At 47.9% G+C, this 56738-nt stretch carries 59 protein-coding genes and 1 pseudogene (2 of these 60 cut by a window edge); 25 read left to right on the top strand and 35 right to left on the bottom strand.

Features of this window, described 5'->3' with window-relative positions; translation table 11 throughout:
• Together PHH59_RS02125 and PHH59_RS02120 are read right to left on the bottom strand one after the other, a co-directional pair.
• On the bottom strand, window positions 1-1797 hold the 5' portion of the coding sequence (locus PHH59_RS02125) for a carbon starvation CstA family protein (protein WP_300010478.1). Its footprint begins 273 nt before the window's first position; only the first 1797 of its 2070 coding nucleotides appear in the window; its start codon is at window positions 1795-1797; its stop codon lies off the left edge, out of view.
• A gap of 368 nt (window positions 1798-2165) precedes the next feature.
• Window positions 2166-2369, bottom strand: a complete 204-nt coding sequence (locus PHH59_RS02120) for a hypothetical protein (RefSeq protein ID WP_300010475.1) — start codon at window positions 2367-2369, stop codon at window positions 2166-2168.
• Between the two features lie 209 nt (window positions 2370-2578).
• Between PHH59_RS02120 and PHH59_RS02115 the strand changes: the two genes are divergently transcribed.
• Together PHH59_RS02115 and PHH59_RS02110 are read left to right on the top strand one after the other, a co-directional pair.
• Complete coding sequence (locus tag PHH59_RS02115) at window positions 2579-3760, top strand: O-succinylhomoserine sulfhydrylase (RefSeq protein ID WP_300010472.1); 1182 nt, start codon at window positions 2579-2581, stop codon at window positions 3758-3760.
• Between the two features lie 351 nt (window positions 3761-4111).
• On the top strand, window positions 4112-5713 hold the full coding sequence (locus PHH59_RS02110) for a hypothetical protein (RefSeq protein WP_300010469.1): 1602 nt from the start codon (window positions 4112-4114) through the stop codon (window positions 5711-5713).
• Window positions 5714-5975: 262 nt separating this feature from the next.
• Here PHH59_RS02110 and aqpZ read toward each other — a convergent pair whose 3' ends face one another.
• From aqpZ to PHH59_RS02090, 4 genes are all read right to left on the bottom strand, one after another.
• Window positions 5976-6665 carry an aquaporin Z gene (aqpZ, locus tag PHH59_RS02105; RefSeq protein WP_300010466.1) on the bottom strand — a complete coding sequence of 230 codons (690 nt, stop codon included), beginning with the start codon at window positions 6663-6665 and terminating at the stop codon, window positions 5976-5978.
• A gap of 251 nt (window positions 6666-6916) precedes the next feature.
• The gene (locus PHH59_RS02100) at window positions 6917-7195 is read right to left on the bottom strand and encodes an RnfH family protein (protein WP_300010463.1); all 279 of its coding nucleotides are present in this window, start codon (window positions 7193-7195) and stop codon (window positions 6917-6919) included.
• The gene (locus PHH59_RS02095) at window positions 7188-7619 is read right to left on the bottom strand and encodes a type II toxin-antitoxin system RatA family toxin (protein ID WP_300010460.1); all 432 of its coding nucleotides are present in this window, start codon (window positions 7617-7619) and stop codon (window positions 7188-7190) included. Before PHH59_RS02095 ends, PHH59_RS02100 begins: the two co-directional genes overlap by 8 nt.
• A 2-nt stretch (window positions 7620-7621) precedes the next feature.
• The gene (locus tag PHH59_RS02090; protein ID WP_300010457.1) at window positions 7622-8983 is read right to left on the bottom strand and encodes a sodium-dependent transporter; all 1362 of its coding nucleotides are present in this window, start codon (window positions 8981-8983) and stop codon (window positions 7622-7624) included.
• Window positions 8984-9121: 138 nt separating this feature from the next.
• Between PHH59_RS02090 and smpB the strand changes: the two genes are divergently transcribed.
• Genes smpB through PHH59_RS02075 form a run of 3 tightly spaced genes read left to right on the top strand, consistent with a single transcriptional unit; the run spans window position 9122 to window position 10538 of the window.
• Entirely contained in the window at window positions 9122-9607 is a 486-nt protein-coding gene (gene smpB / locus PHH59_RS02085; protein WP_300010454.1) for an SsrA-binding protein SmpB, read from the top strand.
• A gap of 2 nt (window positions 9608-9609) precedes the next feature.
• Entirely contained in the window at window positions 9610-10164 is a 555-nt protein-coding gene (locus PHH59_RS02080; RefSeq protein WP_300010451.1) for an isochorismatase family protein, read from the top strand.
• Window positions 10165-10181: 17 nt separating this feature from the next.
• Window positions 10182-10538, top strand: coding sequence for a HopJ type III effector protein (locus PHH59_RS02075; protein WP_300010449.1), 357 nt, complete (start codon window positions 10182-10184; stop codon window positions 10536-10538).
• 176 nt (window positions 10539-10714) lie between these two features.
• Here PHH59_RS02075 and PHH59_RS02070 read toward each other — a convergent pair whose 3' ends face one another.
• Window positions 10715-12568 carry an alkaline phosphatase family protein gene (locus PHH59_RS02070; RefSeq protein WP_300010446.1) on the bottom strand — a complete coding sequence of 618 codons (1854 nt, stop codon included), beginning with the start codon at window positions 12566-12568 and terminating at the stop codon, window positions 10715-10717.
• 215 nt (window positions 12569-12783) lie between these two features.
• On the opposite strand from PHH59_RS02070, the pseudogene PHH59_RS02065 reads away from it, so the two are divergent.
• From PHH59_RS02065 to PHH59_RS02055, 3 genes and pseudogenes are all read left to right on the top strand, one after another.
• Window positions 12784-13036 (top strand): annotated as a pseudogene (locus PHH59_RS02065) (IS5/IS1182 family transposase); the annotation flags it as partial.
• 148 nt (window positions 13037-13184) lie between these two features.
• On the top strand, window positions 13185-13367 hold the full coding sequence (locus PHH59_RS02060; protein ID WP_300010443.1) for a hypothetical protein: 183 nt from the start codon (window positions 13185-13187) through the stop codon (window positions 13365-13367).
• Window positions 13330-13560, top strand: coding sequence for a hypothetical protein (locus PHH59_RS02055; protein ID WP_300010441.1), 231 nt, complete (start codon window positions 13330-13332; stop codon window positions 13558-13560). The genes PHH59_RS02060 and PHH59_RS02055 overlap by 38 nt, the downstream gene beginning before the upstream one ends.
• Before the next feature lie 195 nt (window positions 13561-13755).
• Here PHH59_RS02055 and PHH59_RS02050 read toward each other — a convergent pair whose 3' ends face one another.
• Both PHH59_RS02050 and PHH59_RS02045 read right to left on the bottom strand, forming a co-directional pair.
• The gene (locus PHH59_RS02050; protein ID WP_300010438.1) at window positions 13756-14157 is read right to left on the bottom strand and encodes a hypothetical protein; all 402 of its coding nucleotides are present in this window, start codon (window positions 14155-14157) and stop codon (window positions 13756-13758) included.
• Window positions 14158-14342: 185 nt separating this feature from the next.
• A complete protein-coding gene (locus PHH59_RS02045; RefSeq protein ID WP_300010595.1) occupies window positions 14343-14600 on the bottom strand; it encodes a hypothetical protein in 258 nt (85 codons plus the stop codon).
• Between the two features lie 322 nt (window positions 14601-14922).
• On the opposite strand from PHH59_RS02045, the gene PHH59_RS02040 reads away from it, so the two are divergent.
• Together PHH59_RS02040 and PHH59_RS02035 are read left to right on the top strand one after the other, a co-directional pair.
• On the top strand, window positions 14923-15927 hold the full coding sequence (locus PHH59_RS02040; RefSeq protein WP_300010435.1) for an exo-beta-1,3-glucanase: 1005 nt from the start codon (window positions 14923-14925) through the stop codon (window positions 15925-15927).
• A gap of 427 nt (window positions 15928-16354) precedes the next feature.
• The gene (locus PHH59_RS02035) at window positions 16355-17494 is read left to right on the top strand and encodes a D-alanyl-D-alanine carboxypeptidase family protein (RefSeq protein ID WP_300010433.1); all 1140 of its coding nucleotides are present in this window, start codon (window positions 16355-16357) and stop codon (window positions 17492-17494) included.
• A gap of 179 nt (window positions 17495-17673) precedes the next feature.
• Here the strand turns inward: PHH59_RS02035 and PHH59_RS02030 are convergent, their stop codons facing one another.
• The 4 genes from PHH59_RS02030 to ilvA all read right to left on the bottom strand — a co-directional run bounded on the left by PHH59_RS02030 (window position 17674) and on the right by ilvA (window position 22053).
• Window positions 17674-18183, bottom strand: coding sequence for a hypothetical protein (locus PHH59_RS02030; RefSeq protein WP_300010430.1), 510 nt, complete (start codon window positions 18181-18183; stop codon window positions 17674-17676).
• 193 nt (window positions 18184-18376) lie between these two features.
• Entirely contained in the window at window positions 18377-19231 is an 855-nt protein-coding gene (locus tag PHH59_RS02025) for a sterol desaturase family protein (RefSeq protein ID WP_300010427.1), read from the bottom strand.
• A gap of 75 nt (window positions 19232-19306) precedes the next feature.
• Complete coding sequence (locus PHH59_RS02020; protein ID WP_300010424.1) at window positions 19307-20197, bottom strand: PEP-CTERM sorting domain-containing protein; 891 nt, start codon at window positions 20195-20197, stop codon at window positions 19307-19309.
• 332 nt (window positions 20198-20529) lie between these two features.
• Entirely contained in the window at window positions 20530-22053 is a 1524-nt protein-coding gene (gene ilvA, locus PHH59_RS02015) for a threonine ammonia-lyase, biosynthetic (RefSeq protein WP_300010421.1), read from the bottom strand.
• 248 nt (window positions 22054-22301) lie between these two features.
• On the opposite strand from ilvA, the gene rpiA reads away from it, so the two are divergent.
• Entirely contained in the window at window positions 22302-22955 is a 654-nt protein-coding gene (rpiA, locus tag PHH59_RS02010; RefSeq protein ID WP_300010419.1) for a ribose-5-phosphate isomerase RpiA, read from the top strand.
• A 212-nt stretch (window positions 22956-23167) separates the two neighbouring features.
• On the opposite strand, the gene rpoH is transcribed toward rpiA, so the two are convergent.
• The 6 genes from rpoH to PHH59_RS01980 all read right to left on the bottom strand — a co-directional run bounded on the left by rpoH (window position 23168) and on the right by PHH59_RS01980 (window position 29253).
• Window positions 23168-24025: an RNA polymerase sigma factor RpoH gene (gene rpoH, locus PHH59_RS02005; protein WP_300010416.1), complete on the bottom strand. Its 858-nt coding sequence runs from the start codon at window positions 24023-24025 to the stop codon at window positions 23168-23170.
• 82 nt (window positions 24026-24107) lie between these two features.
• Window positions 24108-25142: a permease-like cell division protein FtsX gene (gene ftsX, locus PHH59_RS02000; protein ID WP_300010413.1), complete on the bottom strand. Its 1035-nt coding sequence runs from the start codon at window positions 25140-25142 to the stop codon at window positions 24108-24110.
• The gene (gene ftsE / locus PHH59_RS01995; RefSeq protein ID WP_300010410.1) at window positions 25143-25799 is read right to left on the bottom strand and encodes a cell division ATP-binding protein FtsE; all 657 of its coding nucleotides are present in this window, start codon (window positions 25797-25799) and stop codon (window positions 25143-25145) included. It abuts the gene before it with no gap.
• A 25-nt stretch (window positions 25800-25824) separates the two neighbouring features.
• A complete protein-coding gene (gene ftsY, locus PHH59_RS01990) occupies window positions 25825-27792 on the bottom strand; it encodes a signal recognition particle-docking protein FtsY (RefSeq protein ID WP_300010407.1) in 1968 nt (655 codons plus the stop codon).
• A gap of 20 nt (window positions 27793-27812) precedes the next feature.
• Window positions 27813-28550, bottom strand: a complete 738-nt coding sequence (locus tag PHH59_RS01985; protein ID WP_300010404.1) for a hypothetical protein — start codon at window positions 28548-28550, stop codon at window positions 27813-27815.
• Complete coding sequence (locus tag PHH59_RS01980; protein WP_300010401.1) at window positions 28543-29253, bottom strand: SURF1 family protein; 711 nt, start codon at window positions 29251-29253, stop codon at window positions 28543-28545. Before PHH59_RS01980 ends, PHH59_RS01985 begins: the two co-directional genes overlap by 8 nt.
• Window positions 29254-29344: 91 nt before the next feature.
• Between PHH59_RS01980 and PHH59_RS01975 the strand changes: the two genes are divergently transcribed.
• The gene (locus PHH59_RS01975) at window positions 29345-29608 is read left to right on the top strand and encodes a twin transmembrane helix small protein (RefSeq protein WP_300010398.1); all 264 of its coding nucleotides are present in this window, start codon (window positions 29345-29347) and stop codon (window positions 29606-29608) included.
• 78 nt (window positions 29609-29686) lie between these two features.
• Here the strand turns inward: PHH59_RS01975 and PHH59_RS01970 are convergent, their stop codons facing one another.
• The 13 genes from PHH59_RS01970 to PHH59_RS01910 form a co-directional block, all read right to left on the bottom strand.
• Entirely contained in the window at window positions 29687-30571 is an 885-nt protein-coding gene (locus PHH59_RS01970) for a cytochrome c oxidase subunit 3 (protein WP_300010395.1), read from the bottom strand.
• 17 nt (window positions 30572-30588) lie between these two features.
• Entirely contained in the window at window positions 30589-31125 is a 537-nt protein-coding gene (locus tag PHH59_RS01965) for a cytochrome c oxidase assembly protein (protein ID WP_300010392.1), read from the bottom strand.
• Window positions 31122-31274 (bottom strand): hypothetical protein, encoded by a 153-nt coding sequence (locus PHH59_RS01960; RefSeq protein WP_300010389.1) that lies wholly within the window; start codon window positions 31272-31274, stop codon window positions 31122-31124. Before PHH59_RS01960 ends, PHH59_RS01965 begins: the two co-directional genes overlap by 4 nt.
• A gap of 16 nt (window positions 31275-31290) precedes the next feature.
• Window positions 31291-32910 carry a cytochrome c oxidase subunit I gene (gene ctaD / locus PHH59_RS01955; RefSeq protein WP_300010386.1) on the bottom strand — a complete coding sequence of 540 codons (1620 nt, stop codon included), beginning with the start codon at window positions 32908-32910 and terminating at the stop codon, window positions 31291-31293.
• Between the two features lie 56 nt (window positions 32911-32966).
• Window positions 32967-34454, bottom strand: a complete 1488-nt coding sequence (gene coxB, locus PHH59_RS01950) for a cytochrome c oxidase subunit II (protein ID WP_300010383.1) — start codon at window positions 34452-34454, stop codon at window positions 32967-32969.
• A 535-nt stretch (window positions 34455-34989) separates the two neighbouring features.
• Window positions 34990-35748, bottom strand: coding sequence for a hypothetical protein (locus PHH59_RS01945; protein WP_300010380.1), 759 nt, complete (start codon window positions 35746-35748; stop codon window positions 34990-34992).
• Between the two features lie 317 nt (window positions 35749-36065).
• Window positions 36066-36545, bottom strand: a complete 480-nt coding sequence (locus tag PHH59_RS01940) for a prepilin-type N-terminal cleavage/methylation domain-containing protein (RefSeq protein WP_300010377.1) — start codon at window positions 36543-36545, stop codon at window positions 36066-36068.
• Between the two features lie 176 nt (window positions 36546-36721).
• A complete protein-coding gene (locus tag PHH59_RS01935; protein WP_300010374.1) occupies window positions 36722-36892 on the bottom strand; it encodes a hypothetical protein in 171 nt (56 codons plus the stop codon).
• Between the two features lie 284 nt (window positions 36893-37176).
• Entirely contained in the window at window positions 37177-37683 is a 507-nt protein-coding gene (locus PHH59_RS01930) for a hypothetical protein (RefSeq protein WP_300010371.1), read from the bottom strand.
• Between the two features lie 646 nt (window positions 37684-38329).
• Window positions 38330-39664, bottom strand: coding sequence for a TolC family outer membrane protein (locus PHH59_RS01925; protein WP_300010368.1), 1335 nt, complete (start codon window positions 39662-39664; stop codon window positions 38330-38332).
• Window positions 39665-39668: 4 nt separating this feature from the next.
• Window positions 39669-41060: an HlyD family type I secretion periplasmic adaptor subunit gene (locus tag PHH59_RS01920; protein ID WP_300010365.1), complete on the bottom strand. Its 1392-nt coding sequence runs from the start codon at window positions 41058-41060 to the stop codon at window positions 39669-39671.
• Complete coding sequence (locus tag PHH59_RS01915) at window positions 41057-42763, bottom strand: type I secretion system permease/ATPase (protein WP_300010362.1); 1707 nt, start codon at window positions 42761-42763, stop codon at window positions 41057-41059. Before PHH59_RS01915 ends, PHH59_RS01920 begins: the two co-directional genes overlap by 4 nt.
• A 193-nt stretch (window positions 42764-42956) precedes the next feature.
• Entirely contained in the window at window positions 42957-44006 is a 1050-nt protein-coding gene (locus PHH59_RS01910; protein WP_300010359.1) for an OmpA family protein, read from the bottom strand.
• Window positions 44007-44467: 461 nt separating this feature from the next.
• Between PHH59_RS01910 and PHH59_RS01905 the strand changes: the two genes are divergently transcribed.
• The 13 genes from PHH59_RS01905 to PHH59_RS01845 all read left to right on the top strand — a co-directional run bounded on the left by PHH59_RS01905 (window position 44468) and on the right by PHH59_RS01845 (window position 52255).
• Window positions 44468-45751 carry a formylmethanofuran dehydrogenase subunit B gene (locus PHH59_RS01905; protein WP_300010356.1) on the top strand — a complete coding sequence of 428 codons (1284 nt, stop codon included), beginning with the start codon at window positions 44468-44470 and terminating at the stop codon, window positions 45749-45751.
• Window positions 45752-45847: 96 nt separating this feature from the next.
• The gene (locus PHH59_RS01900; RefSeq protein ID WP_300010353.1) at window positions 45848-46465 is read left to right on the top strand and encodes a Uma2 family endonuclease; all 618 of its coding nucleotides are present in this window, start codon (window positions 45848-45850) and stop codon (window positions 46463-46465) included.
• A gap of 44 nt (window positions 46466-46509) precedes the next feature.
• The gene (locus PHH59_RS01895; protein ID WP_300010350.1) at window positions 46510-46773 is read left to right on the top strand and encodes an AbrB/MazE/SpoVT family DNA-binding domain-containing protein; all 264 of its coding nucleotides are present in this window, start codon (window positions 46510-46512) and stop codon (window positions 46771-46773) included.
• Between the two features lie 19 nt (window positions 46774-46792).
• A complete protein-coding gene (locus tag PHH59_RS01890) occupies window positions 46793-47008 on the top strand; it encodes a hypothetical protein (protein ID WP_300010347.1) in 216 nt (71 codons plus the stop codon).
• Window positions 47005-47265, top strand: coding sequence for a type II toxin-antitoxin system RelE/ParE family toxin (locus tag PHH59_RS01885; RefSeq protein ID WP_300010343.1), 261 nt, complete (start codon window positions 47005-47007; stop codon window positions 47263-47265). Before PHH59_RS01890 ends, PHH59_RS01885 begins: the two co-directional genes overlap by 4 nt.
• Window positions 47266-47361: 96 nt before the next feature.
• Window positions 47362-49017 carry a formylmethanofuran dehydrogenase subunit A gene (locus PHH59_RS01880; RefSeq protein WP_300010340.1) on the top strand — a complete coding sequence of 552 codons (1656 nt, stop codon included), beginning with the start codon at window positions 47362-47364 and terminating at the stop codon, window positions 49015-49017.
• A gap of 8 nt (window positions 49018-49025) precedes the next feature.
• Complete coding sequence (locus PHH59_RS01875) at window positions 49026-49274, top strand: type II toxin-antitoxin system RelB/DinJ family antitoxin (RefSeq protein ID WP_300010337.1); 249 nt, start codon at window positions 49026-49028, stop codon at window positions 49272-49274.
• Window positions 49261-49542: a type II toxin-antitoxin system YafQ family toxin gene (locus PHH59_RS01870; RefSeq protein WP_300010334.1), complete on the top strand. Its 282-nt coding sequence runs from the start codon at window positions 49261-49263 to the stop codon at window positions 49540-49542. The genes PHH59_RS01875 and PHH59_RS01870 overlap by 14 nt, the downstream gene beginning before the upstream one ends.
• Window positions 49543-49638: 96 nt before the next feature.
• Window positions 49639-49896, top strand: coding sequence for a DUF2281 domain-containing protein (locus PHH59_RS01865; protein ID WP_300010331.1), 258 nt, complete (start codon window positions 49639-49641; stop codon window positions 49894-49896).
• Between the two features lie 12 nt (window positions 49897-49908).
• Entirely contained in the window at window positions 49909-50130 is a 222-nt protein-coding gene (locus PHH59_RS01860) for a hypothetical protein (protein ID WP_300010328.1), read from the top strand.
• Entirely contained in the window at window positions 50121-50522 is a 402-nt protein-coding gene (locus PHH59_RS01855; RefSeq protein ID WP_300010326.1) for a type II toxin-antitoxin system VapC family toxin, read from the top strand. The genes PHH59_RS01860 and PHH59_RS01855 overlap by 10 nt, the downstream gene beginning before the upstream one ends.
• Before the next feature lie 27 nt (window positions 50523-50549).
• Window positions 50550-51446 carry a formylmethanofuran--tetrahydromethanopterin N-formyltransferase gene (gene fhcD / locus PHH59_RS01850; RefSeq protein WP_300010323.1) on the top strand — a complete coding sequence of 299 codons (897 nt, stop codon included), beginning with the start codon at window positions 50550-50552 and terminating at the stop codon, window positions 51444-51446.
• Window positions 51443-52255, top strand: coding sequence for a formylmethanofuran dehydrogenase subunit C (locus PHH59_RS01845; RefSeq protein WP_300010320.1), 813 nt, complete (start codon window positions 51443-51445; stop codon window positions 52253-52255). The genes fhcD and PHH59_RS01845 overlap by 4 nt, the downstream gene beginning before the upstream one ends.
• A gap of 230 nt (window positions 52256-52485) precedes the next feature.
• On the opposite strand, the gene dcd is transcribed toward PHH59_RS01845, so the two are convergent.
• The 3 genes from dcd to PHH59_RS01830 all read right to left on the bottom strand — a co-directional run.
• Window positions 52486-53052, bottom strand: a complete 567-nt coding sequence (gene dcd / locus PHH59_RS01840; protein WP_300010317.1) for a dCTP deaminase — start codon at window positions 53050-53052, stop codon at window positions 52486-52488.
• A gap of 93 nt (window positions 53053-53145) precedes the next feature.
• Entirely contained in the window at window positions 53146-54237 is a 1092-nt protein-coding gene (gene apbC / locus PHH59_RS01835; protein ID WP_300010314.1) for an iron-sulfur cluster carrier protein ApbC, read from the bottom strand.
• Window positions 54238-54451: 214 nt separating this feature from the next.
• Window positions 54452-56738, bottom strand: partial view of a tetratricopeptide repeat protein gene (locus PHH59_RS01830; RefSeq protein ID WP_300010311.1) — the 3' portion only. Its footprint extends 116 nt past the window's final position; only the last 2287 of its 2403 coding nucleotides appear in the window; its start codon lies off the right edge, out of view — the gene reads right to left on this strand; its stop codon occupies window positions 54452-54454.

Raw genomic sequence — 56738 nt, 5'->3', positions numbered from 1 at the left:
GTCATCACTGGTCAGTTTTTGCCACGCGGCGGTGCTGGTGATGATGATCAGCCACGTCAGCGGCAAACCCGTCACCCACGCAAATTTCAGTTTGTCGGATTTGACCAAGATCGTCGTGCACACGCACAGTGCAATCGCCGCCAGCATTTGGTTGGCGATGCCGAACAAAGGCCAGAGGATGTTCACGCCGCCGTTCGGGTCGATCACGCCGATGTACAAAAAATAGCCCCAACCGGACACCACCAATGCGCTGGTGATGAGCGCGGATGGCATCCACGACGTTTCGCCCATTTTCGGCCAGATATTGCCGAGCATGTCCTGCAACATGAACCGCCCTACCCTCGTGCCGGCATCCAATGTGGTCAGGATGAAAATCGCCTCGAACATAATCGCGAAGTGGTACCACACCGCGAGCATCCCTTGCCCAAATGCGCTGCCGAATATGCTCGCCATGCCAACGGCGAGTGACGGCGCACCGCCAGTACGCGCAAACAAGCTGGTTTCGCCCATGTCTTTCGCCAATACTTGCATTTGCTCGACCGACACCGGAAAGCCCCAAGACGAGATTTTCGCCACGGCATCTATCGCTTCTTTGCCGACAATCCCTGCTGGGCTGTTGATGGCGAAATACACGCCAGGGTCCAGCACCGTGGCGGCAATCATCGCCATCATCGCCACGAACGATTCCAGCAACATGCCGCCGTAACCAATGGTGCAAATATCGCGTTCGTTCGACAACAGTTTGGGGGTCGTGCCGGAGGCGACCAAGGAATGGAAGCCGGAAATCGCCCCGCAAGCGATGGTGATGAACACAAACGGGAATAGTTTGCCGCCGAAAATCGGCCCGGTGCCGTCAATGAATTGCGTGATGGCGGGCATTTTGACGCTGGGTTGCAAGACGATGATCGCCACCGCCAGCAAGGTGATCGTGCCTAGCTTCATGTAAGTGGACAAATAATCACGCGGGGCAAGCAGCATCCATACCGGCAAGATCGCCGCCGCAAAACCGTAGGCCATGACCCACCACGCCAAGGTCAAACCTTCGTGGTCAAACCACACGCGCATGATGGGATGATGGTCTATCCAACCACCAGCGGCAACCGACAATAACAACAGGGCCACGCCAATCGCCGAGGCTTCCAGCACTTGGCCCGGGCGAAAATGGCGCATGTAAAAACCGACAATGATGGCAATCGGGATCGTCGCCGACACGGTGAACGTCGCCCACGGGCTATGTTTCATGGCATTGACCACCACCAAACCCAGCACCGCAATCAGGATAATCATGATGGTAAACGTGGCGATCAACGCCGCCGTACCGCCCAACGCGCCCAATTCATCCCTCGCCATTTGCCCTAGGCTTTTGGCATCGCGGCGCGTGGACATGAACAGCGTCACCATGTCCTGCACACAACCGCCCAAGACCGAGCCGAACAAAATCCACAGCGTGCCAGGCAAATAGCCAAATTGCGCGGCAAGGGTGGGGCCGACCAAAGGGCCGGGACCGGCTATCGCGGCAAAATGGTGTCCGAACACGATCCATTTGTTGGTCGGCGTGAAGTCATGGCCGTTATCCAAGCGTTCGGCGGGCGTGGCGCGAGTATCATCCACCACCAACACGGTGGCGGCAATCCATGCGGCATAAAAGCGGAAGGCTATCGCATAGACACACAGGGCTGCGGTGACAAACCACAAGGCATTGATGCTTTCGCCGCGCTGGATGGCAATGCCGCCGATTGCCGACGCGCCGATAATGGCGATGGTAAGCCAGATGAACGTTTGTTGGAGATTTTTCATAGGGATTTGCTCGTGGGTTGATGGGTTTTGAAGCCACTTGGGTACTGCCTAAGGAACGGGCATGAAATAATTTCCGCACCGGCTCGTCAGACCTGTCAGGTTTTGATACCCTCTGGGGCACAAGAAACCTGACAGGTCTTGATCCGCGAATTTATTCCATGCACATTCCTAAACAAAAGTTTGAGGATTTGCGTTGAAACTAGATCAGTAGCCCGGGCAGTTTAAGCATAGTCTACGATGAATGCTTGCCACTTTATCCGAATTAAGCATTTTTATCAGCCACAAGTTTGCGAAAGCTTAGAATCTGTACTTTTTTAGAGACTAATCCATTGATAATCCATTGATAAGCTATTACTTTACGAGTTGTTTTATAAGCGTCCATCAACATATACTTCAAACAGCCCGCGTAGTGCGCATCGCTTATCCTGATTGCAGTCAGACATCAAGCCATCCGCTTCAATCCTGGCGACAATTTCATCAAGCCTTTGGTCGAATGACTCAATGTCGGTTTCGGTTTCCAGCACGCCAAATTCAGCGGTGAAGGCCGCCATCCCCTCGGTCGTGGCCGGCAAAGGGCGGCGGCACGACTTTGGTCTTCAAGGGCATCCGCCTGTTGCCGCCCCCCGGCCAGCGTTAGTTTTCCCAACTATGCCGAAATGTTTCCACTTAATTCCAGCTTCAACTGTCCACACAATTTTTGGAATCCCAGACATAAACAATCAATGTTAAAATCGCCCTCAACTATTTGACTAACTCACGTCTTCACTAACTCACGCCGATCATGACCGAAATCAACTGGAACGAATACTCCTTGGAAACCCAAGCCATCCGCGCCGGACACCAGCGCACCCACGAAGATGAACATAGCATCGCGATTTTCCCCACCTCCAGCTATGTGTTCGCCAGCGCAGAAGATGCCGCTTTGCGCTTTACCGGCAAAAAGCCTGGCAATATTTATTCGCGCTTTACCAATCCCACGGTCAGGGCGTTTCAGGAACGTCTGGCCTTGATGGAACAAGGCGAACGCTGTTTGGCGTTTTCTTCCGGCATGGCGGCGATCATGGCGGTGGGGATGAGCTTGCTGAAAGCGGGTGACCATATCGTTTGCTCGCGGGGCGTGTTCGGTAACACCGTGCTGATGTTTGAAAATTATTTTGGTAAGTTCGGCGTAAGCTGCGATTTCGTCGATTTGACCGACACGGCAGCATGGGCGGCGGCAATCAAACCCAACACACGTTTCCTGTTTTTGGAAACACCATCCAATCCCTTGACGGGCATCGCCGATATTGCCGAACTCGCCGAACTGGCGCATCAAAACGGCAGTTTGTTGGTGGTCGATAACTGCTTCTGCACCCCCGCCCTGCAAAAACCTTTAGCTTTAGGCGCGGACATTGTCGTGCAATCGGCGACCAAATACATCGACGGGCAAGGCCGTTGCGTCGGTGGTGCGGTGATCGCCAGCGAAGAAATTATCGAAAAATCGGTTTATCCTTACTTAAGGACAGGCGGCGCGAGCATGAGCCCGTTCAATGCGTGGGTGTTTTTGTCGGGCTTGGAAACCTTGGCGATCCGCATGAAAGCCCATTGCGACAACGCCTTGGCTTTGGCGCAATGGCTGGAAGCGCAACCTAGTGTCAGCAAAGTCTATTACCCTGGTTTAGAATCTCACCCACAACACGGACTCGCCAAACGCCAGCAAAGCCATTTCGGCGGCATCGTCAGTTTTGAATTATCCGGCGGCAAAGACGCGGCGTGGCGTTTGCTTGATTCGACCCGCTTGTTATCCATCACCGCAAACCTGGGAGATGTCAAAACTACCATCACCCATCCGGCAAGCACCACGCATGGCCGTTTAAGCCCCGAAGCGCGGACGGCGGCGGGTATTAATGACGGTTTAATCCGAATTTCGGTGGGCTTGGAAAATATCCAGGATATAGAAGGGGATTTATCGCTAGGTTTGTAAAACGATAAATACATAGCAAACCATAACAAGATGCGGGATTATCAAATCCACTTGGTATATTATCGTTCCCGCTCTGCGGTTCGGGACGCAGAGCGTCCCTGACCGGGTTTCCATCTATGCCCTGCGGGTACGCAGAGCGTGGGGACCATTAGCGGAAGTTATTTTTTGCCATATCCTTAGAGTTATTGGGCGATGCCTCCACAGCGGTGTCGGTATCGCCCGTTTGAACATCACTATTATCTATCCATGTTATTGATATTAAAGTAAATGTTCAATATTTTTAAATGAGTTACGACACCGCTGGAAAATTATCGCTGATTTACCACCATTAACCTTCACGAGGATAAATAAATGACCATCAAAATAAAAGTAGGTACAGCAGGTGTAGATACCTTGATTGGCACGGCAGGCACTGATGCTTTGTTCGGACTAGCCGGAAACGATATTTTACGCGGCGGCGGCGGAGCGGATTATCTTTCGGGCGGCTTGGGAGACGATATTCTAGAAGGTGGTGCTGGATCAGACACCTTGCATGGTGGTGCCGGAAATGACACGTTTCAATACAAAATTGCTACGGATGCCAACGGCGATAAAATCCAGTCGTTTGCCGTGGGTGACCGCATCGACTTTTCAGCTTTGACGGCGCATCATTTCATTGGCAATCAACAGTTTAACGGAGTGGCTGGGGAAATCCGCTATACAGATGACCCAAACAACCTAACTAACTTGCCTATAGACATTAATTATCCTTACCCAACGGGTATTGAAATTGATGCCAATGGTGATGGTGAAGCCGATGCCACGATATTTATAAAAAATACTGTCAACCTAGTCGAAACCGCCCTTAATTCAGGCGTATTGATCGTTGCCGCCAATCAAATTAAAACCGGGACTGCCGCAGGAGAAACATTGACTGGCGGTTCAGGCAATGACCGTTTATTAGGCTTGGGCGGCAACGATTACCTGGTCGGTGGCGAAGGTCGCGACCATCTTTTTGGCGGTGATGGTAACGATACGCTGGACGGTGGTTTTGGCAGGGATATTTTCAACGGCGGCGCGGGTAACGATATTTTCAGATTTACCGAACCCGATGGCATGCACGCGGACGTAATCACCGATTTTAGCGTTGGTGACCAGTTATTCATGAATATCCAAGATTTCCAGTTCTGGGGTGATTATATCGGCGATGCCGAGTTTAGCGGCGAAACCGGTCAATATCGTTTGGTTCAAACCCCTTCTTTTAGTCTTTCCGGGAATTACGCCACCCTTGAATTCGACTTTAATGGGGATTATCAAGAAGATGCGAGCATTCAACTGAGCAATTTCACCAAAATGCTGCAAGAAACCGCCGCTGGCAGCAACCGCTTGATTATCGCCACAGACCAGGTATTCACAGGCACGGGGCTAGCGGATACCAAAACAACAGGCAACGGTAATGACATGCTAAATGGTTTAGCCGGTAACGATACCTTAAATGGCGGCATGGGGAATGACACGGTGAACGGCGGCGACGGTAATGACACCCTTACTGGCTGGACAGGCGATGATACGCTTTCTGGCGGTAACGGCAACGATACGCTGATTGGCGGGCAAGGTTCCGACACGCTGATTGGTGGCGCGGGTAACGATATTTTCAAGTTCTTAGCCCTCAACGAAGTACAAAGTCCGAGCCAAAACTTTTTTTATAATGGGCAAGACAGCATTAACGATTTTGCAGGCTTAGATAAGATTGACCTTTCTGGGATAGATGCCGTTATCAACGAAAATGGCAACCAAGCGTTCACTTACATTGGTAATAATCAATTTACCGGGGTGGAAGGTCAATTGCGTTTCGACAATGGATTCTCTGGTGCAGGCCTTTATGGTGACATCAATGGGGATCTCCAAGCAGATTTTAGTATCTCCCTAAACGGTATCCTGTCCGCCCCTTTAGCCGCGAACTTAATACTTTAATACCTGTTTAAGGGCGGGCAATATGCCAAGGCATTTTGTCGGAGGGTTATGAAATCAATTGGACGGGGTTTGTATAGCTAAGAACCCATAAGATATTGAATAACCAGATGATGTAGTGCCGCCACCCTTTATAAAAAGGATGGCTTTACGTCTTGATCACCAACTTCGCAAGCAAACTTGCCCACCCTTTGGTAAAGGGGGTTTGAGGGGGGATTTTCAAATCCCCCCTCAACCTATTTTGCCTATCCCCAAAGCAAGACGATCAATCGTCACTGCTGCCAATAAACCGATAAACCAACGCCCCCAGTATCGCCCCGATTATCGGGGCGACCCAAAACAGCCAAAGTTGCGCCATAGCCCAATCTCCCACATAAACGGCAACCGCCATGCTTCTGGCTGGATTAACCGACGTGTTGGTCACCGGAATGCTGATCAAATGGATCAGTGTCAATCCCAAGCCTATGGCGATAGGCGCGAAACCTGCCGGTGCGCGGGCATCGGTGGCTCCGAGTATGATGAACAGGAACATCATAGTCATAACCACTTCCGTGGTTAGCGCAGCCACCAGCGAATAACCACCTGGGGAATGTTCGCCATAACCATTCGCTGCAAATCCGCCTGCCAGACTAAAGTCGGCCTTGCCGCTGGCAATCAGGTATAAAACACCACCCGCCACGATGCCGCCGATGACTTGGGCAACAATATAGGGCAATAATTTATTGGCAGGAAAGCGTCCGGCCATCCAAAGCCCGATGGACACGGCTGGATTAAGATGACAACCTGAAATATGGCCTATGGCAAAAGCCATTGTTAAAACCGTCAAACCGAAAGCCAAAGACACGCCGAGCAAGCCAATGCCCACATCTGGAAATGCCGCCGCCAGCACCGCGCTACCACAACCACCAAGAACCAGCCAAAATGTCCCAAAAAATTCCGCTACATATTGTTTCATGTTTATTCCTCTTCGTTAAAATTGTTATTGATAAATAACGACCCGGGCAAGCCAAGCTTACAGACTCTAGGGTATTCATAACTACAAGTCAAATGCCAAAATATTTAGGACATATACTCTGAACAATCACGTTTTCGTTTTTGGAGCGCGGTCATCTTGACCGCAACTAGCGGGCAGGATGCCTTTATGCCCCAGAAGGTACGCGTTCCCCACTCCACTAAAAACCGAAAACATGGCTGTTTGAAGCATGGCTACTTCGCCGCCCGTAACCGTCTAGCGTCTTTGGGATTATGAATAAGCGGGCGGTAAATTTCCACGCGGTCTCCCTTACGCAGGGGCTGGGCCAGTGGGGTGATATGCCCAAAAATCCCCACATTTAGCGTTGCCAGATCCAGTTCGGGGAATTGCGCCAAAATCCCCGACGTGGCAATTGCGTCGGCGGCGGTGGTAGGGGCTGGCAATGCGAGCGCGATTAGCGTTTGTCGGCCCGGCAGGGCATAAGCGACTTCGACCTCCAAAGTCTCAGACATAAACTTGCTTGGCGCGGTTAGTGAAGGAGCTGACCATAGTGTTGCAGATTTGGTTGAACACGGCACCAAACGCCAAGCTCGCGAGTTTGCTGGACATTTCAAATTCTAAATCTAAGGAGATTTTGCTGGCGTCTTCGCGCAAGGGCATAAAATTCCAAACCCCTTCCAGATACGAAAACGGCCCGTCCAATAAAGAAACCGTGATGGTGCCGCCTTGATCGATTTTGTTGCGAGTGGAAAAGGATTTTTTAAAACCACCTTTGGAAATGGACAGTTCCGCTTCAACGACACCATCGTTGCGTTTCAGGATGCGGCTGTCGCTGCACCACGGCAGAAATTGCGGGTAGGCTTCAATGTCATTGACCAAATCAAACATTTGTTTGGCAGAATATTTGACCAACGCGCTTTTTTGTACAATCGTCATCCTTAAAGCACTCCTACAACGTCTAAGAACACGAAAAAAACGGCGGCGGGGGCAAGGTATTTGATGAGCAATTCCCAAATCTGGTAACTTTGCGGGTTCGGCAAATCCAGTTCCTGTTCGCTGTGGTCCCGCACCATGACCCAACCCGCAAAAATGGCGATGGCAAAACCGCCTATCGGCAACATCAGGTTGGCGGTGGCATAATCGAGCAATTCAAACAGCGTGAGGCCAAAAACCTTGAACTCTGACCAGCTATTGAAGGAGAAAATGCTCGCAAAGCCAACCAACCAGGTCACCAAACCTGACCAAAGGCAAGCTTTTTCGCGGCTAAAACCACGGGTTTCAATCAGCCAAGTCACCGTCGGTTCGATCAAGGCGACCGACGATGACAAGGCGGCAACGACCAGCATGACGAAAAACAGAATTCCGAACAACCAGCCACCGATCATTGAGCCAAACGCAATCGGCAGGGTTTCGAAAATCAGGCCTGGGCCGGAATTCGGTTCCAGGCCATTTGTGAAAACAATCGGAAAAATGATGATGCCAGCCAACAACGCGACGACCGTGTCGGCAATGGAAACAATGACCACCGTTTCGGTGATGGAGATTTTTTTCGGCAAATAAGCCCCGTAAACCATCACTGCACCCATGCCTATGCCTAAGCTAAAAAAAGCCTGGCCTAATGCGGTGAGTATCGAGTTTCCACTTAATTTACTGAAATCGGCGTTAAATAAAAAATGTAGGCCTTGAAAATAACCGGGCGTGGTCATGGCGTAGCCGACCAATAGAATCAGCAGGACAAACAAACAGGGCATCAAAAAACGCAGGGATTTTTCCAGGCCGTGGCTTATGCCGCGTTTGACTATCGACATGGTTGCCAGCATAAACGCCGTATGCCAAAAAATAAGCTGGATAGGGCTGGCGATAAAATCAGCAAAAAGCTGTTTGATGGCGTGGGCGTCGGCATCAAAAAAACTGCCGGAAAAGGCTTTGAAGACATAGGCGGTCGCCCAGCCGGCAATCACGCTGTAGTAAGACAATATCAGCATGCCCGCGATAATGCCCATCCAGCCTAGATAATGCCAGTGCTCATCGGCTTTGGCTTCGGCGGTCAGGGCTTCCATCGTGGTCACCGGATTATGCCGCCCACGTCGACCCATCAGGGTTTCCGCCATCATGATCGGGAGTCCAACCAGGGCGACACACAGCAAATACACCAGCACGAACGCGCCGCCGCCGTTTTCGCCGGTGATGTACGGAAATTTCCAGATATTGCCCAATCCGACCGCTGAACCGGTAGCCGCCAGAATAAATGCAAAATGCGACGACCATTCGCCTTGGGGGGATTTTTTTGTATCTGACATGCGCGTCCTCAAAAACTGACTTTAATTATTATTATCGAAAAATAATCGCGTAAAATAACAAAATTATTCCCTTGCGTCAGTTTTAAATTCGCGGCACATCCGCAATTCCTTTACTCCATTCATTGTCTTTCCCGCCCTATGGCTGATAAAAATCCTAAAAAAGCTAAATCCCAACAAAATTCGACCATCGCCGTCAACCGTCAGGCCACCCATGAATACTTCATTGAAGAACGCTTTGAGGCGGGCTTGGTCTTGCAAGGCTGGGAAGTGAAAAGTCTCAGGGCCGGCAAAGTACAGTTAAAAGAAAGCTATGTGGCGATAAAACGCGGTGAGGCATGGTTGTCCGGTGCACATATTTCGGCTTTGTTGTCGGCTTCCACGCATATCAACCCTGAGTCGGTGCGGTCAAAAAAATTGCTGCTGAACCGCCATGAGCTTAATAAGTTGATTGGAGCGGTTGAGCGCAAAGGTTATACCTTGATTCCATTGTCGATGTACTGGAAAAATGGCCGGGCCAAGCTGGAAATTGGCCTGGCTAAAGGCAAGCAATTGCACGATAAACGCGCGGCTTCAAAAGACCGTGATTGGCAGCGCGAAAAAGCGCGGATTATGAAAAAGGCTTAACTATGAACACCTCTTTGTTGACGGCGGCGGACAGTGTCATCGTCGTTATTGATGTCCAGAGTAAATTAACGGCGGTGATGGCGGAAGCCCCAGGGCTATGTTTCCATGCCGGGATTTTGCTGGAAGTCGCGCAACGCTTGTCCGTTCCGGTATTAGTCACCGAGCAATATCCGCAAGGCTTGGGACTGACTGAACGTGTGCTTGTTACCAAGCTGCCTGAAAACACCTTGTTTTTTGAAAAGACAGGGTTTTCTTGTTGCGCCGCGCCGGGATTTTCAGAGGCTTTGCTAGCAACTGGACGTAAGCAAATCATCTTGCTGGGTTTGGAAACCCATGTTTGTGTTTTACAGACTGCTTTGGAATTGTTGTGTTTAGGGTACCAGGTCCAGGTGGTTGAAGATGCCGTGTGTTCACGTAAAGAAGGGCATAAGCTTTACGCGCTCAAACGCTTGGGCCAGCAAGGTGTGACGGTGACGAATCATGAATCTGTGGTATTCGAATGGCTGCGTGATGCCGCCCATCCTGAGTTTAAAGCTATTTCCCGTTTGCTTCGTTGATCTTAAGGTGTTGAGCTATGCCATTGGCTTTGTTTCTTGAAAAAATAACCGACAATGTCCCGGTCAGTTTTGCTGACACCATCGCGGTCATTACTGGACATTATCATTATCAGCCCACGACATTCAGCAATGGTTTGGGTGATGAAATGCTGATAAATCAAGCAGGGACTAACGAGGGATCTTGCAAAATTTTTGCATTCGCGATGATCCATCAACTTGATGAACAAACAACGCTAAATCTGTTTGGGGATTTTTACCGTATCGATGTTTTGCAAAACCCCGATGGTACGGGACATCAGAATATCAGGAATTTTATGAAGTTTGGCTGGAAAGGGATAACTTTTCAGGCAACCGCATTGTTGGCTAAATCTTGAGCCATTTTCTATGTATGGGATTATTGCCGCAGGTTTAATACGGGATTGTGTTTATGAATGCAAGGGATTTGTAGATGATTAACGCGGTAATTCGTTGTTGTTTATTTGAATGGTAGGGACAGGTTTTAGCCTGTCCCTACACAGGGTACCGAAATGGTGCTAAGACCTAAATCTGTTTATGGCGCAGGAAAATCAAACAGGCTGGTCATATCGCCAATGGCTGGCTGGTTGGCAGGCAAGTAAGGATTGCTGCCGGCAACCGGGTTAGGCAAGTTATCACGGCTACGCGCTGATAAAGGATTCAAGCCCCAGTTATGTTCGATAAATTTCAAAATTGACGCATGGTCATGATAGACGTGATCGACGAAACCTTTTTTCGCATACGGCGATACGACTAGCATTGGAATCCGTGGGCCGTCACCGAAAAAGTCCAGATTTTGGATCACACCGGAGTCGAAATAGCCACCACCTTCATCTGTAGTGACGATGATTGCCGTGTTCGCCCATAATGCCGGTTTGGCCTGTACTGATTCAACCAAGTCTTTGATGAACAACTCATAGCGCACAGGGGCTGAATAACCAGGGTGGCCGCTAACCAGATTTTTAGGTACGACAAAAGAAACCGCAGGCAACGTCTCATTGCTGACATCGCTCAGGAATGTTTCCATACCTTTTAGATGGTCGCGCAATGCAGGTGTGGTGACCACATTGGCAGAGGCGTTGTGCGGATCGCCAATGCTGTTATAAACCACCGTCCGGGTATTTGAAAAGGTGATGGCATCGACAACTTGTGCACGGTTTGGGGTATCAATAGGGACTTGCTTATCGACAAGGGCATGGATATAAGGATACAGTTCGTCATTCAATATATCATTCGTGTCACGGCCTGCGGTATACCATTTCCAGCTCACATCCTTGGCTGACAAGGCTTCGCCTATGGTTGGCACGGTTTGTGGTGGATAGACAAACTGGGTTGGCCCCAGGGTTTTGGCTGAACCGTCTACGTTGTAAGGGACATCGTAATTGTTGACCAAATAGAATGCGTCTTTTGCACAATTGCTGGCACGGTTTTGGGTCTCAAGGATTCTTAGAATTGATCTGACGCCTGGTTGTTTGGCATCCGAGCACTTCACATAAGAACCGCCAGCATAGCCATCTTGGGTGTAGAAGTTTTCAGTCCCTGCCAGTGGGCTTGGATTTTCAATTTGATTAGCTGGAGGTGTCAGTACACCGGCATTGTTATAGATCGCAACGTCAGCAGTGGCGATGGAGAAAAAGTTCGCCCCGGTCCCACCCATAATCGATTGGTGGAAGTTATCGCTCAACGCATAGTTTTGTGCCAATTGCTTGAAAATTGGCGCATCGCCTTGTGACATATTAAAAAAGCCCATCAGCTCGCCGCCTTGTTGCGAATCGCCTGGTTTAGGGCCGTTGGGTCCGTTGTCGCCACCTGTGCCAGTCGTTGTCGCCACCCAAGTAAATAGGCTGTGGTCACGGTTATTGCCGCCGGTTTGTTGCCACATTTGGAAAAATCTATGGGCTGGATCGCCAGTTGCCGAGTTGGCTGAGCCATAAGGGACATATTTGGTGATTTGGAACGGGCCGTTGGGCAGGTCAGCCGGAAAACGCGGGTCAGGAATGCCACCGACAAATGTAAAAGTGCTGGGGTCGAGAATGCCGGTTTGTAATGGTTGTGGCAATGCCGCATAAGGCGCGCCACGCACTGGTCTTGCATCGTATCGTTTAGTCAGGTTGCTGCCTTCACGTTGCAAGGCTTTGGCGAAATTAACGCCTGGGGTACCGTCCGCATTGATAATGCGGGTGGACAATAAGTTTTTTATAGCTTGCCCTTTAGCTGGCTTATAAGCACCGTATAAGGTATCGAAAGCGACGTTTTCGCCAATGACCACGATAAGGTGTTGGATTGGAGTTGCCGTCACGGGGGCGGTAGCTAGGGCCGTGCTGCTATTGATCGCTAAAGCAACACCGAGTGCTAGCGATGAATAAAAAAATGATTTTTTGCCATTCATAGGGATGTGCTCATATCAAGTGAATGAAAATAGTATCGTTATGATTACAAACTAATTTGATAATCCCTTAAATCATGCCAGTTATTTATTACCGGTGAATGACAAACGCGTGATTGGGTTGGGCCGGTTTAAGACGGTTTTCGCCGCTAGCAGCCTGTCGGACTTACTGCTGCATGTAATGCGATAACAGCCCCATTGCCACACGGGTTATAAACTTGAGCCGCTTTCGCACCATCGACCGCTACACCGACTATCTGCCCCCCCTCATTGGATGAATGGTTACCCGAAAATCATCCGGCTCGTTTTATTGTGGAAGTCATAGGCCAATTGGACTTGGCCGTCATCACCCAAGCGTATGCCGGTCGTGGCGGCAAGGCGTACCATCCGGCCCTGCTGTTGTCCTTGCTGGTCTATGGCTATGCCACCGGCGTGTTTTCCAGCCGCCGCCTTGGGCAAGCGGGCTACGATGAAAAACGGGGGGGATTTAGCTATAAAACCGCGTTAGTAACCTTGAAATCCGTATTTTTTGTTTTTGAAAGCACATTGCCTAGTTAACTGGGGGCTAAGTCCGGCAGGCTGCTAGGCGACGACCTGTACTTCGTCGATGACGTGGGCGATGTGGTCACGGAAGCCGCCAGTTCCAGACACCGTCATCAGCACCTTCAACTACACCACCCTCACCGCCAACGTCGAAAACTTGGCCTGGCAAGGCACGGTGGAAACGACGTGTTGCTGGGTAAAAACAGTTCGGCTTCGACGATGTGAACAGTTACAGCACGGCATTGGCTTTATCCGTTAAAAACATGGCGACGGCGTTCAAGTACCTGCAAGCCAATTTTAGCGCAGGGGAGACGGTGGCGTTCACCGCCGTGGGCAACACTTATGTCTTCCAAGGCAATGGCGCGGCGGATACGGCGGTGCAGTTGACGGGCGTTTTAGCTTCAAACCTGAATACCGACGGTTTGGCGGCTGGCGGGGTTTGGTTGGTGTAAAACCGGCATGACCGTAGAGACCTTGCAATGCAGCGTCTCTACGGTCATGTTTTATGTACGCTTTTAAACGCTCAGGTTTTCGTTTTTTGGAGCTTAGGTCTCTTGACCGCAATTGGCGGGCAGGATGCCTTTATGCCCCAGAAAGGGTACGCGCTCCTTCTGGGGCGGAAGAAAACGGAGAGCCCCCAACATCCCTTATTTAAATTTAACCATTTCTTTGCCGTCGCTAGAAAAATGGCAAATGCCCGCCGCGAAATTATCACAATCTTTGGATTGCTCTACGGTTGCACCTGTTGGCGTCAAATGGATTTTTAGCTCGCAGTAATTGGCTTCGCTTTCCGAGTGTTTCTTCATGATCAATTCATTATCGGCAACTTGTTTGGCAGTGCCGGAAACATCGGCTGAACAGGGATATTTGCCTTCTTCATTGGCGTTCGGTTCAAAATCCACATCGGCACTGACGGTAATTTCATCATTCATCTTAATGATTTTTAAGTGATGGACATGCTTGCCGTCACGCAACAAATAATGGTCGGCACTCGCCAACACAGAACCGGAAAACAGCATCGCCATAGCCAGAAACAAACTTTTTTTCATGATATATCCTCGTTTTTATGGTTTAAAAAAATTCAGCATGATGGGTATTTCCACCGAAGCCATCGCTTCTAGTCTTACCCTACACGGCTTGTAACATTGTACCTTAGTGCAAGCCGTTACCCAAAGGCGATGAGCTTGGAAACAGGGTAGCCGCAAAGTGCCCAGACGGGACGTGGTTTACCCTCCTAACGCTGTTGCCGCCAACTATAATAAATTTGCCCGTCATTGCATTTCCAGCTTAAGCGTTGCAAGCCCTTTTCACCAGCCTGCATTTTACAATCATGGTCAATTTTAAATTGTTGCCAATGTCCATCATCAACATCAGCCTGGGCGTATAAGCTATACAATTTGACTGCGGCCAACGCAAACACCAGCATCAACAAGCTGCTGAAAAGATTTTGGCGTAAAAAGGCAATGGCTTTATGACGTTGTCCAGAGATCATCACAGCGGTATCTTCCAAATTTTTTAGTGCGACTATACTTCAAACGGTCACGTTTTCGGTTTTAGCAATCCATCGTAGGGTACGCTGTGCGTACCTTTTGCATTGGCGGCCCTTACATAGGCGTGGTCAATAAATCCAGATATATTGATTTGATCTGCACAGCGTCTTTAGTTTTTTAATCCCCATCCAAACTTGGGCCAGTCGATTCAGATAACACCCTCCGAGGACGTTATCTGCCAATGCCAATGCTAAGAAATAAACAGCTAATGGTCAAAATCCCCTATCATATTGTTTTCCTTTAGCCTGCCCGCAGAGCTTAATCATGACCAACGTATTTTTGTTGTTGTTTTCGCTGTTCCTAAATCTGGCTGGCCTAGCCATCGCCGCCAACAAACCCGCCCCCGAGTCCAGTAAGCAAAAACACATCGAGCCGCCGTTGCAGTGTGTCGCTTTCAGCCCTTATGTCGGTACGATCAATCCTGATTATGGCCCGAACCCGTCCAAAAAATTGATTGATACCTTGCTGGATAAAATAGTCAAGGACACGCCTTTTCGCTGCATTATGACTTATGGTGTCCTCAACGGCCTGGATTACACCTTTACCGCCGCCGAAGCGCGGCATCTTAAAGTCATTGCGATTTTGTGGATAGACAAGGATGAGAAAGTCAATTCGCAATCCATTTCCACAGGAATTTATCTCGCCCGGACGTTTCCGAAAACCATCATCAAATTAAGCTGCGGTTCGGAAGTTAGAACCCGTCATGGCTATAAATTCGACGGTGAAATCACACGCTGCATCCAAGCCATGCGCGAGGCCAAAGTGCCGCAACCTGTAACTACGATTGACACCTGGTGGGAATGGTGCAACCGCTCGTTGCGCTGTGAAAAAACCATTTTTTCTGACCAAGTTGATTGGATCGGCATCAATGTTTTTCCGTGGTGGGAAAATCATTTTTCGAGCCTGCACCCGTGCACCCGTGCAGAACAAGCGGCGGATTTCCACCTTGCCCGGCTTAATGAAGTCCATCAGGCCAATCCCGATAAAGACATCATGATTACCGAATTCGGCTGGCCCAATGGCCCTGATAAAGCCGTGTCGATCAATGATAAGACCGGACACCGTTGCGGCATTGCCAGTGCCGAAAACCAAGCCTTGGTGGTGCGGTCAACGTTTAAAAAATTGGCGCAAGCGCACCGCTCAGGCGTGGTGTTTGAAGCATTTTCAGAAAATTGGAAGCCCAGCAATGAGGGCCAATCTGGAAAATATTGGGGCATTTGCCAAGGCGGGCCGCCTTATGCCTGTAGCAAGAAACTCGGCAAAGATTGATTAATATTGTCATTTAGCAAAGCATGCCTGGCAGCATATTAATGTCTGTCAGACCGTTTATTTATCATTCAACCCAATATTAGCGTTTTATCATCGGGTTTCGTTTGATAGAATGTGATAGTGTGCAAAATTACCACATGTTGTTACTGTTAATTATTTCATAAGTGCTTGCATTGAACATGGAATACCGCGCCCACGCTTTTTTGGCAAACACTTATGAAACAATCAATATTCTTTTTGAATAGGATTGATTACTTGACCTTTATCCTCCCGCCGATCCCCCTGACATTCTTTATTTACAGCCGCTGTTGGCAATCCGCTTGCCACGCAAGTAAAAACCAACAGTAAAATGGCGATGGTCTTTGAGTGTCCGACTTATAGAAAACTTTCTAACATGAAGAATGTAAAACTAACCCTGCTTGTTTTAATGTCACTGTGCTTATCCCTAGTATCGGGAGCCAGTTATAGCCGCCATGCCGCCATCTTGATAGACGCGGATAACGGCAAGGTCATTTTCGAGCAAGATGCCAACCACGCTTGGTTCCCGGCTTCGCTGACCAAAGTGATGACGCTGTACATGGCGTTTTCCGCCTTGCGGCAAGGGGAAATCCAGTTAAACGAGATGATGACAACTTCCAGTTACGCCGCCCGCCAACCCAATAGCAAGCTGGGCTTAAGGACTGGCGAAAACTTGAGCGTCGAAGAAGCGATACTGGCATTGATCACGCGCTCCGCCAACGACGCCGCCGTGGTGTTAGCTGAGCATCTAGGCGGCAATGAAGATAATTTCGCCGTCCGCATGACGGCAAAAGCCCATGCACTGGGGATGTATGACACCCATTTTATGAACGCCACTGGCCTGCCCCACCAATGGCAAGTGACTACGCCGCGTGACTTAGGTTTATTGGCTTATCGGACATTGCACGATTTTCCGAATTATTACCCGTATTTTGCCTCCCACAATTTTTATTTCCGTGGACAGGAGTTGCGCGGCATCAATAAATTTACCGCCAATTATCCCGGTGCAGAAGGTATGAAAACCGGATTCACCTGCGGTTCCGGTTATAACCTGATGTCCTCCGCCCAACAAAACGGCAAACGCTTGATTGGGGTGGTCATGGGCGGCATGACCAGTTCAGAACGTTACCAACTGATGACTTCGATGATGGATGATGGTTTTGGCAATGCCCTAAATGATTATCCTAATAAAACCATCACCGCGATACCGGCCAAGTTCCCCAGCACACCACCCTACCAGCTCGGTTGTGGCCATGATGCACCGCGCCACTCTTATGCACAATACACCCCACCGAAAAGACATCACAGCAAAACACTCACCCACAGCCGTCACGCCCACATCAGCCACCCTTCAGGCAAGCATAAAAAAGCCATCAGGATCGCCAAAAATACCAATAAAAGCCATCCCCCAAGCCTAGCTAAATTTACCAAAGCTCATCATCGCAGTACGCTTAAAACCAGTAAAACCAATGTACGCAGCACTTCTAAAATCAGCAAACTGACGAAAACCATCAAGCCAAATAAAAGCCGTTATCATCGTAATGGCTAATGCCTGATGGGCATCCATCCCCACGTCATGCAAAATGGCTTGCATCATCCTTTATTAGATACACAGGATTAGATACACAGGATTAGATACACAGGATATTTCATCCCATCCAAACAGATAAACATCACGCCAAAGGATGTCATCTGTTTGGATTTAAAGCTTACCAACCCTAAACCTAGCTACGAACCCGATTCCGGTTCCAAATAAGTTGACAAAGCATACCGTAACATTAACAAAGTCATAGCAACCGGATACAGCATGTAATGATCCAGCAATTCCAAGCTCACCAAAACCAACACCATCACCATCCAGGATTTGATCTGAAGATTTTTGGCGAGCATTTGCAAATGGCGTAAAACATCCTTATCAATATTTTGCCGTTGGGCAATGAAAAATAATTCAATAAACGCCGTCATAAAAACAAAATATAAGGCATAAGCAAAAAACACCGGCGTGTCATCTTTAAACAACGGCTGCCAGTGGGCATACCAAACCAGCAACACGCTGCCCGAAAACAGATCATGCCAAAATCGGGAAAAACCTCGGTCAAGCATCACCGCCACCAAACTTATCACCGCCACGATCAAACCGCCATACAACACCCACGGCGTCACCAGCCAACCCAGCCAAGGGCTGGCGGCCTGCAACAAAAAACATAAGCCCAAACTGAACGCGATAAAAATAAACATGGCTGTCAGCACAAATTGACCATAAAGTGGTTTTGTTATGCCAAAAAATCGGGAAGGAGTAAAGTTAAAACTTGTCGCTATGCAAAAATGGCATTGAAACAGTTGAATCCACGCTATTTATACTTTGCTAGTTATACTTTGCTAGGTTTAGCATGGGCGACCAAGCTAAATGCTTAGGTGACATAGCCCCAGATTAAAAACCTGTATTCCGGGTCGGAAGCTTTTTAGAGGAGGAAAAAGGCTGGATCAACTGTTGCACAATGCTGGGCGACATTGTGTCATTAATACCATAACGCGTAGGCCACTGTTTTTTAGGCAGGTAAAAGGTGCCGAAAAGTTTATCCATCCAAGGCAGCATGGGGGCATAGTTTTTGTTGATAAACTCCGGGCCATCGTTGGTATGGTGCCAATGATGGAAAGCAGGGGTTGAGATCATCCATTCCAAGCAGCCAAATCGCCAACGAAGATTGGCGTGTATGAAAAATCCCCAAATAGTCCCCACCAACGTGACCAGTAAAGGCATCAGATCCATGCTATTGCCACTGGCCTGGGCCAATCCTAATAAATACATGGGGACAAAACCGCAGAGACGGGGAAAGGCCAGATCAATAGGATGGGCACGGGTATTGACCAACCAGTCTATTTGTTCCGCGCTGTGATGGATCGCATGGAAACGCCATAAAAACGGGATTTCGTGCATCCAGCGATGCCCCCAGTAAGTGCCAAATTCTCCAACAACCATTGCCGCACTAAAACGTGCCCACATTGGCAAACTGGCAACTTGTTGATGCAATTCACCGGGAATAAAGCCATGCAGACCTAGCGCGATTAACGACATCGGTAAGGCGATAAAGAATTTAGGCAGAAGGCCGCTTAAGAAAAAATAAATGAAATCGGTAAAAAATGCTTTACGGAAAAATTTCTGCGGATGTAAAGGACAAAACCTTTCCAGAGGCACAAAAATGACCATGATGACCAGCAACCAAATCGATAGCCTGAAGACATCGACGACAAAAGGGGCTATGTGCAGTTGCTGGAGAATTTCCATAATTAATGAAAAAGATAAAAACAAAAAAGCGTGTGCCGTTTAGGAAACGGCACACGCTTATACCACAGTTTTCAATTACACGTTGGCAACTGTTTTGGTCAGATTACGTCTTCTCAAGAATGCAAACGCAACCCCGCCCACCAGCATCAACAACACGCTGCCGGGCTCTGGCACTTGTTCGGTTAAGGAAATGCCATCAATCAAAGAAAACGGTGGTTGGCCTAATGGCCCACCCAAGGCCAAAAACCCAATCAATTCGCTTTGGGCCGTTGCCCTGAACGTCATATGTTGCTGCTCCCAAGGAACAAAACCATGATTTGGATTACTCATTAGATGCGAATATTGATTTTGGCCTCCAGTAACAACCTGTGTCGTATCAGTATAAGTTTGCCCACTAGGGAGAAGGATGCTATTTGTGGTAGTCAATGCCCCGCCAAAACTAACCAGCCATTGCTCTGTTGTGGAACCATCAAACCCCTTTTGTTGTCCCGCAGCTTGATAAAAAGCCAGGTCATAATATTTTCCAACCGTCAGCCCCGTCACTGTTTGATACAGGGTCGTCAAGTGGTATGCACCATCTGATACAATAAATTTTCCCTGATCAGGACTTGAATTCGGAATCACATTATTCACATTCCATAAAGGAAAACCGCCGCCAACATTGACACCTGCCTGACCTGAAAAAGTTAAAAACGTATATCCGCCTCCCGTACCAGTCCCTATATTCCAACCGCTAAGATTAGAGTTGTTGACTTTAGCCGAATTGCTGACGGTGGTGGACTCGAAAGAGCCATTGTGTATTAAATTGACTTGTCCAGAAAGGGCGACGCCGGATAGTAAAAATGAGAACGCGCTGACTCCAGAAATGAGTAATTTACGAAAAGTATTTTTCGGTTTGCTGGTCGGGCAAATTATTTTTGGCATTATTGGTTTGTACTCGATAAATGTAGAATTTTCAATAAACAAAGCAATATCGATGCCTATTTTTTAAAAAAATAAGTGTTTTTAATAAAAACACCATTTTAGAATCAAATAAGCCGTATTTTTAAGCATACTAATTGCGCTGATTGATTGGTAACATGACAATTATTGTCACAAAATGACAATAACAACCAATGTTTTCATCTAATGAGCCTAATTTTAGGCATAAAAGCCATTCAAACAATAATCCCAACACATCGTAAGGAATGGGCATGGAATAAGTTCGAGGATTGAGACCTGTCAGGTTTTTAAAACCTGACAGGTCTAGCGGGTAATTGCCAAAACTATTCCATGCCCATTCCTAAGACATGCAAAAACTAACTCATCCCACCCGAAAACAAACGGTAAGCCGGATTTTCGGTCGCTTCTTGATAGATAAAACCTAATTCCTCCAAACATTGTTCGAAAGATTTTTGCTCGGTTTGCGGCATTTGCAAACCCATAAGCACTTTTCCAAACGCCGCTCCGTGATTGCGGTAATGGAATAGGCTGATATTCCAGCGCCCACCCAATTCAAGCAAAAATTTCAACAACGCGCCGGGACGTTCGGGGAATTCGACGCCGTAAATAATTTCGTGCAATTCGCAAGGTGCATGGCCCCCCACCATGTAACGGATATGTTCTTTCGCCAGATCATTAGTGGTCATGTCGGTGACGAGGAAACCGTGCGCTTGCAGATGGGCGATGACGCTGGCGCGGTCGGTTTCCAAGCCGCTACTGGAAATACCGACAAACACTTGCGCCATTGCCGCATCAAAATAACGATAATTGAACTCGGTGATGCTCCGCCCGCCCAGCAATTTACAAAACGCCAAAAAACTGCCGGGTTCTTCGGGGATGCTGACCGCCAGCAAAATCTCGCGGTGTTCACCTACTTGCGCCCGTTCTGCGACATAGCGCAAGCGGTCAAAATTGATGTTCGCGCCGCTGTCTATCGCCACCAGTGTTTGTCCGGTGATTTGTCCACGCTCTACATATTTTTTCAAACCTGCAATCGCCAACGCGCCGGCCGGTTCGGCGATGGAGCGGGTATCATCGAAAATATCCTTGATTGCCGCACAGATTTCGTCGGTGTTGACGGTGATGACTTCATCGACATATTTTTTTGCCAAACGGAACGGCTCCGCGCCGACTTGCTTGACGGCGACCCCATCGGCGAACAAACCCACCTGATTCAAGATGACCCGGCTACCTGCTTGCAAAGCCCGGTTTAGGCAATCGGCGTCATCCGGTTCGACACCGATGATTTTGATGTCAGGGCGGACGAATTTGGCATACACGGCAACGCCAGCCAGTAGGCCACCGCCACCCACAGGGACAAAAATCGCGTCCAAACCGGCGGTGTGTTGGCGCAAGATTTCCATCGCCACCGTGCCTTGTCCGGCAATGACATCGGGATCATCATAAGGATGGATAAAAACGCGTTGTGATGCGTCCGCCAATTGCTGGGCATGGGTGTAGGCTTCGCTGTAGGAATCGCCGAACAGTTCGATTTCAGCCCCCATAGCGCGGACGGATTTGATTTTGATTTCCGGCGTGGTCGTGGGCATGACGATCAAGGCGTTGATGCCTAAGCGGTTTGCCGATAACGCCACGCCTTGGGCATGGTTGCCGGCGGAAGCGGCGATAACACCGTGTTGTTTTTCGCCGGCATCCAACAAGGACATTTTGTTGTACGCACCGCGTAGTTTGAACGAAAACACGGACTGTAAATCTTCACGTTTTAAATAGACGGTATTTTGTAAACGTTCGGACAGGGAGCGGGCGAAATCAAGCGGGGTTTCTATCGCGACATCGTAGACTTTGGCGCGGAGTATTTTTTCTATGTATTTTTGGGGCATGAGTTAAAAATGGGCTGAATAATACGGGGTTCTGCGGTATTATTAATTGTTTCATAAGTGCTTGCACTAAAATCGTTTTTTTCACTAAAATTGCTTTGGCAAGCACTTATGAAACAATTAATAACCTATTGAATTGGATATGGATTTTCCCATTAGTTCTTGCACGGTATTATTAAGTATACCGTGCAAGAACTAATGGGAAAATTCATATCGCACACCCCAAACACTTTACAGGAGCTACAACCGCTATGACACAAGACGAGTTAAAACAAAAAGTTGCCCATGCCGCCTTACCATATGTGAAAGATGTCGGCATCATCGGCGTAGGCACTGGTTCAACCATCAAGCATTTCATCAATTATCTCGCCGATATGAAAGGCGAAATTGAAGGCGCGGTGTCCAGCTCGGAAGGCACCACCGAGCATCTGAAAAAAGTCGGCATCCCCGTGTTGGATTTGAACGCGGTCGGCCCGCTGCAAGTGTATGTCGATGGGGCCGATGAAATCAACCCATTGAAACAATTGATTAAAGGCGGCGGTGCGGCATTGACGCGCGAGAAAATCATCGCCGCCGCCAGCGAAAAATTTGTCTGCATCGCCGATGGTTCTAAACGGGTGGATGTATTGGGCAAATTCCCTTTACCAGTGGAAGTCATCCCAATGGCTAGAAGCTATGTCGCCAGGGAATTGGTGAAATTGGGCGGAACACCTGTGTACCGCGAAGGCTGCGTGACCGACAATAGCAACCATATTTTGGATGTCCACGGTTTGACGATTTCAACACCGATTGAACTAGAACGGCTGATCAACAATATCACCGGCGTAGTATGCGTCGGCTTGTTTGCCGTGCGTCCTGCGGATATTGTGCTGGTCAGTGACGGCGAAAGCATCATTACATTTTAAGAATCCCCCTTTTTTTAAATGGGCTAGGGCAATTTTTGCCGATTATAAATTTAAAACGACGGGCTTTAATGTTGACCCCTAGCCCACCTAAGGACTTGTTATCTTTTAATTAGCGTCGGAAAGAATAATTGCCGCAAATAAAAAAGGCTTAACGATGGATCGTTAAGCCTTTTTACTCGATACCAAATGTTACGTGTTAAATCTTGGCTAGCTCAAGCTTCTAAGACCACGGCGGCCTTAAGTTTCTTCATCGCATTTTGTTCCAATTGCCGTATCCGCTCCGCCGAAACATTGTAACGTTCCGCCAACTCATGCAAAGTGGCTTTTTTCTCCGCCAACCAACGGCTGGAAACAATGTCCAGGCTACGTTCATCCAAAGTCGCCATCGCATCATGCAGCAAATCATGCTCATGTCCGCCCCAATCGGCGTTTTCCAGCAGCATTGCAGGGTCGGCTCCATGTTGCTGAAGATAATTAGCCGGTGCGATGTAGCTGTCTTCATCTGAGTCGTCATCACTCATATCAAAGGGCATATCGCGATTGCCCAGACGCTTTTCCATTTCGTAGACGCTGCTCAACTCGACATTCAAATCACTGGCAATGGCTTCGGCTTCGTTATTGGACAACCAACCCAAATCATCTTTGGATTTGCGTAAATTGAAAAACAGCTTGCGCTGGGCTTTGGTGGTCGCAATTTTGACGATAGCCCAGTTTTTGATGACATATTCGTGGATTTCAGCCTTGATCCAGTGCACGGCGAAGGACACCAAGCGTACCCCCATATCGGGATCAAAACGTTTAACGGCTTTCATCAAACCAACATTGCCTTCTTGGACAATATCTGGCATGGACAAACCATAACCGCTGTAACCTTTGGCGACATGCACGACAAAACGCAGATTGGTCATGACCAGTTGCCTAGCCGCTTCCAGATCACCATCGTCTCGGTATTTCAAAGCTAATTCATGTTCTTGCTCAGATGTTAATTTAGGCATCTGTCTAACAAGATTCAGATAGGCGTCAAAGGTGCCGACAGATAAATTGACCGGTAAAGTTAAGGCGTTACTCATATTAGTCCCCCGATAGGTAAAAACTTGGATAAATTTTAGCACTCGGTGCTAGTGAGTGCCAACAATTTTTAAAGTTCAAGTTTTATTCAGGTTTGGTATGCTGAAGCTGATACATCAAAACAGCCCAGGAGCCTACAACACCCAATAAAGACGAAATTCCGATCAATTTAAGCGTTTCTGTAAAACTAAAAAACACCAAATGAAAATTGCCGCCATAAAGAGAAGACAGGGTTTCTACAGGTGATCTCAATATCAACATCATGGCAGTGACAATAAACCAAGCCACAACACCAGAGATAAAACCAATCCATAGACCGGCGTATAAAAACGGTCTCTGAATAAAGCCATGAGTGGCTCCGACCAATTTGGCGATAATCACTTCTTCACGACGGCTATGAAGCTCCAGACGAATGGTGTTTGCGGTAATAAACAATACCGCCAAACCCAGCATCAGGTTAAGTATGGTCGCCGCACACTCGCCAACGGCGATAATCGACTGCAAACGCTCTAGCCATTGCATATCCATCTGGGCCAGATCAACGTCCACATTTTGCTGGAATTCATGCAAAAGTGCCTCAAGTTGCCGCTTGTCAGTCAGGGAATTTTTCGGCAATACCTGGATAACTATTGGTAAGGGATTGGTTTTTAAAGCAGAAATAGCTGAACCAAAACCACTGTAAGTTTTAAATTCCGCTAAGCCCTGCTCCTTGTTAATCAACGTGACTTGCTGTACTTCAGGCTTGTTTCTGATGCCATCCGCCAGCTTTTTGGCATGGAGTTCTGACACTTCCTCTTTAAGGAACAAGGAAATTTGTGTGCTGGTCTCCAAATGACTGGTCAATTGCTGAAAATTGACCAACACCAGATAAAAACCGCTAGCCAAGGATATGGCAATGGCGAGCACAGCAACGGTCATGATAGATGTGAATGGCGATGCCACCAAGCGCCCTAAACTGGAAAAAAGGGCATGGGCATGAAGGTCACGGTAAGCATTTAGCTTATCCATAAAACTACCGCCAGCCACCGTATTCTGGCGGCTATCGGATTTAGCCGGTTTAAGATATTTAGGCGGTTTGACTTCCCGTGTCTGTTGCCGTCTTTTATTATATTTGTTCATCTAGCTCGACACCAATTGGCCGTGGTCAAGCTTTAACACACGATGGTTCATTTTTTTTATCAACGAAATATCATGCGATGCGATGAATACGGTAACGCCGACTTGCTGGAAACTTTCAAACAAGCTCATGATTTCAGAAGATAATTCAGGATCAAGATTACCTGTCGGCTCATCGGCGATGATAATCGGCGGTTTATTTACCACCGCCCGTGCAATTCCAACCCGTTGCTGCTCCCCGCCCGACAAAGCCAACGGGAATTTTTTTTCCTTGCCCGACAGGCCGACTTTATCCAACACCGCCCTCACTTTACGGCCAATTTCCTGATGTCCAAAACCTGCGATCACCAATGGCAATGCAACATTGTCAAACACCGTCCGGTCTTGTAACAGCTTGTAATCTTGATAAATAAAGCCCATTTTACGGCGCAAGTAGGGGATTTGCTTTTCTTTTGCATGGCTTAGGTTTTCACCATCAAGAAATATTTGGCCTTTATTGCAGCGTTCCATCACCCCAATCAATTTTAACAAAGTGCTCTTGCCCGCCCCCGAATGTCCAGTCAGAAAAGCAAGCTCACCGTGCCGTAAATGGAAACTGACATCACGCAACACTTCGCCGGTTTCCTGATAACGTTTACTGACATTTTCAAACTTTAACATAGGCGATATTTTAGTTAATCAAGGCTTAATCATTGGCAAATAAGGCGTTTACAAAATTTTCGGCATTAAAATCTTGCAAATCATCAATACCTTCGCCGATACCGATAAAACGGATAGGAATGCCTGATTGTTTAGCAAGGGCAAAAATCACGCCGCCTTTTGCCGTGCCATCCAATTTGGTCAACACCAAACCCGTTAAGGCTACAGCTTCATTGAACAATTTCGCTTGCGACAAGGCATTTTGTCCAGTCCCCGCATCCAATACCAGCAACACTTCATGCGGCGCAGTTTCATCCAACTTAGCCATGATACGTTTGACTTTTTTCAATTCGTCCATCAGATTCGATTTGGTATGCAAACGTCCTGCGGTGTCGGCGATCAACACGTCTATGCCCTTGGCCTGGGCGGATTGCACACCATCATAAATCACTGAGGCCGAATCGGCACCGGTATGCTGCGCCACGACATGGATCTTGTTCCGTTCTCCCCAGGTTTGCAATTGTTCAACCGCCGCCGCCCGAAACGTGTCACCCGCCGCCAGCATGACGCTGTGGCCTTGCACCTGCAAACGTTTGGCTAATTTGCCTATGGTCGTGGTTTTGCCAGCACCATTGACGCCGACGACCAAAATGACAAAAGGCTTATCTTGTTTCGGTATGCACAACGGCTGGTTGCACGGCTGTAAAATATTGAGCAATTCTTCTTTCAAAGCCGCCGACAATGCTTCGCCGTCGCTGAGTTGATGGCGTTCAAGCCGTTGCGTCAACTGCGCGATAATGTCGGTAGTGACATTAATGCCTATGTCCGCCATCAATAAACGGGTTTCCAGATCTTCAAGCAAATCCTGGTCAATTGCCTTGGAACCCAGTGCCAGATTCGTCAAAATACCGCCCAAACCTGAACGGGTACGTTTTAGTTGGCTTTTCAGCCGCAACAACAATGATTCAGGAGCGGGTTCTTCATAAAGCGCTTCGGCAATATCTTCGCTGACCGTGGCAACCGCCGGTTCCGGTCCGGCAAGCACCGGTTCGGCTTCCATCAATCCATAGCGACTATAAAAACTGATCGCCAGCAACGGCAACATTAACAATGCAGCTATTGCATTGTGGACAACGACGACCCATACAGGCATTGCTAATTTAAAACCAGCAATGCCCAAGCTAATTTCAACAAAAACCAAGAGGCTTAACCATAAAGCAGCCACCCTGACGGGTCTGGGTTTATTTACCGACAGGCTGCCCCATATCAATGCAGTCAACAGGAAGAAACACACCACCGCGCCCCAGCGGTGCAAGACATTGACCGCCACTTGCTGGTCATAAGACAAATCACCACTATAGCCACTAAGCAAACCGCCTAATAAATTCAAAGCGTTTTGATAATCCGCTACGGGCAGCCATTGCCCGTTGCATTGTGGAAACCCGACACACACCAAGCTGGCATGGTTGGCACTGACCCACGCACCTAAGCTAATCTGCAAAAATAAAACCAGCATGGCAAACCGGCAAAACCAAACTGAAGCAGCCTTGTTTAGCAAAATAATATTGGCTTTACTGTACAGATACAATCCACACAACAGCCAAAAACTAACCATATTTAGAATTATGCTGCCTGTCACGACTATCGGCATGGCCTGTAGCTTGACCAGCCAATAATTCAAAATGGCCTGCGAACCGACGCAAACCAACAATGCCGACATTGTTGCCACCGCGACAAGCCGAGAGGATTTTTCCCGCCAACTTAATATAACCATCGGCAAAATAATCAAGCCTAACAATAGGTAAGCATAACGGTAGGCAAGTTCTTTCCAAATGCCAACAAGTCCAACACCCGATGGCATGTTCAACTGCGAAATATCACCGATGAATAACTGCCCGTAACAAGTCGGCCAGTCGGGGCAACTCAGTTGCCCGCCGGAAAATCGGCTGTAGGCACCTAATACGATAACGATTAACGCCAGGACAACGCTAAACAGGGTTAATTTTCTAAACATTACTTCTCGTTCCCTTTTTATTAACCAATTTGGGAGATTTTCAACAGGTGCATAAGATCACTTTTCACTTGGTAAGGATCAAATCCAGGCTCGTATTGCATCATCAAGTTGCCCAACGGGTCGATTAAAAACAACATGCCATCGGGTATATCGCTTTTTCTAATGTCGGTCATTTTTTTTATCAAACTAATGCTAGGTTTGATCCTGATTAAATCAGAACTGGAGGCAAGCTCAGGTTTGTCCTGAGCTATCAATTTTGTAACCAATGCGTCGTCAAGTTTATTTTGTTCATGCAACAACTCTGTAAACAACGCTTCATCTTGTTTGTTTTGGGTTTGGCGCAACCGCCATAACAAAGCATCCTTAAGCCAATACTGTTTAGCGATTCCAGGTTTAATTTCCTTAAGTATCATTACAATACGCCGCGTCCGTGGCAATTCCTTATTAAGCATCAAACGTAATTGCTTGGTTTTTAATAGGGAGTCCAAACACACTTGTGCACATTGGTTTTTGGGCATGACATTAACTATCAGCCAATGCCCTTTGATTTCGCCAATATTTTTCTCGGAAAATTCGTCAAAACCCGAAAATTCGGCCCAATCAGTCGCGACAACCGGGCTTATTAATTGACCTTTATTGACGCTACCCGTCAGCAAAGCGGTGTTTTTGCTAAGGCTCCAAGCAATCAGGACGGGGATGACCGACATCCCAAAAATAACTAAAATAATTAGGTGGTTTTTTTGTTGTTGGTTAATCATTTGATTTTTTTAAACTGTACACAATAAAAAGTAGCGTCAACGTTAAAGCCAACGCAAACCATTGCATGGCATAAGCGGTGTGTTGTTCGGGTGGCATCAGGGTGCTTGTTTGCCATTCGCGGGTATAGCCATCTGGAAAATGCTTGTCCAATTCGACCTGAAAGCTGAACAAAGGATACCCCAGTTTCTTAGCCAGAATTGAACTATCGGCAACTTGCACCACAGAAGGCCAATTACCAGCCGGAATATCGGCTTCGGGGAGTTTGATGCCGACACTCGGAAATTGGTTGATTCTTCCCGTAATTGTTGTTTGGATACTGGTAAATTTCACATCTGGCAAAATGGCACGGTTTGGCGTTAAAGGCAACCATCCCCTATTGACCAACACCGCTTTTGCCCCACTTTCAAGCACAAAAGGAGTCAACACAAAATACCCCGCTTTGCCGGCATAAACCTGATTATCGAGCAAAAATTGATGCGCTACGTCATAATGCCCCGTGAACCGTACTTTTTTATATCTTAAATCTTGCACATCATCTTGACTGGACACGGACAAAGCCATCACTTCGCTATTGGCTTGCTGTTCCTGCAAAACAAGGAATTGCCGTTTTTCTTCTGCACGGTTAAGCTGCCAGTTTCCCAATGCAAGCAAAATCGGCAACAAAACCAGATAAACCAAGGTGGGGATTATTTTAAACGGCATGGCATCATTTCATCGAACTTGCATTAATTAACGTTTGGTATTCAAACCTGAACAATCGAAAATAACTTTATTCCACAAGCACAACACCGACATGATCATAAAAAGCATAGCCATTTTCGCGTTTGCCCTGATTATTATCAGCCTTGGCATCGCACTTTTTAACTTGATAAAAGATAAGAACCAAGAACATTCCGAAAAAATTGTCAAAGCCTTGACCTTCCGTATCTCGCTTTCCGTTTTATTGTTCATTTTTATCTTTATTGCCCTGGCAACCGGAATCTTGAAACCGCACGGCATAGGCGCACAAATCAACACAATAAGACAAGCAACACCAGCATTACAACCAGTTAAGTAAACAAAGGCTTACAAAAGCTTTACACAAAAAAAAAGCGTTGCCACAGACAGACAACGCTTTTTTTGTTTTTCGGGCCGTTTAAATCAGATACACAAAAATAAACAAACCTAACCAAACCACGTCAACAAAATGCCAATACCAGGCCGCCGCTTCAAAAGCAAAATGATTTTCCGGTTTGAAATGGCCTTTGGCGCTACGGAACAGCACCACGCTCAAAATTATGGCGCCGATACAAACATGTAAACCATGAAAACCGGTCAACATAAAGAAAGTCGAGCCATAAATACCTGATCCCAAAGTCAGACCCATTTCGGTATAAGCTTCATGATATTCAAACGCTTGGAAAGCAACGAACAAAAAGCCCAAAGCGACAGTGGCGATCAAACCTTTTATCAGTTGCTCACGTTTATTTGCCAACAAACCATGATGCGCCCAAGTACACGTCACGCCACTGCTCAACAGGATCAGAGTGTTTAAGAACGGCAGCCCCCAAGCACCCATAGGCTCAAATTCACCGTCTTGGGTCGGCAAGCCGTTGATCAATTTAGCTGGGCCGTTAGTCGGCCAATGGGCTTCAAATTCGGGCCATAATAATTCTTTAGTCGCCGCACCTATGCCTTCACCACCTAACCAAGGCACTGACAAATTGCGGGTGTACCAAAGTGATCCGAAGAAAACGGCAAAAAACATCACTTCAGAAAAGATAAACCACATCATGCCCATCCGATAGGAAATGCCTACCTGGGCGCTATACATGCCCGCTTCGCTCTCAGTCGCCTGTAACGTAAACCATCCCGCCAGCATCACGATGAAGATGGCAAAACCAATAATCATCATGGGTGAACCAATAGACGAATGGTTCAAATAATTTGCAAAACCCGCCAGCGTCAACATTAAACCAGCGGTAGCCATCACCGGCCAGGTCGCCTTATGCGGAATGTAATAAGTTTCGTTTGAAGACATGTTATTCCCCTATCCTTCTACTGTGTTTTAGTATTATCAAAAAATGTATAAGCAAGCGTGATTATTTTGTACTGCTTAGGTAAATTTGGATCGACCACAAAACGTACCGGCATCGTCCGGCCTTCGCGCGGTTTGAAAGTTTGTTCTGTAAAACAAAAACACTCGGTCTTTTTAAAATATTCGGCAGCCAAACCTGGTGAAATACTTGGAATTGCCTGTGCGACCATGACCTTATCCGTCAAATTTTCGGCATAAAAATTAACCGTGTAATATTCACCAGGATGAACTTTCAGTTTTTTAGTTTCCGAACGGAACAACATCGGTGCCGATTCATTCAGCGAAGTCACAAATTCGACGCTGACTTCCCTATCTTTATCAACCGGATAAACAATTTCTTTAACTGCTACCGACGCCACTTTGCCATTCAGTCCGGTAATATCACAGAGCACGTCATAAAGCGGGACGAGGGCGAAACCGAAACCGAACATAGCAACCACCACGAATACCAAAGTGCGTACTAATTTGGCGTTTTTTTGCTTGACATCATCGTTCATTGAGAAACCGCCTTGATCACTGCAAACACATAGATTGCAATAGCGACAATTGCCAATAATACCGCCGTCAAAATATTTTTTGTTTTTGTTTTCATTCTGTCACCTGATGCGCCCCCCATTAAAGCAAGTGGCGCATCGAATAAGTGCATGGCTTTGCAAAACTGCTTAAATATGCTCAGTCGGAATTACAGTCGGTGGTGTAGTAAATGAGTGGTACGGTGGAGGTGATGGTAAAGTCCACTCCAAACCGTGTTTATGTGCATCTTCCCACACTTCATCACTGACTTTTTCACCAGTTCCGCCTCTGATAGTATCAATGACGATATACAAAAATAACAATTGGCTAATTCCAAAGATAAAACCGCCGACGCTGGAAATCATATTCCAATCTGCAAATTGCACGGCATAATCTGGAATCCGGCGCGGCATACCTGCCAGTCCCAAGAAATGCTGGGGAAAAAACAAAATATTGACTGATACGACAGATAACCAAAAATGCAATTGGCCGATTTTTTCGTTGTACATGTGGCCTGTCCATTTGGGCAACCAATAATATCCTGCCGCCATCAGAATAAAGACCGACGCCGGAACCAAGGTGTAATGGAAATGGGCAACGATAAAATAAGTGTCATGGTATTGGAAATCAGATGGCGCAATCGACATCATCAGGCCAGTGAAACCGCCTAGGGTAAACAACACGACAAAAGCAATTGAAAACAACATGGGGGTTTCAAAAGTCATGGAGCCTTTCCACATAGTCGCTGTCCAGTTAAACACCTTAACACCCGTAGGAATCGCGATTAACATGGTTGCGTACATGAAATACAGTTCACCGGCTATCGGCATACCGACGGTGAACATGTGATGCGCCCAAACGACGAATGATAAGAAAGCAATTGATGCGGTCGCATAAACCATAGAGCTGTACCCAAACAAAGGCTTGCGGGCAAACACAGGAATAATGGTCGAAGCCACGCCAAAAGTCGGCAAAATCATGATGTAAACTTCAGGATGGCCGAAAAACCAGAAAATATGCTGGTAAAGGACAGGGTCACCGCCACCTGCGGCATCAAAAAAGCTGGTGTCAAAAAACCGGTCGGTCAACAACATGGTCACCGCGCCTGCAAAAACCGGCATGACCGCAATCAACAAAAAGGCGGTGATCAACCAAGTCCAAACAAACAATGGCATTTTCATCAAGGTCATGCCAGGCGCACGCATATTGAAAATAGTGGCGATAATGTTGATCGCCCCCATGATTGACGAAACCCCCAGTAAATGCACTGAAAATATCGCAAAAGGCAGGGCCTTACCCGTTTGCAAAACCAACGGCGGATACAATGTCCAGCCCGCAGCAGGTGCGCCGCCTTCCATAAACAAAGTGCTTGCCAGCAATAAAACCCCGGCAACCAACATCCAGAAACTCATATTGTTCATGCGTGGCAACGCCATATCCGGCGCGCCAATCATCATCGGGATCATCCAGTTAGCCAGCCCCACAAAGCCCGGCATAACCGCACCGAACACCATGACCAGCGCGTGCATGGTGGTCATTGAATTAAAAAACTGCGGCTCAACAAACTGCAAACCTGGCTCAAACAACTCGGCACGGATAACCAGCGCCATAGCCCCACCGACAAAAAACATGGTCAGCGCAAACAATAAATAAAGCGTACCAATATCTTTATGGTTAGTGGTCACTATCCATCTTAACAAGCCTTTCTCAGGGCCGTGGGCGTGATCATCGTGATGATGACCATCATGTTCAGCTACAACAGCAGACATAGTTTTATACCTCGAAATAATAGAAAAAGCGTAAATGGACAAGAATCAGTGATGCCTTATTCATCGTCCTGTGCAGGCGGCAGGGCGGCTTGCAATTTTTGTATGGCTGATGGTTGTATAACATCATTGGTCGAATTGCCCAAGCTATTGCGGGTAAAGGTAACAACCGAGGCAAAATCTTTTGCATTTAACGTATGACCAAAAGCAGGCATCATGCCTTTTCCATTCAACAATAAATCCACCTGGGCATTAATGTCGCCCTTGATCAAAGCACTGCCTTTTAACGCAGGGAACATAGGAGCCATGCCCTGCCCTTCCGGTTGATGGCAAGAGCTACAGTTACTGTCATAAACCGATTTTCCTAAAGCGATTAACTCGTCTTTGGACATATCGGCAACAGCTTCTACTTTTTCGGGCGTTGCGGCTTTAACCTCTGTTTTAACAACAGGTGCGGCTGATTTTTTTGGCAATAACTCTTGTATGGCTTTTGGCTGTATTTCATCGCCAACAGCATTACCCAGTGCATTACGGGTAAAAGTGATAACTTGCGCCAACTCATCAGCTTTTAACATTTTTGCAAACGCCGGCATTCCGCCCTTGCCATTCAAGACCAAATTGATTTGGGCATTGATATCGCCTTTGACCACCGCGCTGCCGGTAATGGCAGGAAATGCCCCCGGAACACCTTTGCCATCAGGCAAATGGCAGGTCGAACAGTTTTTTGCATAAACGCCCGCCCCTTTAGATACCAACTGATCATGGCTTTGGTCACTCAAATCAGCCCCTTTTTGCGATTCATCCTGAGTCTTTTTAACCCAGGCATCATAATCGGGCTGATCCATAGCAACCACGACAATCGGCATAAAACCGTGGTCTTTGCCGCATAACTCAGTACATTGGCCGCGATAAGTGCCGGGTTTATCGACCGAAGTCCAAGATTCATTAATAAAGCCCGGGATAGCGTCTTTTTTCCAGCCCAAATCAGGCACCCACCAGGAATGGATCACATCCGCACCGGTAAAGAGAAAACGGATTTTCTTTTTGGTCGGGATGACCAAAGGGTGGTCAACATTTAACAGATAATGCGGAACTGAACGGGGGTCAACGCCCGAACCGACTTGACGCGCCTTGTTACTGGCCTCATCAAGGCTACTAAAAAAATGGATGCCATTATCCAGATAATCGTACTCCCATTTCCACTGCCATCCCGTCACTTTGATGGACATCTCGGAATCTTGCACATCGTCAAGCTCCATCAAAGTTTTCGTGGCGGGTATCGCCATACCCACCAAGATCAAGGTAGGAATAATCGTCCAGATGATTTCAACAGTCGTGTTTTCATGAAATTGTGCCGCTTTATGCCCTTTCGACTTACGGTGATGGTAAATCGAGTAAAACATAGTGCCGAACACACCAAGGCCAATGATTACGCAAATCCATAGAATCAGCATGTGCAGGTCATAAACGTCATGACTGACCTTTGTGACCCCTTTTGTTAAATTGAGCGTATATTCCGCCTGCGCTGTTCCAAGACTTGAAGCCATTAAAAACAGACCTGCGAATAGTTGCTTTGTATTTTTCACGGAGCAGCCCCTTCGATAGTAGTTATAAACTCTTGTGTGCGTCATATCGTTCGTAATATCCAAGCAGCCTGGGCCGACTTTTCCCTTTACGTTATAATAATCACAAATATACTGGGTAATTTTAACCTATGACGCTGATAGAAACCAGTTGTCCTTGTTATGAATTTGTCATAAATGAAAAAGGCCCGGGGATAAAAGTTATCCCCGGGCCATTTATTGGCAGGATATAGGATTTGGCTAAAAATAACTTCCCTGAACCATTCTTGAAACTTAAGACCTGACGGGTTTCAAAAACCCGTCAGGTCTTAATATCGGGAAGTTATTAATGACCAAATCCTAAGGAACGAGCATGAAATAATTTCCGCACCGGCTCGTCAGACCTGTCAGGTTTTAAAAACCTGACAGGTCTTTATCCGCGAATTTATTCCATGCACATTCCTAAGTTAAAGATTACAACTATTATCAAAACAGAAAAGCTTATGCCCGCCCAGACCGGTCAATCAGGCGTGACGGCCCCCAGATATTGACCGTTCCGGGCAAATATCAAAATGCCATCGTGATATTTTGATTGTAATAGAAAATACAGCACATCATGGATGCTTTGCTTATGTTTTTGCAGTATCGGCAGCAATGGGTTTTTTACATCGGGATGTTTGGCAATGATCCCGTCAATGTTTAATTGCCGGGGTTTTATATCGGCGAAATGGTCTTTGAGCGGGCGATATAGCCAGGTTTGATGATGCGGCGGGATACGTTGTTTTAATATCAAATCCATCATTTTCTTCAAATCAGCCAGAATGATGGGATTTTCAGCATAGATAATTGCAGGCGAAGCATCACTAAAAGCCCTCAGACCATCAATCTTGTATGCTTGGTCATCCAATGCTTGTGCGGGTACGGTCATAAAACCCTTCCCCCAAAACACCACGGCCACCGGCCGTTGCTTATGCAGCGTATAAACACCCCACAGCAGGGCCATAATTTGTACGACGGCAATGATGCCGATATCAACCGTCAATTCGCGGGTGCTTTTTTGGGGGTTAAAGACAATCAAGGTCATGAGCGGGCCTAAAACCACATCAATGCCAGCGACAATTTTAATGCCCTGCAAGCCGCCTTCCGTATCAAAATAAACGCCTGGATACCAGCAATTGATCAAAACCCACATGATCAGCGAAAAAAAGCCGATACTGGCGCCAAAATGCAATAGCGCCGCCGTTACGCGTTTTTTAGGTTTGTGGAGGGTGATTAACATTTTTGGTCAATTTCCGTGGTGGCGGGCGGGTTATTTTAACATTACCCGCCGATAGTCAACGCATAATGCGTAGGTCGGGTTAGCGCTAACCTAACCCGACGATTGCGTTCCGATGTTGTCCGGTTGCTTGTTATTTTAACGCCACCCGCCAATGCACACACATAAAAAAACCGCTTAAGGTCAACCCAAAGCGGTTTTTTGTAACAAACATAGCGGCTGGACAAGTCTCTTGAAACGTTACGGACGGGGTTTCAAACCCCGCCCTGCTTCTGTTGCCGGGTTACGCTAGCGCTAACCCGACCTACGATACTACAAGATTAGCAGTAGCCAGCAGCAACACAACTACCAGCACCTTTTATCCACTCTACCGAGCCTCTGCCGCCTGCGCCACCACCAATAACTGGATCGTAAGTGCCGTTAATTATATAGGTTTCACTATTCAAAGTTGCTGCCGCTGTCGCTGTCAGTGTGGCTACCTCTCCAGCAATACCTAAAACTACAGGAGTAGCAGCGGCTAAATATTTAGTAGTATTCCCAGCATTATTGACGTTAGCCATAGCAGCGACAACCGCAGGTTCGGCGGCACAGCCTGCCATGGTGTTCGCGGTTTGGGCGCAAACATCAAGCGCCGCTTTCACGCCGGCAGTCGCCAATACCACTTCAGAAAATTTAGCTCTGGCAGTATAGGTTTGGTAAGCCGGAATCGCAATGGCCGCCAAAATACCGATGATCGCGACCACGATCATCAACTCGATTAAGGTAAAACCTTGTTGAACTTTTTGCATTTGATTTTTCATAATAGATTGCCTTTTAGGGTTAGAAACGGGACGAGAAAACTCAACTTGGAAACGGGATGAGAAAACTCGACAAGGATAAAGCAGGATGTGTGCCACTGCACATACACCGCCGCTATTTACCGCCGGTTTGCCGGTTTTTGCGGATGCCCGGGCCGACAAACCCAGCCATCGCCCCGTTATAAAGCAACCGCCACGGGCGTTAACCGCTTTAGCCCGCCCATCGCCCGCGAATAAACCCAGCCATCGCCCCCGCTTGAATTGCCCGCGCCAGTCAGCTTGTGACAAAAAATGTCATGTCGTTGGCATAAGTCGTTGGCATAAATAGTGGCGCAAACGTCTTTTAACATTACAATTTGTAAAATCCGCAGCCTACACTTTCACCCTAAGGATTTGGCTAAAAACAACTTCCCTGAAGCATTCTTGAAATCCTAGACCTGACAGGTTTCAAAAACCTGTCAGGTCTTAATATCGGGAAGTTATTAATGGCCAAATCCTAAGGCTAAGAAAGCATCGTCATTAACTTAATAATATTCATGCGGTTACGATTATGTTTTTGTGGTTAATATCAATGTAGGTCGGGTTTTAATTAAATTAAACTCTTAACTGTGGGCAACGGCCCACTTACCCGCCATCACATCACTTCCATCAGCAAAAATGGCCCGCCGTAAGTCAAGCCAAAATACAAGAAAGCCAAGCCGATGCAGCGGGCATAATGGAACCCGAACACGCGCTTGAAAATGTAGCTGATAATTGCCAAATACCAGAGAACCAACAGCGCACCCAGATAAATCGGGTATTCTTCATATTGCGTGCCTTGTGCAAACGCATCGAAGATTTCGACCCCTATCCCCAGGGTCATAATAAAGTTTTCGCACATAAAAACGGCGGTCTGCAATTGGTAAAAGACCGATGATTTTTTGGTGGACAGTATTTGCATGGACAGCAACAGCAAGGCGACCATCGTCCGCATCGCCACTTCCAGCGTCGCATCGGCAGGGTCGCTGATATTGGCTTCGACAATGATTCCCGAAATGACATAAAACCCGATGTTTTTCCACAAAAACGCCCTGGAAGGGTGTAAGTCTATGGGATTATTGATAAACCAGCAAAGCTGCAAATATTCTATTAATAATTTCATGGTCACGGCTAAGTCAAAAAGCCAAACAAGTTTGGGTGGCGGTTGAATTGCAACGGGGTTAAAGATTTTAAGTGGAAGCCTGGACTTGTGTGTTTTGGGAATACAAACCTAGGTTTGTATTCCGCAACAGTTTCGGCTCGTCAGACCTGTCAGGTTTTGATACCCTCTGGGGCACAAGAAACCTGACAGGTCTTCCGCACCAGCTCGTCAGACCTGTCAGGTTTTGAAAACCTGACAGGTCTAATCCTATCGCGAGATTTAACCCTAGAAACTTAAGGAATGGGCATGGAATAATTTCCGCACCAGCTCGTCAGACCTGTCAGGTTTTCATACCCTGGGGCACAAGAAACCTGACAGGTCTAATCCTATCGCGAGATTTAACCCTAGAAACTTAAGGAATGGGCATGGAATAATTTCCGCACCGGCTCGTCAGACCTGTCAGGTTTTCATACCCTCTGGGGCACAAGAAACCTGACAGGTCTTGATCCGCGAATTTATTCCATGCACATTCCTAAGGATTTGGCTAAAAATAACTTCCCTGAACCATTCTTGAAACTCTAGACCTGACGGGTTTCAAAAACCCGTCAGGTCTTAATATCAGGAAGTTATTAATGGTCAAATCCTAAGCATAGAAGTGGCATCCCAATTAGTGTGCTTTTTTGGCGCGGGCGTCGGCAACCAGCCATTGGTTGAATTTTATAAGCTCATCGCCTATCAAGCCACCGGTTTGGAAATATAATGAACTGCGGGCCATGAAATAACGGTAACGCGCTTCGCGCTGGGCTTTTCGCGCTTCGGACAATTGTTTTTCGGCATTGAGCAAATCAACTATCGTCACCACGCCCAATTCATAGCCTTTTTTCATCGCATCCCGTGATTGTTCACTGGCTTGCAATTGCCGGTCAGTGGCTTGGCTGCGTTTGGGTGAAGTGACCATGTCCAGATAAGCCGCCCGCGTCATTTGCTCCAGTTCCCGCAGTTTCTTTTCAAGTTCGGCTTCGGCGAGTTTTTTCCGCGCTTCCGCTTCCCCGACCTTGGCGCTGGTGATGCCGCCTTCGTAAATGGGCACGACGGCCTGGACGGCGGCTGTGCCTATATCGTAAGGCGACGTGGTCTGGTTGTTATAAACGGTGTCGCTGTAGGTGCCGCTAAGTTGCAATTCAATGCGTGGCAAATGCCCGGCGCGGTAAGCATTGATGCTTTGCCGGGCCGATTCGACGGCGTGTTTGAGCCCTTGCAATTCCGGGTTGATCTGCCCGGCTTGTTTGACCCAGGTTTCAATACCGTTTTCGGGCGGAAGCTGTGTTGCATCCAGACGCGCCGGTTGGATACTGGTCACCGCATCACCCGTCAATTCACGCAATTTTTCCAACGCAATCCGGGCGTCGTTATCGCTGTCAATCAAGTTGGTGCGTAAGGTTTCGGTACGCGCCTGGAGTTCGTACAAATCGGTCACCATCGCCAATTGCCGCTTGTGCATGGCATCGACACGGGCCAGTTGTTTTTCGGTGGAGGCTAATTCGGCGGCAATGATTTCATTTTTATCTTTGGCTTTCAAGGCGTTGATATAACGCTCGATCAAATCGGCAATCAGTTTTTGATGGGCGGCCAGCAGGTTTTCTTCGTATTGCGAAGTGCGTGATTGCTGGCTTTTCATCAGTAAATACGCCTGCAAATCAAATAACGGTTGTTGTAAGTTGACACTGGCCCGCGTACCAGGGTAATCGCTGGTAAATGCGCGACGGAATCCCGCCGCTTCCTGATGGAAGCGGTTTAAAGAATAGTTACCGACCACGCTCACCTCCGGCAATAATTTACCAAAAGCCTGGTCTTCCTGGGCCTTGACCACGTCCAACGAATATTCGCTGCTGTTCAGTTCGGGCGAAGCCAGCACGGCGCGTTGGTACAGCGACAATAAATCATCCGCCGCCACTGGCGCACTCAATGTAGCCAGCAAAGATAAAACTATCGGGTAACGCATCAACTTAGTCCTCAATTAACGAGCGGGCAAATATATTGCTTAAAGGTTGCACCAGATATTCAAAAAAAGTGCGGTCTCCCGTGTTGATCAAGACTTCAGCCGGCATACCCGGCAATAAAATCAGCCCCCGTTTGGTCAGTTCCTTAAGCCCTTCCTGATCGACCTCGACACGGGCAAGGTAATAGCTGTTTTCTTTCTTTTCATCGCTTAAGCGGTCTGCGGACAAGGCGATCAATCGTCCGGCAACTTTCGGCGTTTTCGCACTTTTGAACGCACTAAAACGGATTTCTGTGCTTTGCCCGATATGCACCCGATCTATATCTATCGGCGAAACCTGCGCTTCTATCAGCAGTTTTTCCTGTTGCGGGACTATGTCCAACAAATGCCCGCCAGGCGGGATGACCGCCCCCAGGGTATGCACGGTCAAACCTAGCACCATGCCCGCATCGGGGGCTTTGATGACCGTTCGGGTGACGGTGTCATCCAACCACTGGGTTTTTTCGCGTAATTCTGAAAGCTCGGTCTGCACCTTGCTCAGCTCGTCTATGACCTGACGCTGGAATTCTTTCTCAATTTGCAGGATTTTCAGCGAGGTTTCGCTGATTTGGTTTTGCGCGGTGGCAATATTGGCGGTGAAGTCCCCTTCATCGCCCCGGGCTTCCGCCAATCGCCGTTCCAGTTCCGTCACTTTCTGTTTTTCGACATAGCCTTCTTTTAGCATGGCACGAAAATCGACCAAGTCTTTACTAAGGGAATCGACGAGGCTGTTACGGCTGTATTTTTGTGCCCTAATGCCTTCAATTTTGGTGGCCAATTGCTGGCGTTGCTCTTGTAAGATGCCGATTTCGCCATTGCGCGAATGTTTGCGCACGGCAAAGGATTGGTCTTGCACCCGGATCGCTTCCTGGGCACGGGGATCGCCACGCTCGTTTTTCAACAGTCCAGGATAGCCCACGGCCGCTTTGCCGTCGCGTTCGGCAATTAAACGCGCCTCCCGCGCCAATGCCGAAAACAACTGGCCTCGCAAGGTTTCCAGTTGCGCCCGTGACGAAGTGTCTTCCAATTCGATCAAGACTTGGCCTTTGGTGACGCTGTCGCCATCACGCACATGCAAGGCTTTGATAATGCCGCCTTCCAAATGCTGCACGGTCTTGCGGTAACCTTCCACAGCCACGCTGCCGGGAGCCAAAGCCGCACTGCCCAGCGGCGCCAACACCGACCACGCGCCAAAAAAACCAAAAATCAAAATGACCATAAAATAGCCCAGGTGGCGTATCGGGCGGTCATCGGCATAGCGGTTTATATCCATGTCCATTTGTTTATCCAGAGGACGTTTATCAAAAGCTTGTTTATCAAGAGCTTGTTTATTAATGGCTTGTTTGTCAACCGGAATCATGCCGACGCTCCTTGGGCGGCCGGTTGCAATTGCCGCTGGTTAAGTTTCGCCAGCACTTCATCACGCGCCCCATCCAACACCAATGCCCCTTCGTTCAACACCATGATGCGGTCAACCAAACTTAAAATTCCAACACGATGGGTGATCACGATGATGGTGCTACCGCGCTGTTTCAATGCCGACAGGGCCTTAGCAAGCGCCAGCTCCCCTTGGTCATCGAGATTGGAATTCGGCTCGTCCAACACCACCAGCACCGGTTCGCCATATAAAGCCCGCGCCAAGCCGACACGCTGGCGCTGCCCTGCCGACAACATCCCGCCCGTGCTTCCTATCTCGGTATCGTAACCTTGCGGCAGATGCAAAATCATCTCATGCACACTTGCCGCTTGCGCCGCTGCAACCACTTTATTGCTGTCCACTTCACCAAACCGGGCGATGTTTTCGGCAATGCTACCGTCAAACAATTCTATATCTTGCGGCAGATAGCCCATGTATTGGCCTATCAAGTTACGGTCACACTGGGACACATCCGCGCCATCAAGGCGCACCGCACCATTTGCCACCGGCCAGATGCCCAGCAGCGTACGCGCCAATGTGGATTTGCCGGAGGCGCTAGCACCAATCAAAGCGACAAAAGAGCCGGGTTGAATGACAAAATTAATCCCTTTGATAACGGCAATCTTGGAACCTGGCGGCACAACAACGGCTTGTTCCGCCCTCAATTCGCCTTTAGGCGCAGGTAATGGCATACGTTCGGCTTCCACAGGAAATTGCGCCAACAAGATATTCAACCGCTCGTAAGCGGTACGCGCCGATAAAAATTGTTTCCAGCTCCCTATCATTAAATCAATCGGGGCCAAGGCCCTGCCCAACAAAATCGAACCGCCGATCATGACACCCGGGCTGATTTGCTTTTCTATTGCCAACCATGCGCCTAAGCCCAAAATTAGCGATTGGATCGTCAACCGGTAAGTTTTTGACAAAGCGGCGATCAGACCCGCTTTTTCACTGGCAACGGCCTGCAACATGATCAATTTTTGCTGCTTGTCTTGCCAGCGTGACATTAAATCCGGCAACATCCCCAGGGCGTGGACAACTTCGGCATTACGCAGATTGCGTGCCGTGATGTTGGCGCTTTCCACCGACACGCGGTTAGCCTGTTCCAAATCGTCGTGGGTCGCCCGCTCGTTCCATATCGCCAATAAAATCAACAAAATGGCGGAAACAATGGCAACCCCGCCAAAAGTCGGATGAAATAAAAACAGCAAACCGACATACACAGGCAGCCAAGGTGCATCAAAAAAAGCAAACAAACCATTGCCGGTTAAAAATTGCCGTAACACCAGCAGATCACTCAACGGCTGGGTACTGCTTTTGCCTCCGCTGACCAGGGCCTGGCGGAACAAGACTTTATAAAGCCGTTCATTCAACAGGACATCGAAACGGGCGCTGACCCGAATCAAAATTTGTGAACGTATCCATTCCAATGCGCCCAACATGGCAAACAACACCACCGCCAACAGCGTCAGCATGAGCAACGTTGATGTGCTGTTACTGCCCAACACGCGATCATAAACCTGCATCATATAAATGGCGGGCAACAGCATCAGCAGATTAATGAACAGGCTAAAAATAGCGGCGGATTGGAAAGATTGTCGGCAATGGTAGATGGTTTGAGATAGTTCTGACGCGGGTGAACGCATAATTAACGGCTTCCTGTTGATAAAAAACCATCTTGGTTTGATGGATTCTCGAAATTATAGCCTAAAGTCCGCCCCCAACTGATATGGCATTTGTTATCGCTAGGCAAATCCGCACGTAACGGATTAATTTTTGACCATAAAAAAACCCGCCATTACGGCGGGTTTTTTCAACAGCAAGGACTTGTCGAGAAGATTATTTACCCATCCAGATCAATTCAACGCGGCGGTTCAACGATCTTCCTTGCTCAGTAGCATTGTCAGCAATCGGTTGTCTTTCACCAAAACCTCTAGCGGACAAACGGTTGGTGACTCCTTTCATTTTCAGGTAATTAACCACTGATTGCGAACGTCTTTGTGACAACTTCAGGTTATAAGCGTCACTGGCTTCGCTGCTGGTGTGTCCACGCACTTCAATATCGTCTTTTTCAGGATAATCGTTCAGGCTTGCAGCAACACGATCCAAAATACCCATTGCATCGACAGTCAATTCCGCTGAGTCCACTTTAAAGTTTACACCTTTAAGTTCCAGGCTGATTGGGCAACCTTCAAAATCAACTTTGCTGCCCGCTATAGTTGCAGGGCATTTGTCTTGGCAATCATTGACACCATCGGCATCTGAATCCATTGTTGAACAATCTATCGCTTTTTCAACCGGAGCCGGCGTTACAAATGGAGCCGGCGCCGCCGGTTTTGGGCCGAATGGCACGACAAATCCGACATTGACCACCATGTCGTGGAATTCATCATCATTCCGACCAAATGTGGCATCAAAATTGTTGTTATAGCGGTAGCGGACATCACCACGCAAGAACAAATTATCATTCACTTCAAAAGACAAACCTGCGCCAGCTTCACCAATAAATGAAGCCGCATCAACACCGTGAGCGGAAGTATTCATTCCACCTGCGCCGACCACTGTGTATGGAGCTAATTTGCCTCGTGAGAAATAGTATTGTAATTCAGCCGTTCCACCCGCTAATTGCCACTCGCCTTGACTCTTCGGTTTACTATCGAATTCTTGATAAAAACCTTTTAATTCAACATTAAAATGCTTGTCAAGCATTTTGCCAACGCCCATGCCCGCGCCCCAACCATCTTCAGCACCACGATCACCACCGGTGCGGACATAGCTTCCAAAAGGCGCAACATACCATCTGTTATCAACAACTTCATCAGCTTGTGCCAAGGACACCATGCCTACACCAGTCAATGTAGCAAGGGCCAATACATGTAATTTTTTCATAAAATTTTCCTAGAGGGTTAAGGGGGGAAAAACAAGTAAATCAAAATATAAATCAAGCCTTTATATTTTGAGCCATACAAAAATATTTAATACGCTTTCCCGGCGATAAATCTTTTGTAGATTAATAAACGCCAAAAACACTATAGTTTTTAAACAACCCACAAAAAAAATTGTTGTTACTTTGATAATTATAGTGGCTTTATTGGTACAAAGTATAGCCCATATACGCTGTTAATCAAACATCATAAAAACTTATTTGGCCTCTCAACAGACATTTCAGAACAATCCTTCCAAATCAAAGCGACTAAAAATTCTAATCTCTTTAATTTCCCTTTTTCATAATACTGACTATTTACTGTCGTGTGCTTCAAGACAGTCTGACAAATTCAGGCTAGAATACCAGCAATCTACGTCGGCAACCGGCGTTTTTAGCCATCAAAATAACATCAAAGGATAGTTTAATGACTGAAATAACAGAAGTACCCAGTCCTTTTTGTGGTATCGGCACCGATGACCTAACCATACAGGTTGACGGCGTATCGCTGAAAGTGACGGCCAACGGCTGCGCGGTCAACACGCCGCTGTTTGAACAGCCCATCACTGACACCCACCCGCGCGTAGATGGTAAAGAAGTCAGCTTAGAGATTGCCGTTGCCAAAGCAGCAACGCTGTTAAAGGCCACCAATCTACCCGTGATCGGCGGCTGTGCGACCGATGTCAACGGGATGCGCGGGCTTTTGGCTTTAGCTGACCGTTGTGGCGCAGTGGTCGATAATATGAATTTCGTCGGCGCCCGCAATAACTTCCTCGCCTTGCAAGATTCTGGCTGGATGAACACGACATTGGCGGAAGTGAAAAACCGTTGCGATTTGTTGTTGATTGTCGGCACCGATTTGGAAGCCTTCGCACCACGATTTTTCGAGCGGCATTTATGGACGGAGGCGATGTTTGTTGAAGACACCAGCCAGCGGCAAGTGGTTTATCTCGGCAAAGCCCCATCCGGCGACGCCTCCACCTCGCCGAACGGCAACCAAGCGCACGTTTGGGAATGCGCTACGGCAGATTTGCCGGAAGTGCTGGCGGTGCTACGCGCCCTGGTCAAAAAACAACCGATCCGCGCCGAAAGCGTCGCTGGCATTGCCATCGCTGATTTGCAAACCATAGCCGACCAGTTGAAAGCCGCCAAATACGGCGTAGTCACTTGGGCTGCTGGCGCATTGGCTTACAGCCAAGCCGAATTGACAGTGCAAATGCTGTCAGAAATGATTAAAGACCTGAATGACCAAAACACCCGCTGCTCCGGCTTGCCGCTGGCAGGGAAAGAAGGCGACCAAACCGCCAACCAAGTCTGTGGCTGGACGACTGGCTATCCGGCGCGGACACGCTTTAGCCGGGATTATCCCGAATACGACCCGTTCCTGAACGATTCCCGCGACTTGCTGGCAAACGGCGAAGCGGATGCGCTGGTTTGGGTGCAAGCATTTAACGTCGCCTCCGTTCCGCCTGTGACTGAATTACCAACCATTGTAATCGGCCGTTCCGGCATGACTTTCAGCAAAGAACCGGATGTGTTTATTCCCGTGGGTACGCCGGGCATTGACCATGCCGGACATGCTTATCGTATGGATAATGTCGTTGCTATCCGTTTGAAAAAATTGCGTGATTCGGGTTTGCCGAGTACCGCAGACGTTATGAATGCGATAGAACAGCAATGTAGGTTGAGTTTACCCAAAAGGGCATGGTAGCGTAACCCAACATTTATAGCCTTGATTGTTGGGTTACGGCTAACGCCTACCCAAAGTAGGCGCATTAGGCAACCCACCCCTACAAATTAAAAGCTTATGCCCAAGATCATCCATCTCAAACAACTAGATTTAAACCAAAGCTACAGCTATGCCGATTATTTGACATGGCAGTTAAAGGAAGCGGTGGAGTTAATCAAAGGCAAGATTATGATGATGTCACCTGCGCCGAATGTCAGGCATCAGGATATTTCCAGCAACTTGCTTGGTTGTTTATTGCCCTACTTCAAACACAAAAAATGCCGCGTTTATGCCGCACCGTTTGATGTCCGGCTTTATGACCGCAAAAAATCGATCTTAAAAAACGAAGAGATACATACCGTTGTCCAGCCGGACATTTGTGTTGTGTGCCAACCGGAAGAAAAACTCGACCAACAAGGCTGTAACGGCGCGCCCGATTGGATTATTGAAATTCTCTCTAAAGGCACAGCCAAACGGGAAATCCATACCAAATATGGGCTTTACCAAGAAAGTGGCGTGACGGAATATTGGCTAGTGTTCCCTGGGCACCAAACCATTCACCAATTCGTATTAAACGCACAACAAAAATATGAATTGCAACACATGTACACCAACGACGATATGGCCGTGCCGTATCTATTTCCAGAATTGGCAATGAGTGTGAACGAGATATTTGATACTTGGGCGGAAGATTAAATGACCTTGGGTCAATTACACATAGCATTAATAAAACGGACATCATGCAAACCACCTCTGTAACCAGCAAAGGGCAAATCACCCTCCCCAAAAGCATTCGGGAACAATCGGGTATAAATGCTGGCTGTAAAATGCAGGCCACCATCGTAGGCGACCACATTGAATTGCGCCTGAGCGATGCTAACGCCGAGCAAACTACGGCGGGATTTGGCATGTTAAAAAGCCGTCGCGCTGCCGTGATACTGATGAAGCCAGGACAAGCTCTGGTGGTTTGCAAAACGGGTATGCTGGAATTTGAATGGGATTAGATGAATTGAGGGGTATAAAATGAATGCCGTTGCATCACTAGACGATGAAAAAACCAAAGCTTTGCTAACAGAAGTCATGATTGGCCTTATCAAGGATAAGCGTGGGATTTTTCATGAAATCCTCTTGGAAGTGCTGGAAGAAGTGGCGCTGGCGAATGCGATCAGCGAAGGCAGGAAGGATGATTTTGTCCCGGAAGAGGAGATTTTTGCCATCTTAAACGGCAAGCACGAATGAAGGTAAAATTTGAGGCTCGATTTGCTAAAGATTTACGCGCCATTCAAGACCCCAAAATTTTAAACCGCATGAAAAAGATTATCGAAGATTGTAAATTGGCGGATAACTTATCAAGCATCAAGCACATGAAAAAAATGCAAGGCTATGAGCGTTTTTACCGTATTCGTTTGGCTGACTATCGAATCGGAATCGTTGATGACACGATAATATTTGCTCGTATTTTACCTCGCAAAGATATTTATAAATATTTCCCTTAGCTACGGGTAGCGGCGGAATACTGTAAAAATTTAACCGTGTAGGGAGCTTAAGGCTCAGTTCAACCTAACAGGCACAATACATTCTAAGGAAACCCCATGTTAATCAAACTCACAGGCGGCACTATCTACGACCCCGCCGCTGGCATTGCAGGCCTTCAACAAGACCTTTACATCCAAGACGGGCGCATCATCAACCCGCCAGCGGAAGCCAAACCTGACAAAGAATACGACCTAAAAGGCAAGGTGGTCATGTCCGGCGCTATCGACATGCACACCCACATCGGCGGCGGCAAGGGCAATATCGCCCGCACCTTGTTGCCGGAAGATCACCGCCAAGACCCTGTCGCCAGCACCCATATCTGCCGTTCCGGTTGCGGACACGCGATGCCCAGCACGTTTGTGACTGGCTACCGTTACGCAGAAATGGGTTACACAGCGGGGTTTGAACCTGCGCTATTGCCCATCAACGCCCGCCAAGCACACATGGAAATGGGCGACATCCCCATTTTGGACAAAGGCGGTTACGTCATGCTCGGCAGCGATGATTATTTGCTGCGGATGCTCACTGCCAAAAAAGACCAAAAAGCCATTAACGATTATGTGGCGTGGACGATGAATGCCGCCAAAGCCATCGGCGTAAAAGTCGTTAATCCTGGCGGCATCAACGCCTTCAAATTCAACCAACGCAAACTGGATTTGGACGAGCAAAACGCCCATTACGGCGTAACCCCACGCGATATTTTGCAAGTGTTGGCAACTGCGGTTAAAGAAATCGGTGTCAGCCATCCGCTACACGTCCACGGCTGTAACTTAGGCGTGCCCGGCAACGTGCAAACCACGCTGGACACCATCCAAGGCATCGGCGGCTTGCCCATGCACTTGACGCACATCCAATTCCACAGCTACGGCACGGAAGGCGATTTCAAATTCTCCTCCGGCGCGGCGCAGATTGCCGAAGCCATCAATAAAAACAAGAATATCACCATTGATGTCGGGCAAATTTTGTTCGGGCAAACCGTCACCGCGTCCGGCGACAGTATGCGCCAACACGCCAACCACAAACACGCCAGCCCCAACAAATGGGTGACGATGGACATCGAATGCGACGCCGGTTGTGGCATCGTGCCGTTCAAATACAAAGACCAGAACTTCGTCAACGCCTTGCAATGGGCGATAGGTTTGGAAACCTTCCTGTTGGTCGATGACCCGTGGCGGATTTTCCTGACCACCGACCATCCCAACGGCGCACCGTTCACCAGCTACCCGCATTTGATCCGCTTGCTGATGGACAAATCGTTCCGCAACGACATGCTGGCGACCATCCATCCTGAAGCGCAATTGTGCACCACGCTGGCATCAATCGACCGCGAATACAGCTTGCAAGAAATCGCCATCATGACCCGCGCCGGCGCAGCCAAGTTGATCGGCCTGAAAGACCGTGGTCATTTAGGTTGCGGAGCGTGGGCGGACATCACCGTCTACACCGACAACCCCAACCGCGAACAAATGTTCGAGAAACCGGATTATGTGTTTAAAGATGGCGAGTTGGTTGTTGTTGATGGCAAAGTCGTCCACGTTAAATGGGGAACAACGCATGTGGTCCAGCCCGATTTTGATCCGTCTGTGGAAAAAGGCTTGAAAGACTATTTTGACCGTTACCTGACCATGAAGCTGGGTAATTTTAAGATGAGTGATGATGAGATTACTGAGGATGGGCGTGGCAGCATTACCGTGCATCCTTTAAATAACTAGAGGTTCTTATGGCGACCATAACGTTCCAAATTGACGAATCCGTACAAGTAGAAGCCACCGAAACCCTAGCGACAATGGGGCTTTCGGTAGCCGATGCCGTACGCCTGTTATTGGAAAATATAGCGGCGGAACACCGATTGCCGTTTGCTATTCCCAATGCAGAAACTATGCAGGCTATGCACGAATTGGAACAGGGCGACGGGGTGCGTTTTGATAGCATAAAATCCTTGATGGCAGACCTAAATGCGGACGATTGAATACGCTTCCGTCTTCAAACGCGACTACAAACGCATCAAAGCGACGCCCAAACATAAAGATATTGAACAATTGCTCGAAAGTATTTTGCTTAATTTGGCAAGCGATCAAGCTTTGTTAGAAAGCCAGCGGGATCACGGCTTAAATGGAAACTGGGCCAGCTTTCGTGAATGCCATATCAAGCCTGATTTGTTGCTGATTTATCGAAAACCCGATGACAATACATTGCAACTGGCGCGGCTTGGTTCGCACAGTGAACTTTTTAGGTAACGATTGAAGTGTGTAGAATTCAACCCTTGTCAAACAGGTTTACCGTTTAATGCTGCCAGATGATCTGGCCTACAAAAACATAGTCTGGAAAAAACCATGTGTTTAGATGAAATAATCCAACAACACGCGAAAACCTTATCTCCAGCACAGCAAGCGGAAGTGTTTGACTTTGTTTTGTTTTTAGAACAAAAACAAACCCAACACACAATGATAAATAACCATCAGCAACGCAAAGAACGGTTAAAAAACACGTTGGATAATGCTGTCGCGCTGGATATTTTCACAAGAGTCGATGGCGTGGCGTGGCAAAATGAGCAACGCCAAGACCGCAGCATTGAACCTGCACAGCCCTAAGGAGAAAAACAGATGCAAGCCATCAAGCAATACACCGAAGTCGTTGACGGCAGCATTCACATCAACCTGCCAAAAAACTTTACCGCCAAACGAGTCGAACTCATTATTTTGTCCGCCGACGACAACACAGATTCAAGTGACTTCCAGCGATTTTTGCTTGATAGCCCGGAAATGACAGATGAGGAATACCAGGCAATTGACGAAAAAAGGAAGCATTTTAACCAATGGCCCTGATTTGCCTGGATACGAATGTGCTTATTGCCCATAAACGGACGAAAAAAATGGAAAAGAGCAAAACCTTACTTTACCAACTTTCGATACAAGGCTATCGTTTCGCAGTTTCAAGCATTACGGTATACGAGTTATTACGTGGCGACAATCAGAATGAAGACCGTTACTGGAAAACGATGTTTGCCAACATGGAGATTTTGCCTTTTGATGCCGCTTGTGCGGAGCAAGCCGCAGAAATTTATAAGGATTTGAAACAAAAAGGTCAGTTAATCGAAGCGGAAGACTTGTTTATCGGTGCAACCAGCCTGCATCATCGGTTAAAACTGGCGACTAGCAATTTACGGCACTTTGAAAGAATTATCGGTTTGGAATTTGTTCCTTCACTCGAAAACTAAAAATATATCAACAATGAGCAAAACCCTATGATTATTAACGGTGTAACCATCGACGCAACCTTCGCGGAAGCTTTTCCGATGAAGGCGACCCGCGCCATTATCACGGCGCAGAATGAAAAATGGGCGATGATCGCAGCCCTTGCCATGACGGGCTTTGCCACGTCGGTGATCGCCTGTGGCTGTGAAGCGGGCATTGAACGCACGTTAAGCCCAGAAGAAACGCCAGACGGTCGTCCCGGCGTGGCGGTGATGATTTTTGCGATGGGCGGCAAAGGTTTGGCGAAGCAATTGGAAACCCGTGCCGGGCAATGCGTACTCACCTCACCGACTTCCGCCCTATTCGCTGGCATCGAAAGCGACACCAAAATCCCGCTGGGCAAAAACCTGCGCTATTTTGGCGACGGCTTCCAAATCGCCAAAGTCATAGCCGGAAAACGCTACTGGCGCGTTCCGGTGATGGATGGCGAATTTTTGACCGAAGCCACCACCGGACAAGTCAGCGCAGTCGGCGGCGGTAACTTCTTAGTATTGGCAGAATCGCAGCCACAAGCCCTCGCCGCTTGTGAAGCCGCCATCGAAGCCATGCGGAAAATCCCCAATGTCATCATGCCCTTCCCTGGCGGCGTGGTGCGCTCCGGCTCTAAAGTCGGCTCCAAATACAAATCCTTGGGCGCATCCACCAATGATGCGTTTTGCCCGACTTTAAAAGGCATGACCAAATCAGAATTGCCCGCCGGTTGTGAATCGGTAATGGAAATCGTCATCGACGGCTTGACCAAAGAAGACATTGATAAAGCCATGCGTGTCGGCATCCAGGCCGTGTGCGATTTGGGCGCGGCGAACGGCATCCAACGCATCAGCGCGGGCAATTATGGCGGCAAACTGGGGCCGTTCCACTTTCACTTACAGGAGATCATGGCATGAGCGCATTGACATTCACTTTAAAAACCCGCCCCGCCCAGCGCGTGGACCTATCGCCGCTGGTCTGCCAACTCTTGCAAGACAAAGACCCGTCCGACATCGCCGCGATTGAATTGCAAAGCGGCAAACGCAAACTGCGTGTGGATGAATTGTTCAACGTGTCCGGTTCAGACACACAAAACATCATCATCAAAAACAGCTTCGGCAAACTGGATTTTATCGGCAAAGAGCTGGACGGCGGCACGATCACGGTCGAAGGCGACGCGGGCGCGTATCTGGCAATGGGCATGAAATCCGGCGAGATTAAAGTCTCCGGTAATGTGGGCTTGTATGCCGGTTGCGAAATGAAAAAAGGCTATCTGGAAATCGCTGGCGACACCGGCGACTTTTTAGGCGGCGCGTTGCCAGGCAACAAAATGGGCATGAAAGGCGGCCTGATTCTGGTCAAAGGCAACGCGGGCGAGCGCGTCGGCGACCATTTACGGCGCGGCACGATACTGATCGAAGGCAACGCAGGCGATTACTGCGGCTCACGCATGACCGCCGGAACCATCGCCGTCATGGGCCAGACCGGACGCTATCTGGGCTATGCGATGCGCCGAGGCACCTTATTGCTGTGGAACCCGCCGCAGTTATCCGCGAGCTTTAACGATTGCGGTACACATACTTTAGCGTTTTTGCCGATGCTGTTTAATGCGTTTAAGATGCTTAATTCACGATTCGCGGACAGTGCCGAGGCTTTTAATCGGGTGCAGCGATACGCGGGGGATATGGCGGAGATGGGGCGTGGGGAAGTTTTGGTGAAGATCTAAATGGCTTGGCAAGAATATATTCCAGAAAATATAGCCGACCTTTACGAAGTGTACGATTACAAATAGGCGGCTGCCATTCTCAAAAACGAATTCCCAGAAGAGTTCACAGAAATTTGTTCCGCTTTAAGAGCATTAATCGGAATAGACAGGCGGGATGGCGATGGATAATTTAACCGCCAAGAGAAAGGTGCTTGCCTATCACACAAGCATCCAATCTAGTCAACAATTTTTTAAGCCTTTGGCAATGTCACGCCTGTTTGCCCTTGGTATTTTCCGCCGCGATCTTTATAAGAGGTTTCACACACTTCGTCACTCCCCAGAAACAACATTTGCGCCACGCCTTCATTGGCATAGATTTTTGCCGGAAGGGTCGTGGTGTTGGAAAATTCCAGGGTGACATGCCCTTCCCATTCTGGTTCCAAAGGTGTTACGTTGACAATAATCCCACATCTGGCATAAGTCGATTTGCCCAGGCAAATAGTCAACACATCACGCGGAATGCGGAAGTACTCGACAGTCCTGGCCAAGGCAAAGGAGTTGGGAGGAATAATGCAAACATCTGCCTTTAGGTCAACAAAGCTGTTTGAATCAAAGTTTTTCGGATCGACGATGGTTGAAGTGATGTTGGTAAAAATTTTAAACTCGTCTGCACAGCGGACATCGTAGCCATAGCTGGATGTGCCGTAAGAAATGATTGGCCCGCTGCCTGCGTCCCTGACTTGACCGCATTCAAACGGCTCGATCATGCCGTGCTGTTGCGCCATGCGGCGTATCCATTTATCGCATTTAATGCTCATAGTTGTGTAATCACCTGAATTAAATAAGGATTAAAAGTTTATCATAGATTGACCGCAACTCGCCTACCAACGGACACGTTGCGGTAAAAGTGCTTAACTATTTTGCACAACAATCGTCGGAAATCGCGAACTGAAATCTTTGGCTTTTAATGCCAATTTGGCGGCAGTTTTGCGGGCAATGGTTTTGTAAATTTCAGCGGCACGGCTATCTGGATCGGCGACAACGGTGGGCCTGCCCAAGTCGGCATCTTGGCGGATGTTAATATCCAGTGGCAAGGCCCCCAGAAAATCGACTTTATTGATCTCCGCCATTGCCACACCGCCGCCCGCACCAAAGATAGCTTCTTCATGACCGCATTGGGAACAGATATGCAGGCTCATATTTTCGACCACACCCAACACCGGCACGTTGACTTTTGCAAACATGCTCAAGCCGCGTTGTGCATCTATCAGGGCAATGTCTTGCGGCGTGGTGACGACGACTGCACCGCTGACTGGAATTTGTTGCGCCAGCGTGAGCTGGATATCGCCCGTTCCAGGAGGCAAATCGACAATCAGATAATCGACATTATCCCAGTTGGTATCACGGAGCAATTGTTGCAAGGCATTGGTTGCCATAGGGCCGCGCCAAATCATTGCCTGCTCGGCTTGCACCAGATAACCGATGGATATGGTTTGCACACCGTAAGCCACTTTAGGCATCATAGTCTTATTATCATGACTTTCCGGTGAGCCAGAGAGACCCAGCATAGTCGGAATGCTGGGGCCGTAAATATCGGCGTCCAAAATACCGACAACCGCACCTTCTGCGGCTAAGGCCAGGGCGAGATTCACTGCGGTGGTGGATTTGCCGACCCCGCCTTTACCGGACGCAACGGCAATGATATTTTTTATCTGCGGATGGGGTTTTAAAGCTTGCTGCACGGCATGGGAAATAATTTTCACCGTGACTTCTACGCTTAAGGTTTCGATTTCCGCCAAACTCTTGAGATGTTGCCCAATAGCGGCTTGCAACGATGGGATGATGCTTTTGGCCGGATAACCGAGTTCGATCTTGACGCCGACATGACCACCGTCTATCGAAATGCTTTTAACCGATTTCGCCGTGACCAAATCGACGCCGTGATTCGGGTCGATAAACGTTTTTAGCAACTGCTCAATTGCTGCTTTTTCTATGCTGGACATGTTTATTCCTGATGGGATGAAAATTAAAAGGCGTTGTTTTGCTCAGGATATAAGCCATGCCATATTTTTTCAATACAAATTACCGCACCAGACTATCCAAGATAAGCACAAACGGTTTTTAATATTTTCAAGATAACTGGAGCTGGAACGGATTTGTTCCAACAATAAACGCATCAGGCAACCCTGTCGAGCTTCTGGCCATCAAAGATCTAAGTTACCAACCACTTTTCCCCAAGGCCTTCAAAGTCGCTTTTGCTTCGTCAAGCCCAGTAAATTTTTGTTTACTTTCAATGGCTTTTTCCAAACACTCTTTGGCTTGTTTCTGCTCACCTTGTTTAAAATAAGTCATGCCCAAATGGTAGTTAATCTCTGGATTGGCGGCATCGAGCTGTTTGGCCTTGGACAAAATTAACCGGGCTTTTTGATGATTGTTTTGTTGGTAGGCAATCCAGCCAGCGGTATCAAGCATCCCAGGATTATTGCTGTTTGCAAGCGGCTCGGCTATTTTTGCCGCTTTCACCAGATTGGCTTCATCGCCCGCATAAGTGGACAAATAACTTGCCAGACGTTGACGTATGGCTAAGGAATGTGGGCTTTGTTGATGAAGTTCTTCGTACAAGGCGATGACACGCTGATAATCGCCAGACCGATGATAAATCGCCGCCAAATCCGCAGCCAAATCCAAGGCGTTATGTGTTTTCTGCTTGCCTTCGTTGAGGATTTCAACCGCTTTGTCGGTTTGTTTACGGTTAAGATAAACAAGTGCCAGATGGCGATATGAATCCGCCCATTCCGGTTTGATTTCGATTGCTTTTTGATAAGCGGTTATCGCTTCATTGGCTTTATTTTCATGGGCATAAACATCGCCTAGCAAAGAATAGGCATAAAAATGCTTAGGCTCTTGCACGGTCAAATCATGTAATTTCTGCACCGCTTTATCTGCTTGTTTTAAGGCCAGATAAGTTTTTACCAATTGGGTCAGAGGTTCTACGGCTTCAGGTTGTTTAGCCAAAGCCTGGGCAAAACTAACGGCGCTTTTATCAAGTTTCCCAGCGGCCTGGTAAACAAGGCCAGACATATAAAAGCCCGTGGCATCGTCTTGATAGACATCTTCCAACCGTCTTGCCATTTGTAAAGCCTGATCCCATTGTTTCTGGGCCATATAAATTCGGAATAAAGCTTCCAAACCATTTTTACTGTTGGGATTCAGCTTGAACAAGGCATTAAGCTGTTCTGTCGCCTGCTCTTTTGCCCCTGCTTGCAATAATAGATTGGCCAAATCCAGCCGTGCCGTTTCGTCGTTAGGGTTAATTTCAATGACTTTGGCTAGATTTTCGCGGGCTAATATCGGCTCACCATTCGCTAAATGCGCCGCGCCCAGCAATTTTAAAATTTGGATATTGTTAGGTTGCTCGGCAAGGATTGCCCTGAATCCGGTGATGGCTTCGGCTAAACGATGTTCAGCCAAGGCAATTTCATTGTTCAAAATACGCGCGTCACTGTCATTGGCATTATCGGCCAATAAAATTTTCACCAAGGCTTTGGCTTCATCAAAACGTTGTGTCGCTTTATACAAACGGGCCAATTTATTCCGCGCCTTGGTTGTTTGCCTGCCATTTTTATCAAGTTCGATAATATCATTTAGGGTTTCTTCAACTTTATCTGGCTGGTTTTGTGCCCATTGTAAATCTGCCAATTTAAAACGCAGCTCATAATTATTGGAGTCTGAGTCCAACATCGGCAACAATTCAGCCATAGCGACTTCAGTAGGATGCCGGGTCGCCAAAAACTCTATCAACATCAGTTTTGCCTGTTCGTTGTCAGGCAATTCCGTAACCGCTGTACGCAACACATTTTCAGCTTTGTCGCGCTGATTTTGTGACATCAAGAACACTGCGAGGCGCTTGCGATGTTCAAGCTGCTGGGGTTCGATTTTGACGAGAGCCGCCAACAGGGCTTGCGCTTTATCTTTTTGACCGAGCTGATTATACAAATTAGCCAACATTACATGCGCGGTTACGTTATTTGGCTGTTTTTCAACAAACTGTTGTAACAAGGCAAGCGCGCTATCCACTTTGCCGGTTTTTGCATGCAGTGTCGCCAACAACAATGTCGCCGCGGCATCGTCCGGTTTTTTTGCCAATGCCGCTTGCGCCTTGGCGAACGCCGCATCGCTATTATTTTGTGCGGCAAAAACACTGCCTAATAAAACTATTGCATCGGTATTATCCGGCGCAATTGCCAACGCCTCTTTAGCCAATTTCTCGGCAAGTTCGGCTTTTCCTGCAAGCAAATAAATGTTGCCCAATTTTATGCGGGCCTCAACATGCCGGGCATCCAGCTTAATCACCGCCTGATATTGGCTAACAGCACTTTCTATATCACCAAGCTGGACCAACACTTCAGCCACTTGATAATGCGCAGCACTATTTTCGGGATCACTGCCAATCGCGTTATTAAACGCAGTTTGTGCCGTTTGATAATCACCGGACTTGAATGCT

Origin of the sequence: Methylovulum sp. (assembly GCF_028687615.1) — a bacterium.
Taxonomy (GTDB): domain Bacteria; phylum Pseudomonadota; class Gammaproteobacteria; order Methylococcales; family Methylomonadaceae; genus Methylovulum.
Note: the sequence above shows the minus strand (reverse complement) of the source record. Positions and strands in the feature narration are given on the sequence as shown.

What these genes read in the sequence shown, in the direction of transcription:
- ctaD (WP_300010386.1), bottom strand. Translation starts at nt 32,910, where the DNA reads ATGTCTGCTGTTGTAGCTGAACATGATGGTCATCATCACGATGATCAC.
- rpiA (WP_300010419.1), top strand. Translation starts at nt 22,302, where the DNA reads ATGACACAAGACGAGTTAAAACAAAAAGTTGCCCATGCCGCCTTACCA.
- apbC (WP_300010314.1), bottom strand. Translation starts at nt 54,237, where the DNA reads ATGTCCAGCATAGAAAAAGCAGCAATTGAGCAGTTGCTAAAAACGTTT.
- PHH59_RS01860 (WP_300010328.1), top strand. Translation starts at nt 49,909, where the DNA reads ATGCAAGCCATCAAGCAATACACCGAAGTCGTTGACGGCAGCATTCAC.
- PHH59_RS01985 (WP_300010404.1), bottom strand. Translation starts at nt 28,550, where the DNA reads ATGATTAACCAACAACAAAAAAACCACCTAATTATTTTAGTTATTTTT.
- PHH59_RS01905 (WP_300010356.1), top strand. Translation starts at nt 44,468, where the DNA reads ATGACTGAAATAACAGAAGTACCCAGTCCTTTTTGTGGTATCGGCACC.
- PHH59_RS02025 (WP_300010427.1), bottom strand. Translation starts at nt 19,231, where the DNA reads ATGGAAATTCTCCAGCAACTGCACATAGCCCCTTTTGTCGTCGATGTC.
- PHH59_RS01880 (WP_300010340.1), top strand. Translation starts at nt 47,362, where the DNA reads ATGTTAATCAAACTCACAGGCGGCACTATCTACGACCCCGCCGCTGGC.
- rpoH (WP_300010416.1), bottom strand. Translation starts at nt 24,025, where the DNA reads ATGAGTAACGCCTTAACTTTACCGGTCAATTTATCTGTCGGCACCTTT.
- ftsE (WP_300010410.1), bottom strand. Translation starts at nt 25,799, where the DNA reads ATGTTAAAGTTTGAAAATGTCAGTAAACGTTATCAGGAAACCGGCGAA.
- PHH59_RS02030 (WP_300010430.1), bottom strand. Translation starts at nt 18,183, where the DNA reads ATGTTTATTTTTATCGCGTTCAGTTTGGGCTTATGTTTTTTGTTGCAG.
- PHH59_RS01855 (WP_300010326.1), top strand. Translation starts at nt 50,121, where the DNA reads ATGGCCCTGATTTGCCTGGATACGAATGTGCTTATTGCCCATAAACGG.
- PHH59_RS02040 (WP_300010435.1), top strand. Translation starts at nt 14,923, where the DNA reads ATGACCAACGTATTTTTGTTGTTGTTTTCGCTGTTCCTAAATCTGGCT.
- coxB (WP_300010383.1), bottom strand. Translation starts at nt 34,454, where the DNA reads ATGGCTTCAAGTCTTGGAACAGCGCAGGCGGAATATACGCTCAATTTA.
- PHH59_RS01970 (WP_300010395.1), bottom strand. Translation starts at nt 30,571, where the DNA reads ATGTCTTCAAACGAAACTTATTACATTCCGCATAAGGCGACCTGGCCG.
- PHH59_RS01885 (WP_300010343.1), top strand. Translation starts at nt 47,005, where the DNA reads ATGAAGGTAAAATTTGAGGCTCGATTTGCTAAAGATTTACGCGCCATT.
- PHH59_RS01940 (WP_300010377.1), bottom strand. Translation starts at nt 36,545, where the DNA reads ATGAAAAATCAAATGCAAAAAGTTCAACAAGGTTTTACCTTAATCGAG.
- PHH59_RS01975 (WP_300010398.1), top strand. Translation starts at nt 29,345, where the DNA reads ATGATCATAAAAAGCATAGCCATTTTCGCGTTTGCCCTGATTATTATC.
- PHH59_RS01900 (WP_300010353.1), top strand. Translation starts at nt 45,848, where the DNA reads ATGCCCAAGATCATCCATCTCAAACAACTAGATTTAAACCAAAGCTAC.
- PHH59_RS01935 (WP_300010374.1), bottom strand. Translation starts at nt 36,892, where the DNA reads ATGTTAAAAGACGTTTGCGCCACTATTTATGCCAACGACTTATGCCAA.
- PHH59_RS01960 (WP_300010389.1), bottom strand. Translation starts at nt 31,274, where the DNA reads ATGCACTTATTCGATGCGCCACTTGCTTTAATGGGGGGCGCATCAGGT.
- PHH59_RS01925 (WP_300010368.1), bottom strand. Translation starts at nt 39,664, where the DNA reads ATGCGTTACCCGATAGTTTTATCTTTGCTGGCTACATTGAGTGCGCCA.
- PHH59_RS02060 (WP_300010443.1), top strand. Translation starts at nt 13,185, where the DNA reads ATGTGGTCACGGAAGCCGCCAGTTCCAGACACCGTCATCAGCACCTTC.
- PHH59_RS01910 (WP_300010359.1), bottom strand. Translation starts at nt 44,006, where the DNA reads ATGAAAAAATTACATGTATTGGCCCTTGCTACATTGACTGGTGTAGGC.
- PHH59_RS02095 (WP_300010460.1), bottom strand. Translation starts at nt 7,619, where the DNA reads ATGACGATTGTACAAAAAAGCGCGTTGGTCAAATATTCTGCCAAACAA.
- PHH59_RS02080 (WP_300010451.1), top strand. Translation starts at nt 9,610, where the DNA reads ATGAACACCTCTTTGTTGACGGCGGCGGACAGTGTCATCGTCGTTATT.
- ftsX (WP_300010413.1), bottom strand. Translation starts at nt 25,142, where the DNA reads ATGAACAAATATAATAAAAGACGGCAACAGACACGGGAAGTCAAACCG.
- ftsY (WP_300010407.1), bottom strand. Translation starts at nt 27,792, where the DNA reads ATGTTTAGAAAATTAACCCTGTTTAGCGTTGTCCTGGCGTTAATCGTT.
- PHH59_RS01915 (WP_300010362.1), bottom strand. Translation starts at nt 42,763, where the DNA reads ATGCGTTCACCCGCGTCAGAACTATCTCAAACCATCTACCATTGCCGA.
- PHH59_RS02035 (WP_300010433.1), top strand. Translation starts at nt 16,355, where the DNA reads ATGTCACTGTGCTTATCCCTAGTATCGGGAGCCAGTTATAGCCGCCAT.
- PHH59_RS01870 (WP_300010334.1), top strand. Translation starts at nt 49,261, where the DNA reads ATGCGGACGATTGAATACGCTTCCGTCTTCAAACGCGACTACAAACGC.
- PHH59_RS02115 (WP_300010472.1), top strand. Translation starts at nt 2,579, where the DNA reads ATGACCGAAATCAACTGGAACGAATACTCCTTGGAAACCCAAGCCATC.
- smpB (WP_300010454.1), top strand. Translation starts at nt 9,122, where the DNA reads ATGGCTGATAAAAATCCTAAAAAAGCTAAATCCCAACAAAATTCGACC.
- PHH59_RS02045 (WP_300010595.1), bottom strand. Translation starts at nt 14,600, where the DNA reads ATGATCTCTGGACAACGTCATAAAGCCATTGCCTTTTTACGCCAAAAT.
- PHH59_RS02110 (WP_300010469.1), top strand. Translation starts at nt 4,112, where the DNA reads ATGACCATCAAAATAAAAGTAGGTACAGCAGGTGTAGATACCTTGATT.
- PHH59_RS02070 (WP_300010446.1), bottom strand. Translation starts at nt 12,568, where the DNA reads ATGAATGGCAAAAAATCATTTTTTTATTCATCGCTAGCACTCGGTGTT.
- PHH59_RS01980 (WP_300010401.1), bottom strand. Translation starts at nt 29,253, where the DNA reads ATGCCGTTTAAAATAATCCCCACCTTGGTTTATCTGGTTTTGTTGCCG.
- PHH59_RS01945 (WP_300010380.1), bottom strand. Translation starts at nt 35,748, where the DNA reads ATGTTAATCACCCTCCACAAACCTAAAAAACGCGTAACGGCGGCGCTA.
- PHH59_RS01965 (WP_300010392.1), bottom strand. Translation starts at nt 31,125, where the DNA reads ATGAACGATGATGTCAAGCAAAAAAACGCCAAATTAGTACGCACTTTG.
- PHH59_RS01920 (WP_300010365.1), bottom strand. Translation starts at nt 41,060, where the DNA reads ATGATTCCGGTTGACAAACAAGCCATTAATAAACAAGCTCTTGATAAA.
- PHH59_RS01895 (WP_300010350.1), top strand. Translation starts at nt 46,510, where the DNA reads ATGCAAACCACCTCTGTAACCAGCAAAGGGCAAATCACCCTCCCCAAA.
- PHH59_RS01875 (WP_300010337.1), top strand. Translation starts at nt 49,026, where the DNA reads ATGGCGACCATAACGTTCCAAATTGACGAATCCGTACAAGTAGAAGCC.
- PHH59_RS01845 (WP_300010320.1), top strand. Translation starts at nt 51,443, where the DNA reads ATGAGCGCATTGACATTCACTTTAAAAACCCGCCCCGCCCAGCGCGTG.
- PHH59_RS01865 (WP_300010331.1), top strand. Translation starts at nt 49,639, where the DNA reads ATGTGTTTAGATGAAATAATCCAACAACACGCGAAAACCTTATCTCCA.
- PHH59_RS01890 (WP_300010347.1), top strand. Translation starts at nt 46,793, where the DNA reads ATGAATGCCGTTGCATCACTAGACGATGAAAAAACCAAAGCTTTGCTA.
- PHH59_RS02100 (WP_300010463.1), bottom strand. Translation starts at nt 7,195, where the DNA reads ATGTCTGAGACTTTGGAGGTCGAAGTCGCTTATGCCCTGCCGGGCCGA.
- PHH59_RS02090 (WP_300010457.1), bottom strand. Translation starts at nt 8,983, where the DNA reads ATGTCAGATACAAAAAAATCCCCCCAAGGCGAATGGTCGTCGCATTTT.
- dcd (WP_300010317.1), bottom strand. Translation starts at nt 53,052, where the DNA reads ATGAGCATTAAATGCGATAAATGGATACGCCGCATGGCGCAACAGCAC.
- PHH59_RS02050 (WP_300010438.1), bottom strand. Translation starts at nt 14,157, where the DNA reads ATGAAAAAAAGTTTGTTTCTGGCTATGGCGATGCTGTTTTCCGGTTCT.
- fhcD (WP_300010323.1), top strand. Translation starts at nt 50,550, where the DNA reads ATGATTATTAACGGTGTAACCATCGACGCAACCTTCGCGGAAGCTTTT.
- PHH59_RS02075 (WP_300010449.1), top strand. Translation starts at nt 10,182, where the DNA reads ATGCCATTGGCTTTGTTTCTTGAAAAAATAACCGACAATGTCCCGGTC.
- PHH59_RS01930 (WP_300010371.1), bottom strand. Translation starts at nt 37,683, where the DNA reads ATGAAATTATTAATAGAATATTTGCAGCTTTGCTGGTTTATCAATAAT.
- aqpZ (WP_300010466.1), bottom strand. Translation starts at nt 6,665, where the DNA reads ATGAAACAATATGTAGCGGAATTTTTTGGGACATTTTGGCTGGTTCTT.
- ilvA (WP_300010421.1), bottom strand. Translation starts at nt 22,053, where the DNA reads ATGCCCCAAAAATACATAGAAAAAATACTCCGCGCCAAAGTCTACGAT.